Consider the following 57671-nt stretch of genomic DNA (forward strand, 5'->3'; position numbering starts at 1 on the left):
CCCCTACTGATTTGAGCGCTGAACAAATTCAGCAATTGGGTGATTTGATACATCATCACTTCCCATTGACACCTGACTGTGAAATTACCCTTGAGGGGCGAGTCAATCGATTTGATGAAGCAAAATTTGAATCCGCATTAGAAGGCGGCTTCAACCGTTTTTCTCTTGGTGTTCAAAGTTTTGATACCAAGGTGCGTCGGGCCGCAAAACGCCTAGACGATGGCGATGTGGTGATGGAGACCCTGCAGAAAATGGTGCGTTATAACGCAGCGCCCATTGTGATCGATTTACTTTACGGTTTGCCACATCAAACGTTAGAACTCTGGCAACGTGACTTGGCGTTTTATCTGGAGTCAGGCGTAGATGGTGTTGACCTATACCAATTGCTTGAGCTGCAAAACCTGCCGATGGCTCGCCTGATCGAACAAGGGAAACTTCCCAACCCAGCAGACACCGCCACCAAAGCTACCATGTTTGAAATGGGTGTGGCGTATATGGCTGAGCATCATCAAAGAAGGCTTAGCGTCAATCATTGGGCATCAGGGAATCGAGAGCGCAGCATCTACAATAGTTTGGCAAAAACCAATGCAGAGGTGCTGCCGATAGGGGCTGGTGCGGGAGGTCACTTTAATGGCATCAGCACGATGCAGTATCGAGATATGACGTCATATATTGAAGCGATTGACCAAACCCTCATTCCCGCTGCGATGGCGTTTCGTGCCGATCAAAATGCTGCGATTCATAATAACCTTAAGGCCGCTTTTGATCAGGGTGTTTTGCTCAAACACCATTTCGGTGAATGGTTTGATGCGTTGATGCCACTTTTCAAAGCTTGGCAAACGCGTGGTTTAGTCAACATTACCCCACAAGCCGTTGAACTCACACTCGCTGGCCAGTTTTGGGCTGTCAATCTCGCCAGTAACGCTATCAAAGTTATTCAAAGTCAAGCGACAGCAGTGGCTGATGTCGCTTAAGTAAACACGAAGTCATTGGAGAAAACATGTACACCACTTGTTCTGAAACAGAAGTAAAACACAAAGTGAATGAAGCCCTTGCCAAGGATACCGCAACACCTGTTTCAGAGATGTCACACCAACTGGGACTATCTGAAGGCGCGATTACTTTTGCCCTGCCTGATGAGATGGTCACTCGCGTATCTGGAGAACATGCGCAAACCATTTTGGAGCAGTTACCAGAATGGGGCAACGTAACCACGATTGTTCACTCGTTTGGTTCCATCTTTGAAAGCAAAGCCCGCTTTCCAAAAGGCAAATTAGCTCATGGTTATTACAACTTGATGGGGAAGGAAGGTGAGCTCCATGGTCACCTTCGCTTAGATTTAGTTCAACATATTGCCTTTGTCAGCAAACCGTTTCGCGGCATGGAAAGTCATTACATTGGCTTTTTCAATGGTGAAGGTGATTGTGTCTTTAAGGTGTATGTAGGACGAGACAAAAAGCGTCAACTACTCGCGGAACAAGTGGAGGCATTTACGCAGATGAAAACGGAGTTTGCCGCATGAAGGATCAAAGTCAGCCAACAAAAGTACAACAAGAGCCACTAGCAGAGCGTGAAGAAATCCGCCGTGAGCGCCTACAAAACCGTTTAGAACCTGAGATCCAAGCGTTTCGTGATTCCAGACAAACATTGCAACTGGCGACAATCAGTGCGGACGGTACGCCTAATGCAACTTATGCGCCTTTCGCTTTTGATAGCCAAGCCTATTACATCCTAGTGAGTGATCTTGCTGCACATGGCAAAAATCTTAAAACCAACCGCAATGTTTCCATTTTGATGATTGAAGATGAAAGTGAATGCAAGCAAGTCTATGCTCGCAAGCGCTTAACGTTTGATACGCATGCGGAATTAGTAAACAAAGAGGAACACGCGTGGTCTCGTGGCGTGGCTTCATTAAAAGCACGCTTTGGAGACATTGTTGACAACCTGAGCCAGCTTGGTGATTTCAATTTGTATCGGTTGGTTCCTGAATCCGGACGTTACGTGAAAGGGTTTGGGCAGGCGTTTGAAGTTTCTGGGAATGATTTGCTTGATTTTGTCCATCTGACAGAAGGGCATGTAAAAGCAGAGAAAGCACGTTTGAAGCAATAACTACACGAAGAACTAAGTTCACTCAAACATCAATCATTATAGCCGAGTGTAACTTACCTTATTGAAATGGATACATTCATGATTAAGCAAACACAATTAGCTCTGGTTGTTGGTGCTGTGCTCGCCGCTCCTGCCATTGCTGAAGAAGTCTACTCGTTTGATGAAGTTGTCGTTTCCGCAACGCGCATTGAACAAGATAAGGAAGATATCTCTTCTTCTGTTGCGGTTGTCGATCGCAAGCAGTTGGATGAAACCATGACTTCAACGCTAAAAGACACATTGAAATACACGCCGGGCGTTGATGCACAAGGTGGTGGGCGCTTTGGCGTCTCTGGTTTTAATATCCGTGGTATGGAAGACAGTCGGGTTAAAGTTATGGTGGATGGGGTGCAACAACCTGTGCCTTATAACCCAGGCGCAAGCCAGCAACGCAAATTCCCTAACACGATTGAAACCGATACTTTGGTCGCAGTGGAAGTGAATAAGGGGCCATCGTCCAGTCTGTATGGTTCTGATGCATTGGGTGGCGTTGTGTTGTTCCGTACCAAGAATCCGGATGATGTTTTGGTAACAGAAGGAGACGAACATCGCTTTGGCATCAAAACCAGTTATGCATCAGTCAATAACGAGTTTAAGAATACGCTAACTTGGGCGATGCGTCAGGGCGATTGGGAAACCATTGCCATGCTCACGTATGCTGATGGTAATGAGTATCAGACTCATGGTGATGGGGCGAATATTCTGGGGCCGGATCGCGGCGCAGCGGATCCTGCGGATTCAACGCTATACAATGGGCTGATAAAAGCTTTCTATCAAGCCAACGAAGCCCACCGACTTGGTTTAACATTTGAATATTACGATTACCAGTATGATTCGTTCTTAGCCTCCGAAGAAGGCTATGAGATCATGCCGACGTTTGTTTATTCCGACTCGTCGGTAAAAGATAACAATACCAGAATGCGTATGGGCTTCGAACACGAATGGACCATGAATACAGTGGTTGCTGATGAGTTGCTGTGGAAACTCAGTTATCAGCAGACCGAAAGCCATTCAGACAATTACGACACAACCAATTTTGCTGGTAGGCCTCCGATGATGCCTGCGTATAACGATCGTCGTCGTAATCGCCAACGTATTTCCAGTGATGACTCGATTCAGTTTGATGCTCAGTTTAATAAAATCGCTGCGGCGGATACGTATTATCATCAGATCACATATGGTGCCAGCTATCTTGAAAACAAATTCTCTTTAAAGAATACCGACTACTTTATTGCAAGTGGTCAAGCTGGGGTTCCTGATGGTCAGGTGAAACCGGGCAGTACCGGGTTGCCGAATGCGGATGTGCGCCAGTGGGGGATCTTTGTACAAGATCAACTCTTCCTACTTGATGAAACATTAGTCCTGTCTGCTGGTTTGCGATATGACGCTTTTAAAACGTCTCCTGAAACCTCGGATGGTTATGATATCGATCATCAAGGAAACAAGAATGATGCGTTGACTGGTCGTCTTGGCATGGTTTATCACGTTGCAGATCTATTCAGCCCATATGCACAAATCAGCCAAGGTTTTAAAGCGCCAACGGTGTACGACTTGTACTACCACTACAGTGAAGGTGCCATTTTTGAAGGTAATCCGGATCTTGAAGCGGAAGAAAGCTTGTCTTATGAGCTCGGTTTCCGGGGTGAAAACCAACGCCTGCAGTATGAAGTGAGTGCGTTTTATAACGACTATAAGAACTTCATCACCAGTGACAAGATAGGTGAAGAAGCAGACAAAGACGTCATCACGATGGAAAACCTTGATGAAGCCGAAATTTATGGGGCAGAGTTTGCAACAACAGTATTAGGGCCCCAAGGTATCTATAGTCGTTTAAGTCTTGCTTATGCCAAAGGCAAAGATAAAAAAACGGGTCACCAATTAGACTCGGTAGCGCCGTTCACCGCTAATATAGGCATTGGCTACACGGCTAACAGTGAAAAGTATGGTGCATTATTGAACTACAAGTGGGTAGCGAAGAAAGACGAATGGCAAGATGAAGACAATATTGACGCGCCTTCGTATAACATCGTCGATCTGACCGCTTACTATCGTCCAATGCAGGATATGACGCTGCGTGCGGGGCTATTCAACGTCTTCGATGAAAAGTACTGGTTGTACAAAGATCTGAAAGGTGAAGACGAAGGGCTGGATGATTTCGATACCCAAGCCGGCCGTAACTGGGGGATCAGCATGGAATACAACTTCTAACCTGTTTTCGCCGGAGTAATTTTAAGGGCACAAGATGTGCCCTTTTTTAATTATCCGCACCAGAAAAATACCAACTAGACTATAAAAGTGAACGCTCAAAGAGGTGGGAGGGCATAGTATGGAAATTCAACCGCATACGATTCCGGAACTGTTTAGCCAACTTGGACTGGGCAGCAGTGACGATGAAATTCGAGATTTCGTTGAACACCACAATGGTTTAGTGGTTGGCACGGCGCTGCATGAAGCGTTTTTCTGGAGTGCATCGCAAGCGGCATTTTTAAAAGAAGCAATTGAAGATGATGCCGATTGGGCAGAAGTTGTCGATCAACTTGATGTCATGCTAAGGCACTGATTCAGTGCCTTAACTATCGTTTTTAAAGTCATTCTTATCGAGCTCGTAGCGTTGCATTTTGTCGTAGAGTGTTTTTCTCGCAAGCTGTAGTTTTTCCATCGTAGTTTTGATACTGCCACCAGTATCATTCAGCGCTTGTTCGATTAAGCTTCTTTCATACTCCGCAACTAACTCTGCTAATCCGCGCTGTACATCATCGGCATTACTTACGCCATCTTCTTGGATCAGCTTACCTAGTAATACAAATCGTTCGGCTGTGTTTCGCAGCTCTCTCACATTACCGGGCCATTCGTGCCTAAGAAGTTGTTGAAGGGCGCTTTCTGGTAAAGCGGGGGCGGTTTTACCGTAACGTGCGGCGGCGACTAAAAGGAAATGGTGAAATAGGGTTGCAATGTCTTCTTTTCGTGCCCTGAGCGGCGGTAGGTCAAGGGTGACGATATTTAGCCGGTAATACAGATCTTCTCTAAATGTTCCTTCAGCTGAAGCTTGTTTGAGATCGACTTTGGTTGCGGCGATCACTCGGATATCGATTGGAATCAGTTCATTTGAGCCAACACGTTCAATCACGCGCTCTTGCAGAACCCTAAGTAAGCGAATTTGAGCTTGAAGTGGCATGGATTCGATTTCATCCAGAAAAAGTGTGCCTCCATGAGCGTGCTCAAACTTACCCACCCGTTTTTTATCAGCGCCGGTAAATGCTCCTTTTTCGTGTCCAAATAACTCACTTTCAATCAGGTTTTCGGCAACGGCACCACAATTAATCGCGACAAAGTTTTTTTCTCGACGTTGACTTTGCTCGTGGATAGAACGTGCGAATAGCTCTTTACCTGTGCCCGTTTCACCAAACAGCAAAATATCTGCGTGGGTATCTGCAATATGGGCGACGGTTTCACGTAGATTTTGAATCGCAGGGGTATCACCAATGATTCTAGGGCCGAGTGTCTGGCTTGCTTTTAAATTACGTTTCAGTGCTTGGTTTTCTAAAGTCAGTTCACGCTTTTCTAGGGCACGATTGGTCGTGTCGATCAAGCGCTCAATGGCAAAGGGTTTTTCAATAAAGTCATACGCGCCACTGCGCAGCGCATTGACTGCCATGGAGATATCACCATGACCTGTGATCAAAATAACCGGAACTTCACCGTCTTGATGCAAAATTGAAGAGAGTAGGTTTTCACCAGAAATACCGGGTAAACAAATATCGCTGATGACTACCTTGGGCATGCCATGTTGTTTGATTGCCAATAATGCTTGTTCAGCATCCGCAAAAAAACAGGCATTAATCTCTTCTAATTCGAAACTTTGTGCGATTGCTGTGCGGATATCGCTTTCATCATCAATAAAAAAAACGTCGTACATCATGCGTCCTTTCTTGGCAGTGTTAAGGTAAATCGAGCACCACCCATTGGGTTGTGACTCACACTTAAATCGCCGTTCATGGCTTGTAAAATTTGTTGTGAGATCGAGAGGCCTAAACCAAGTCCATTCTTCTTGGTGGTATAGAAAGGTTCAAACAATCTTTCTATTTTCTCTTTGGCAATCCCGGGGCCATTATCATCAATATGGATCAAAACAAGGGATGCTTCGACATCACAACTCACAATAACAACACGTTCAATTTGTTCAGCCACGGCTTGCAACGCATTGTTAACAAGGTTAATGACCACTTGCTCTAACTGAATTGGGTTAACCTCTACTTGAATATCATGAGGGTATGGGGCGAGTGTAAATTGCACGCGGCTGGATTTGATTTGTGGTGCAAGCAACTCTTCTGCTGATCTTAACACCGTCCCAATCGTAACCAGATGACGTTCTCTGGACTCAGATTTACGTGCGAATGATTTTAATTGATCGCTGATTTTGGCCATTCTGTCGGTTAGCTTAGAAATCCGTTCGAGGTTTTCATCAACACGGTCAAACTTGTCATGGTTAAGAAAGCGACGACCATTATCCGCAAAGCTACGAATGGCCGCGAGTGGGTTATTCAGCTCGTGACTGATGCTAGCGGACATTTGCCCAAGAATTGCCAGCTTGGCTGCTTGGATGAGTTCATCTTGGGTTTGTCGCAAAGCATGTTCGGTTTTAGTTCGTTCATGCACTTGCGCTTGTAACTCAGCGGTGCGTTCCATGACGAGAAACTCGAGCTTCTGCTTTGCTTCGGATTGCAATTGTTCAAACTGTCGTTGTTTGAGCTGTCGATGGTGTAGCAACAACATCACCAAGTAGCCAATGACAAACACCATGCTGAGTACCAAAGCAAAGCCAGCCGTTGCCCAAAACAAATGCATCTTGGGGGTGAGCACTCGGATATTAAGCTGCAAGGCGGGAAGTGGACGTGTCGAAATGATGAAATCTCCGTTTAACCAACCTTGGTAAGGGTTGATTAACTCAGTTACTGGTTTGGATAGATCACCAACAAGGCCAAGAGAGCGTATTGGTTTGTCGAGGTATTGTCGGCTGTTGAGAATGGTGTTTCGCTCGGCCTCATTTAATGTGGTTAAGCTTTTAAATAACCACTGATTGTTACTCGACATAAAAATTACATTCAGTGGGTCGGTTGCCACAAAGTAACTTTGCTTACTTTTCCAATTCTCTTCTATTGCGGAAAGATCCATTTTTATGACGATGACACCAATGATCTCCGCCGCGTAAATTACAGGGTAGGAGTAGTAATACCCACGTTGTCCCGATGTCGAGCCGAGCGCGTAGTATTGGCTTGCCTTGCCCGTGATAGCATTTGCAAAATAAGGACGCCAAGCAAAGTTTCGTGAAATGAAAGAGCGTGGCAGGTTCCAATTGCTTGTTGCAATGGTGGTGCCGATATTATTTAGCAAGTAGGTATCTGCGGCTTGTATGACATTGTTGACTTGCTGCAAATAGCGATTGGTGATCTCGATTTGTGCCGGGTTATTGGTATCCAGTAATGCTTGTACGAGCTCTTTATCTTTTGACAGTAACTGAGGAAGGTGGGCGTACTTATCGAGCTTGGCTGAAATATGGCTGGCAAAACGATCCAACTGCGCTTGATGTTCATCCAATAACGACTGATGCTGATAGCTCCAATAGAAGTGACAACCAAGCACCAAGAACAGGAGATACAGCGTCAGGAGATAAAAACGAGCCCGGCGAAATGTCACTATACTGGTCCTTCCGTTGTATCAAAACCTATCTTCATAGGGTAAGTTTTTTTGTTACAAAGGTGTTTAAAAAGATTACGAAATTGCGCGACAAAACAGGACTTAGATCTCTTTTTAGTTTTTAATTTAAAAAAAAGCCTAGTTTCTCTTGAAAAACAGATTAATGTCCCCATTTCTGTGAACATTGCCAGCTTAATTGCTCGTTTTAGTAGCAGTTAAGTGAGAATTTAGGAGTTTACGCACCCTATATCTTGGTTCGGCTCGACAGCTTAGAGCTTGGCCGTTAGAATGCTGCGTCTAAATTTTTATCCTGAGACTAATCGGAGATACCTTTGAACCCAATTAGGGTGAATAAAGATATCGCTAATTAGTACGATAGCTGAATCATCAACTATCGATTCTCTATTTATATAGGTGCTCTTGGAGTACGAATAAGGATGTGGTTACGCGAATTAAGCGTGACCCATATGCTCAGCTTCGCTGAGCCAGTTTTGAGGTTAAAGAACAATGCAAGTTACTGTTGAAACGCTAGAAGGCCTAGAGCGCCGTCTAAACATTACTGTTCCTGCTGCTAACATCGAAGATGCTGTAACAGCGGAACTACGCAACATCGCAAAAAACCGTCGTTTCGATGGTTTCCGTAAAGGTAAAGTGCCTCTAAAAATGGTTGCGAAGATGTACGGCAAAGCAGTACGTCAAGACGTTCTAGGTGAAGTAATGCAACGCCACTTCATCGAAGCGATCGTTAAAGAAAAAATCAACCCAGCTGGCGCACCTACATTTGCACCAGTAGAAAACAAAGAAGGTGAAGACCTTGTTTTCAACGCGACTTTTGAAGTTTACCCAGAAGTTGAGCTAAAAGGTCTTGAAACTATCGCAGTTGAAAAACCACTGACTGAAGTAAAAGATGCAGACGTAGAAGAGATGATCGAAACGCTACGTAAACAACAAGCATCTTGGGCTGAAGTTGAAGAAGCAGCAGAAGCTGGTAAGCGTGCAATTATCGACTTCGTTGGTTCTATCGACGGTGAAGAGTTTGAAGGCGGTAAAGCTGAGAACTTTCCTCTAGAGATGGGTGCTGGCCGCATGATCCCTGGTTTTGAAGACGGTATCGCAGGTAAGACTGCTGGTATGGAATTCGAAATCGACGTAACTTTCCCAGAAGATTACCACGCTGAAAACCTAAAAGGTAAAGCAGCTAAGTTTGCTATCAAAGTAAACAAAGTAGAAGCTCGCGAACTTCCAGAAATTAACGATGAGTTCGTTGCTAAGTTTGGTGTTGCAGAAGGCGGTGTTGACGCACTTAAAGCTGAAGTTCGTAAGAACATGGAACGCGAACTTAAGCAAGCTGTTAAAAACCGCATCAAAGAGCAAGCGATTGACGGTCTAGTTAAAGAAAACGACATCGATGTTCCTGCTGCACTTATCGATCAAGAAATCGGTACACTACGTCAGCAAGCAGCTCAACGTTTCGGCGGTAACCCAGAAGCAGCAGCTCAACTACCACGTGAACTGTTCGAAGAGCAAGCAAAACGCCGTGTAATGGTTGGTCTTCTACTAGGTGAAGTAATCAAGTCTGAAGAGCTAAAAGCTGATGAAGACAAAGTGAAAGCACTTATCGAAGAGATGGCAACTGCTTACGAAGATCCATCAGAAGTTGTTGCTTACTACGAGCAAAACGAACAGATGATGAACAACATGCGTAACGTTGCTCTAGAAGAGCAAGCTATCGACGCGATCATCGCTAAAGCACAGGTTACTGAAAAAGACGTTAGCTTCAACGAGCTAATGAACCAACCTGCTGCTCAATAAGCAATATCTTGCGTAGAAAAGTTGACTAACCGTTAACTATTCTGCTAACAATGGTCCGTATGATACACATCATCCGGGCCATTTATTTTAGGGATATAAGAATATGAGCTACCAAGAAAAAAATGCAATGTCGCCAATTTTAGACGCGCTAGTACCCATGGTGGTGGAACAAACTTCCCGTGGTGAACGTTCTTACGATATTTATTCTCGTTTGCTAAAAGAGCGTGTGATTTTCTTAACCGGTCAAGTAGAAGACCACATGGCAAACCTTGTCGTTGCTCAGCTGCTTTTCCTTGAGTCTGAAAATCCAGACAAAGACATCTTCCTATACATTAACTCGCCAGGTGGTAGCGTAACCGCAGGTATGTCTATCTACGACACAATGCAGTTTATCAAGCCAAATGTGAGCACAGTGTGTATGGGCCAAGCGTGTTCAATGGGCGCATTCCTATTAGCAGGTGGTGCACCAGGTAAACGTTATGTATTACCAAATTCACGTGTGATGATCCACCAACCTCTAGGTGGTTTCCAAGGTCAGGCATCTGATATTCAGATCCATGCGCAAGAAATTCTGACAATTAAACAGAAGCTGAATAAGTTGCTGGCTGAACACACGGGACAGCCTCTGGAAATCATTGAAAGAGATACTGATCGCGACAACTTTATGTCTGCCGATCAAGCAGTAGAATATGGTTTAGTGGACGCGGTTTTAACACATCGCGGTGAATGATCTGAGCCAAATTGTTTAGCGCAATTCGGTTTAAATTGATATACACTCAAATCATAGATAGTAAAGGCTAAGAGGTTAGCGAATGACTGATAAAAGCAAAGAGAGCGGTAGTAGTAAACTTCTTTACTGCTCTTTCTGCGGTAAAAGCCAGCACGAAGTTCGCAAGCTAATCGCCGGTCCTTCCGTATACATTTGTGATGAATGTGTCGACTTATGTAACGACATTATTCGCGAAGAAATCAAAGATGTTCTGCCGAAAAAACAATCTGAAGCGTTGCCAACGCCTAAAGAAATTCGTGAACATCTTGACGATTATGTGATTGGCCAAGATTACGCAAAGAAAGTGCTAGCGGTTGCCGTTTATAACCACTATAAGCGTTTACGAAATGGAGACACAACGAGTGAAGGGGTAGAGCTTGGTAAAAGTAATATCCTACTAATTGGTCCAACTGGTAGTGGTAAAACACTTCTGGCAGAGACCCTCGCTCGTTTCCTCGATGTACCATTCACAATGGCGGATGCTACCACACTAACCGAAGCCGGTTATGTGGGTGAAGATGTTGAAAACATCATTCAAAAGCTTCTGCAAAAATGTGACTACGACGTAGCGAAAGCTGAGCGCGGTATTGTGTACATCGATGAAATCGACAAGATTTCTCGTAAAGCAGAAAACCCATCTATCACTCGAGACGTGTCGGGTGAAGGTGTACAGCAAGCATTGTTGAAACTTATTGAAGGTACGGTTGCATCGGTTCCGCCACAAGGTGGTCGTAAGCATCCACAACAAGAATTCTTACAAGTCGATACTTCTAAGATCTTGTTCATTTGTGGTGGTGCATTTGCCGGTCTCGATAAAGTTATCGAGCAACGTGTTGCAACGGGTACTGGTATCGGTTTTGGTGCCGAGGTGCGCTCAAAAGATGAGTCAAAATCACTCAGCGATCTATTCCAGAAAGTGGAACCTGAAGACTTAGTGAAATACGGTTTGATTCCAGAGTTCATTGGTCGTCTTCCTGTGACTACCACTTTGACCGAACTGGATGAAGACGCATTGATTCAAATTCTTTGCGAACCAAAGAATGCACTGACCAAACAGTATGCGGCACTATTTGAATTAGAAGATGCTGAACTTGAGTTCCGTGAAGACGCTTTACGCGCTATTGCTAAAAAAGCAATGGAACGTAAGACAGGAGCTCGTGGCCTTCGTTCAATTCTTGAAGGTGTGTTGCTTGAAACTATGTATGAGCTGCCATCAACCACCGATGTAAGTAAGGTGGTTATTGATGAATCAGTGATCAATGGTGAATCGGAACCATTGCTGATTTACAGCAATACAGACAACCAAGCCGCAGGCGCTGAATCTTAATTTCACATCAAATTGTAAAGGAGGTATCAAATACCTCCTTTTTTTTATTCTTCCATTGAATCCAACTAATTAGCCCCCATATACTGCTCATAAGACTAAGCGGAAGAGAGAATAATATGAACTTGGAACGTTCCGAACGTATCGAGATCCCTGTACTACCTCTAAGAGATGTAGTCGTTTACCCGCACATGGTAATTCCTTTGTTTGTTGGCCGAGAAAAATCCATTGCTTGCCTTGAAGCTGCGATGGATAACAACAAACAAGTACTGCTTGTGGCACAAAAGCAAGCGGATACCGATGAGCCATCAAAAGACGATCTATTCGAAGTTGGTACCATAGCGACGATACTACAGTTGTTAAAGTTACCTGATGGTACCGTAAAGGTGTTGGTAGAAGGTCAACAACGAGCAAAGATTCATCAATTTATCGACAACGACTTTTTTGTCGCTGACGCTGAGTACTTAGTGACATCTGAACTTGATGAACGTGAGCAAGAAGTGATTGTTCGCAGTGCCATCAACCAGTTTGAAGGTTTCATTAAGCTTAATAAGAAGATCCCACCAGAAGTACTGACCTCACTAAACGGTATTGATGAAGCAGCCCGCTTAGCAGATACCATCGCTGCTCACATGCCGCTTAAACTGGCGGACAAGCAGAAAGTTTTGCAACTACTTGATGTGACAGAGCGTCTTGAATTTCTGATGGGGCAAATGGAGTCAGAAATCGATCTGCTTCAAGTCGAAAAACGCATTCGTGGTCGCGTGAAAAAGCAGATGGAAAAATCTCAGCGCGAATACTACCTGAATGAGCAGATGAAGGCGATTCAGAAAGAACTGGGTGAAAGCGAAGACGGTGTAGATGAGTTCGAAGTTCTGAAACAAAAGATCGAAGATTCAAAAATGCCACAAGAAGCACGTGAGAAGACTGAACAAGAGCTACAAAAGCTTAAAATGATGTCTCCGATGTCTGCTGAAGCTACCGTAGTTCGTGGCTACATCGACTGGATGGTTGGAGTTCCTTGGAATAAGCGTTCTAAGGTTAAGAAGAATCTCGCCAAAGCCGAAGAAATCTTAAATGAAGACCATTATGGTCTTGAGCGTGTGAAAGAGCGAATTCTTGAGTATCTTGCAGTTCAAAACCGTATTAACAAACTTAAAGGACCGATTTTATGTTTGGTCGGTCCTCCAGGTGTCGGTAAAACTTCTTTAGGACGCTCCATCGCTGCGGCTACAGGTCGTAAATATACGCGTATGGCATTGGGCGGCGTACGTGATGAGGCTGAAATTCGAGGCCACCGTCGTACTTATATTGGTTCTATGCCGGGTAAGTTGATCCAGAAGATGTCGAAAGTTGGTGTGAAAAATCCACTGTTCCTTTTAGATGAAATCGACAAGATGTCTTCAGATATGCGTGGCGATCCATCTTCAGCTCTGCTTGAAGTTCTGGATCCGGAACAAAACAATGCGTTTAACGATCACTATTTAGAAGTTGATTATGACCTATCTGATGTGATGTTCGTGGCAACGTCGAACTCGATGGACATTCCTGGGCCGCTACTAGACCGTATGGAAGTGATTCGTCTATCTGGCTACACAGAAGACGAGAAACTGAACATCGCGAAGCGTCACCTTGTTGAGAAGCAAGTGAAACGTAATGGTTTGAAGCCAAACGAAATCACGATCGAAGACTCAGCCATTATCGGCATTATTCGTTACTACACGCGTGAAGCGGGTGTGCGTAGTCTAGAGCGTGAAATTTCTAAGATCTGCCGTAAAGCTGTGAAGAATATCTTGCTGGATACGAGCCTGAAATCCGTCACAGTAACGATGGATAACCTTAAAGAATATCTAGGCGTTCAACGTCATGATTTCGGGAAAGCGGACGACAGCAACCGTATCGGTCAAGTAACAGGTTTAGCTTGGACGCAAGTTGGCGGTGACCTTCTAACGATCGAAACGGAAGCGATGCCGGGTAAAGGCAAGCTGACACAAACTGGTTCTCTTGGCGATGTCATGAAAGAGTCTATCCAAGCGGCAATGACGGTAGTACGTTCACGTGCAGAGAAACTTGGTATCAACTCAGACTTTTATGAAAAACGTGATATCCACGTACATGTACCAGAAGGTGCAACACCGAAAGATGGTCCAAGTGCCGGTATTGCAATGTGTACTGCGCTAGTTTCTAGCTTAACGGGTAACCCAGTAAAAGCGGAAGTGGGCATGACAGGTGAAATCACTCTACGTGGTGAAGTTCTACCTATCGGTGGTCTGAAAGAGAAGCTCTTAGCAGCACATCGCGGCGGCATAAAAACGGTTCTCATTCCAAAGGACAATGAACGTGATCTGGAAGACATTCCGGACAATGTTATTGCTGACTTAAAGGTAATTCCAGTTCAATGGATCGATGAGGTATTGAAGGTTGCACTCGAAAAAGAGCCTTCAGGCGTTGAATTTACTAGTGCAAAATAGTGATGTGTAGCAAAAATAAGTAAAAGATTACGCTGATAAGTCGAAAAAGTCTTGTCAGCTTTTTTTTGTAGAGCTAACGTTACCAACTATAGCTTGAAGCCTTGCTGGACTTGGCTTCAAGCTAGATACAAAACCGAAATGGAACAAAAGCTATCTTTAAAAAATAATAATAGGTAGCGTAAAGGGGAATCACAGTGAATAAAACACAATTAGTAGAAAAAATTGCAGAGAATGCAGATCTTTCTAAAGCATCAGCAGGTCGTGCTTTAGACGCAGTAATTGAAGCCGTAAGCGATACGCTTAAGTCTGGTGATCAAGTTGCTCTTGTTGGCTTTGGTACTTTCAGTGTACGTACACGTGCTGCACGTACTGGTCGTAATCCAAAAACAGGTGAAGAAATTCAGATCGCTGAAGCTAAAGTACCATCTTTCAAAGCTGGTAAAGCACTAAAAGACGCTTGTAACTAATTTATCGCTTCTTTTTTCGAGTATTTTCGAACCTTTTTAAAATATGCGCATCATACTGATGCGCATTTCTTTTTCTGGTATTATCGCGCTATTAATTTTTTATTTTTAACGTATGTCGTGTTAGCAGCGGTTAATACGAGTTTTATGCGGAGAGTGGCTTAAGTATGATGGAGCGATTACGCGAAGGCGTTAACAGCATCGCCGTTAAAATTATTCTGGGACTTATCATCCTATCGTTTGTATTTGCTGGTGTAGGTAGTTACCTCGTTTCTGGAGGTAATAACGCAGCTGCAAAAGTTGGTAACACAGAGATTGCTCGAGGTGAGTTTGAACAAGCTTATCAAAATGAGCGCAATCGTATGCAAAGCCAGTTAGGGGATTACTTTTCAAACTTGCTTGGGGACCCAAGCTATGTGGAGTCTTTCCGTCGTTCTGTGCTTGATCGCATGGTAAATGATGTGTTGCTTGAACAGCATGCAGAATCACTGGGACTACGTGTAAGCGATGCTCAAGTACGCCAGATGATTTTGGATATGCCACAATTTCAAGTAGAAGGTAAGTTTGACCAAGAAATTTATCAATCTGCTCTTCGTCGTGCAGGATTCTCTGCAGAAAGTTTTGCTGAATATCTGCGTGGTGATTTGGTTCGCAACCAGCTGCTAACAGCAATTCAGGGTAGTGATTTCTCACTGCCAGGTGAAGTCAATGCACAAAGTAAATTGCTAACACAAACTCGTGATGTTCGAACTGTCAAATTATCGCTAGCTGATTTTGCGAGCAAAGTTGAGTTATCAGAAGATGAGATTCAGCAATATTACGAGCAAAACCCTGAACGTTACACTCGTCCTGAACAGGCTAAAATTGCATATGTTGAGCTTTCGGCTGAGCAGTTGAAATCAGCTATTTCTGTTTCTGATGAAGAAGCAAAGAAATACTATGACGAGCACCTTGATAAATATTCATCAGAAGAGCAACGTAAAGTTAGTCACATTCTAATTGAAGGGGACGATGAAACTAAGGCTCAAGCGATTCTAGATGAATTGAATGCTGGTGCTGATTTTGCGAAATTGGCTGAAGAAAAATCGAACGACTTTGGTAGTGCAGAAGAAGGTGGTTCACTAGGTTGGATCGAACGTGACGTGATGGATCCCGCGTTTGAAAAAGCGGCTTTTGCTCTAGAGAATGTTGGTGATGTTTCTAGCTTAGTTAAATCAGATTTTGGTTACCACATTATTAAGCTTGACGAGCTCAAAGATTCAGTTGCTAAACCTTTTGATGAAGTTGCATCTGACATCAAACAAGAGTTGAAAGATCAGCAAGCTGTTGATCAATTCTATGAGCTGCAGAGTGAATTAGAGAAAATTGCGTTTGAGTACCCAGATTCGCTAGATGATGCAGCTAAAGCAGTAAGCCAACCGATTCATACAACTGACTTTATTTCTCAAGCAGACGCACCTGAGCTGTTAAAAACTCCAGCTGTAATGCAAGCTATTCTGAGTCCTGAAGTTAAAGAAGACGGTCTAAACTCAGAAGTCATCGAAGTTGCGCCTGAACACATTATTGTTGTTCGCGTGGAAGACGTTCGTGATGAAATGGTATTGCCTTTAAATGATGTGCGTGAGCAAGTTGTTGCCCAACTATCTAAAGTAAAAGGTGAACAACAAGCGCTTGAACTGGCTACAGGGTTAGTGGCTGAGCTTAAAGAAGGCAAGCAAACACTTCTTAATGAAAAAGGCCTTGAGTTCGGTGATGTAGAGAAGTTAGATCGTAGCTCTCCTTTGGCTGACGTTGTATTCGCAATGAGCAAGCCAGAAGAGGGTAAGGTTGAGTTTGCTCAAGCCAAAGACTTCAATGGTGATATCGTCGTTATAGAATTAGCTAAAGTAGAGGCCTCTGCTGATGCGCAATATAATGACCAAATTGGCACGCAATTGACTCAGATGAACGCACAGCAAGATCTAGCTGGTTTATTGAGCATCCTACGCCACACTATTGATATCGAATACTACATCGTGAACCAATAACGATTTCAATGTAATTGATAAGTAAATTAAAACGGGCTGCATTTGCAGCCCGTTTTGTTTTTATTTTGTGTTGATACTTCCAAATGCAAGACATGGTTATGTTGGCACTACCTCTGTGTCATGAAAAAGGAAGCAATATGAAAATCAAAAACTATTTGGTTGGTCTGGTGATCGTTTTGGGGCTGCTTAGTGGGATGGCTTATGCGACAGATAAAGCAACCGATAAATATGAAGGTATAGAGCTGACGGTTAACGTTAATTCTGCTTCAGCTGAGGAAATCGCTGCATTATTGAAAGGTATTGGTTTGAAAAAAGCTCAGCGAATTGTCGAATATCGAGAACTGAACGGTCATTTTTCGAAAGTTGAAGACTTGGCAAATGTAAAAGGTATCGGCAGTGGTACGCTCGAAAAAAATAAAGAGCGTATCAAGTTGTAAAACACTATAGGGCGGGGGAATCATTGAGTTCCTCCGCTTATAAGTAAATTCTTTATATTCCTCGCTAGCACCATTCTCCCAATGCCTTTATACTTTCCCGCTTGAAAAGTCTGGCCTCCAACGAGGTAGATCATCAATTAAATTGGAGTAAAACATGTCTTCTCACACACCGGTAGTCACTGTGGATGGCCCAAGTGGTGCAGGCAAAGGCACACTTTGTATGCTATTGGCTAAAAAGCTAGGATTTCAATTGCTCGATTCAGGCGCTATTTATCGAGTGCTTGCACTTGCTGCAATCCATCATGGTGTCGATATCAACTCAGAAGATGCGTTAGTACCTCTAGCTACTCACCTAGATGTTCAGTTTATCGCAGAAGGTGATTTGGTTAAGGTTATTCTCGAAGGTGAGGATGTGTCCGGTGAGCTTCGTAAAGAAGAAACGGGGATGGCTGCATCAAAAGTAGCTGCTTTCCCAAGGGTACGAGAAGCTCTACTACGAAGACAAAGAGCATTTGCCGAGGGCGTTGGTCTTGTTGCCGATGGCCGTGATATGGGGACGGTTGTTTTCCCTCAAGCCGAAGTGAAAATTTTCCTTGATGCAAGCGCTGAAGAGCGAGCGAATCGTCGCCTTAAACAGTTGCAAGGCAAAGGGTTAGATGTTAAATTTGACGACCTTTTGAGCGAGATCCAAGAGCGAGATCACAGAGATCGTAATCGCTCGGTCGCGCCATTGCGTCCCGCTGAGGATGCACTTTTGTTGGATTCTACTACGATGAGTATCGACGAAGTAGTAGAAAAAGCACTACAATATATCGAATCTAAGCTAGTAGCTTAAGGGCTGCTAGGTCAGAGCGTTGGCCGCAAGGATGATGGCTGGCGAAGTTAATAACCCCATGTGGTAGGAAACCCGTGGACGTTTAATTTATTGAAGATTAAATAAATGACTGAATCTTTTGCTCAACTCTTTGAAGAGTTTCTAAACGAGACTGAATTCCAACAAGGTACTATCGTTAAAGGTACTGTAGTAGCTATCGAGAACGGTTTCGTTCTTGTTGACGCTGGTCTTAAGTCTGAGTCTGCAATCCCTGCTGAACAATTCAAGAACGCTGCTGGCGAACTTGAAGTTGAAGTTGGTTCTGAAGTAGACGTAGCTCTAGACGCTGTTGAAGACGGTTTCGGTGAAACTCAGCTTTCTCGTGAGAAAGCGAAGCGTCACGAAGCTTGGATCGTTCTTGAGAAAGCTTACGAAGAAGCTGAAACTGTTGTTGGTATCATCAACGGTAAAGTTAAAGGCGGTTTCACTGTTGAACTAAACGGTATCCGTGCTTTCCTTCCTGGTTCTCTAGTAGACGTACGTCCTATCCGTGACACTGCTCACCTAGAAAACAAAGAGCTAGAGTTCAAAGTTATCAAACTTGACCAGAAGCGCAACAACGTAGTTGTTTCTCGTCGCGCAGTTATCGAATCTGAAAACAGCGTTGAACGTGATGAACTTCTAGAAACTCTACAAGAAGGTTCTGAAGTTAAAGGTATCGTTAAGAACCTTACTGACTACGGTGCGTTCGTAGATCTAGGCGGTGTTGACGGCCTTCTACACATCACAGATATGGCTTGGAAGCGTGTTAAACACCCATCTGAGATCGTAAACGTTGGTGATGAAATCCTAGTTAAAGTTCTTAAGTTCGATCGTGAGCGCACTCGTGTATCACTAGGTCTTAAGCAGCTAGGTGAAGATCCATGGGTAGCAATCGCTAAGCGTTACCCAGAAGGTCACAAACTATCTGGTCGCGTTACTAACCTAACTGACTACGGCTGTTTCGTTGAAATCGAAGAAGGCGTTGAAGGTCTAGTACACGTTTCAGAAATGGATTGGACTAACAAGAACATCCACCCATCTAAAGTTGTCAATGTTGGCGACGAAGTTGAGGTTATGGTTCTTGAGATCGACGAAGAACGTCGTCGTATTTCTCTAGGTCTGAAACAGTGTAAAGCTAACCCATGGCAGTCATTCGCTGAAGCGCAAGCTAAAGGCGACAAAGTAACTGGTAAGATCAAGTCTATCACTGACTTCGGTATCTTCATCGGTCTAGAAGGCGGCATCGACGGTCTAGTTCACCTATCTGACATCTCTTGGAACGTTCCAGGTGAAGAAGCTGTACGTGAGTACAAGAAAGGTGACGAGATCTCTGCAGTTGTTCTAGCAGTAGACGCAGAGCGTGAGCGTATCTCTCTAGGCGTTAAGCAAATGGAAAATGACCCATTCAATGCTTACGTATCTGAGAAGAAGAAAGGTGCTCTAGTTAACGGTACTGTTACTTCTGTTGACGCTAAAGGCGCGACAATCGAACTAGAAGAAGGCGTTGAAGGTTACATCCGTGCGTCTGAAGTAGCTCGTGACCGCGTTGAAGATGCTTCTCTAATCCTAAGTGTTGGTGACAGCGTTGAAGCGAAGTTCACAGGTGTTGACCGTAAGAACCGCGTAATCAACCTATCTATCAAAGCTAAAGACGAAGCTGAAGAGCAAGAAGCAATGGCTTCACTGAACAAGCAAGATGATGCTTCATTCGGTAACGCTATGGCTGACGCTTTCAAAGCAGCTAAAGGCGAGTAATTTACTCTGCTAAAGCCAGAAAAAAGGAGCCGAAAGGCTCCTTTTTTATCGAATGACGTAGAACAATACTAATTCCAATAACGTTAGAGTTGTGAGAACAGTCACTTCGCACAAACCACATTTTGATTAAATTTTGACTAGAATTTAAAGCAAGTGTTTGTTGGAATTGGTATTACTTACTATAATAAGTGATAAATTACTCTATGAGGGAAACTATGACTAAGTCTGAATTAATAGAAAGACTCTGTGCTGAACAAACTCACCTTTCAGCGAAAGAGATCGAAGACGCAGTGAAAGATATCCTAGAACATATGGCGACGACTCTAGAGCGTGGTGACAGAATCGAAATCCGAGGTTTTGGTAGTTTCTCTCTGCATTATCGTGAGCCACGTGTTGGGCGCAATCCAAAAACTGGTGATAAAGTGGAGCTTGAAGGAAAATTTGTTCCTCACTTTAAGCCAGGAAAAGAGCTGAGAGAGCGCGTTAATCTAGGCTAATCTTATTTAAGAGACATGTGAAGCGGCATACTTTTGGTATGCCGCTTTTTTATCATGGAGAAAGCGCTGAAATCATGGTTTGTTTCAAGCTTTTACTGCATAATCGTAGCGGCAATTACTGGAAAGGTGATGGACTATGAAAATTATAAAAATTGTTATCGCGCTTGCGCTATTTCTTATTGCTTTAGCATTAGGCTCTCAAAATCAAGCGGTGGTAACGTTTAACTATCTTATTGCACAAGGCGATTTCCACTTATCTACATTACTTGGCGGAGTATTCGTGGTAGGATTTGCACTGGCTTGGGCGATTTTTGGTAGCTTACATCTAAAATCTCGACTGCAAATTCGTAAGCTGAATAAGCAACTAAATAAGCTATCCGCCTCACAGCCTATTGAAGAAAATAAAGCGTAATCAAAGTTATAGGTAGGCTTTTCACTCAATGCTGGAAATACTCTTCTTGTTGTTGCCGATTGCTGCAGCTTATGGCTGGTATATGGGTAATCGCAGTGCTCAGCAAGACAAGCAGAAGCAATCCCATCAAATATCCCGTCAGTATGTGACGGGATTAAACTTGCTGCTTTCTGATCAATCCGATAAAGCTGTTGACCACTTTATTGAATTGTTGCAAGTTGACAACGACACGATTGATACTCACTTGGCTCTAGGCAACCTATTCCGCTCCCGGGGAGAGGTTGACCGCGCGATCCGTATTCACCAAAATCTAATCTCTCGTTCTGGTCTGACTATTGACCAAAAAAACATCGCGCTCCAACAACTTGCCAAAGATTACATGGCGTCAGGGTTTCTCGACCGAGCAGAACGTATTTTCGAACAGTTGGTCGATGAACCCGATCACAAAGAAGCGGCTCTGCAACAGTTAGTGGCGATTTATCAACAGACAAGAGAATGGAATAAAGCCATTCATTACGCGTCACTGCTTGTTAAATTAGGCAGAAAGCGAATGAAAACATCAATTGCCCATTTCTGCTGTGAACTAGCAATGCAAGAAAAAGCTGATGGGAATGATGCGAAAGCCATTCAATACTTCAAACGTGCGTTAGATGAAGATGCAAAATGTGCTCGTGCTAGCATCGCTTTGGGTAAGCTATACCTAGAGAACGAAGATTACACCAACACCATTAAGTATATGGAGATGGTGCTGGAGCAAGATACCGACTTTATTAGTGAAGTTTTACCAACTTTAGCGGATTGCTATCACCATTTAGGCCGCGAAGATGAACTATTAGATTTTCTGCGCCAGTGTATTGCAAACAAAGCAGGTGTGTCTGCCGAGCTAATGTTGGCTCAACTGGTTGCTCAACATGAAGGTGTTGGTGCAGCTCAAGAACTTCTTACACGTCAGCTAGTGAAAAACCCAACCATGAAGGGCTTTTATCGTTTGATGGACTACCATCTGGCTGATGCAGAAGAAGGACGTGCTAAAGCGAGCTTAGGCACTTTACAGAAGCTCGTTGGAGAACAATTAAAAGTTAAGCCTCATTACCGATGCCGGAAGTGTGGTTTCTCAACTCATTCAATGTATTGGCATTGCCCTTCCTGTAAAGGGTGGGGGACGATTAAGCCAATCCGTGGATTGGATGGTGAATAGTTTTTAATGCAGTTGACAGTTTCTGTCAGCTGCATTTTTTTATGTATAGATAACCTGTTAGGAGATGAAATGATCGACCAAAAAGTCATTGTTGCGCTGGATTATGATAACCAAGCTGATGCATTAGCCTTTGTAGATAGAATTGATCCATCATCATGTCGCCTTAAAGTGGGCAAAGAGATGTTTACGCTATTTGGTCCTAGTTTCGTTAAAGAGCTACATAAGCGTGGTTTTTCGGTGTTCCTTGACCTCAAATTCCATGATATTCCTAACACATGTTCTAAAGCGGTTCGTGCTGCAGCTGAAATGGGAGTATGGATGGTAAACGTTCATGCTGGAGGTGGTGAGCGGATGATGACGGCCTCACGTGAAATCCTTGAACCTTATGGAAAAGACCGTCCACTACTTATTGGTGTTACGGTTCTTACCAGTATGGAACAGAGTGACTTGGCCGGAATTGGACTTGATATTGCTCCACAAGAGCAAGTCATTCGTTTAGCGAAACTCACAAAGGCTTCGGGATTGGATGGGGTAGTTTGCTCAGCTCAAGAAGCTTCAATGTTAAAGAGTGAGTTAGGTAAAGAGTTCAAACTTATCACGCCGGGAATTCGTCCAGCAGGTGCTGCTGTTGGTGACCAAAAGCGTATTATGACTCCTGTGGATGCAGTTCAGGCAGGATCGGACTATTTGGTTATTGGCCGACCTATTACACAAGCTGTCGATCCTGCAGCTGTTTTAGCCGAGATTAACGCAACACTGGTTTAATGCAGTTCACGTCATATAGATGATGAAGTAAAAAAGGATGCCTTTGATAAGCATCCTTTTTTATTTAGGCAGGTACGCCACTATGAAACTTAAAGTCATTATCTGGAGAGGAGATTAAATCAGCTTCAAGTTTCCCAAAATAATCCACGCGTTCACTGATATCTCTGCCAGCAATCTCTTCTGCTAATGTTAAGTAATCTTGATAATGCCTTGCTTCAGAACGCAGTAGAGAGACGTAGAATTTGGCAATATCTTCGTCCATATGAGGCGCAAGTTTGGCAAAACGCTCACATGAGCGAGCTTCAATGTAGGCACCAATAATTAATTTATCTATTAATGTTTGCGGTTCATGAGTGGCCATATTACTGATAAGACCTTTTGCGTAACGGCTTGCCTGTACTGGTTCATAAGCAATGCTGCGGTTTTCCATAATTTCTAACACTTGATAGAAGTGGTGTAACTCTTCTTTGATCAGTAATACCATTTTATCAATCAAGTCTTGGCTGTATGAAGAGTTTGACTTTGCCATAATTGCTTTCGAGATATTGCTTTTTCCTTTGAGAGTTTCAAGGCTTCCTGTTTTACGGTAAGCAAAGTCTTCGTAGGGTTTAAACCAATCAAGTAAATTATGAGCGCTTGATTGATCAACTGCGTATTTACGGATCAGGTACATTGCAGATTGCCCTGCTTTTAATTCGCACAATAAATGGTCTATTAAGACAACTTTTAAGTTTTCAGGTTTACGAGCTTCTTCTACCCATGCATCGGGCGTTGAGCATTGTAGGAAGCCGTTAATTGGCTCTAGGAGTGACTGGTATTGTTTTAGTTCGATCATTGGGCGGTCACTTTGCAAAAATAAATAGAAAAAAGGTCGCATCTGCGACCTTTTTGAAAACATGAAGTGGGATTATATTACCACTTTTTCTTTTCACCAAAGAGAACGTCCATATCGTCTTTACGTTCTTTCTGCTCGATCTGTTCAAGCTCTTCAGCACTTTTATTTTGGCGCTTCTGTTCGAGCTCGTCATACATGCCTTGCAGTTTTTCTCTGGCTTGGTTTGAGTAGCTGTCGTTTTTAGAGGCAAGCGCGTCTAAGCCTTTTCGCAGTAACTGAACAGCCGTTCCTGGCTGACCCCTTACAATTGAGTCGTTAGCCCGCTTAATTACGTTTTCAATATTAATACGAATTTGGATTGTTTCTAATCGAGCATTTTCGGCTACATAGGACTGAGTATCAAAGCGACCTTTGTTGTGTTCGCTTCGGATTGTATCACGAAGACGTTTTACCAGTTTCAGCATCACAATAGCTTGCTTGTCGCTGCTAGGAACTTTAAATGCGGTACTTTCGCCACCTTGATAGGTTTCATCCAGTTGCTTAATTTGTTGCTTTACGTGATCTACACGGTGGGCTAACTGCTTATTTTTGGGATCAAGCTGATGCATACTTTCTACGGCATCCAAGATTCGGTTATTCAGGCAGAGCAACAATTCCTTACTGTAAGGAAGGTGGTGTGCATGCCCAATAAGCTCTTCTGTCGCATCGATGATCGTTAAGTAACGTGCACCTTCTTGTTTCTTAGCTGTCTCGACCTTAACTTTGTATTGAAGCATGATGTTGTAGCCAAGGACCAACACTAATAAGATTGCGACTAACGCAATAATTAAACCAATATTCATAAATTCCGTATCTTATGTCTTTAATGGCTAGCAGATAAGGATACACGAATCTTAACTAACACTGCATCCATATTTCGCTCTTTTGTATTATGACTGTTTGCTTCTTGATAATTAAAGAAAATTACCTGACCATCATTCCATAATGAGTCATTGCTTGCAAAATACTTTGTTCTTCGCTCAATTCCTCTCCGAGCTTCTACAAAACAACAAATCCACTATCAATTTTATTCAAGAGGCGTTATAACTAAACATTATAAACTATGTTTGCTCGATATGGGGCGTCGAAAGGGATTACGAGGTCAAGAATGAAGTTACAACAACTGAAGTATATTGTTGAAGTAGTGAACCACAATCTGAATGTGTCTGCGACAGCTGAGAGTCTATATACTTCTCAGCCGGGTATCAGTAAACAAGTCAGGTTATTAGAAGATGAACTCGGTATCCAAATCTTTGAGCGTAGTGGTAAGCATTTAACTCAAGTGACCTCTGCGGGTGAAGATATTATTCGTATTTCTCAGGAAATCTTATCGCGAGTGGAGAGCATTAAAGCGGTCGCTGGCGAACACACGCACCCAGAAATGGGAACGTTGAATATATCAACTACTCACACTCAAGCACGTTATGCTCTTCCAGAGGTGATCAAAGGCTTCACCGCTCGCTACCCTAAAGTGTCTCTACATATGCATCAAGGCACGCCGACGCAAATGTCTGAAGCGATAGCAAAAGGGACTGCAAACTTTGCTATCGCTACTGAGGCTTTGCACTTGTATCAAGATGCAATCATGCTTCCTTGCTACCATTGGAATCGTTCGATTGTGGTTCCGAAGGATCATGCACTGGCGCAAAAAGAGCATATAACCATTCAAGATCTGGCTTCTTATCCACTCGTTACTTATGTGTTCGGTTTTACGGGGCGATCTGAGTTAGATACAGCATTTAATAAAGTCGGGCTTACGCCACGCGTGGTATTTACAGCAACAGATGCGGATGTGATAAAAACCTATGTACGAATGGGTATTGGGGTGGGTGTCATCGCAAGTATGGCAATCGATCAAGACAAGGATACGGATTTAGTCGCAATTGATGCAAGCCATATCTTTGGGGCAAGTACGACAAGCATTGGCTTCCGTCGAGGCACTTTTTTGCGCTCTTACATGTATGATTTCATGGAGCGTTTTGCTCCTCATTTAACTCGACCTGTTGTTGAGCAAGCCATTTCACTCAAGTCAAATGTTGAAATAGAGGAAATGTTTAAAGACATCGATCTCCCTGTTCGATAGCACTTTTCTTTTCATACCGGTTCCCTCAAAATACACGCCAACTTTTGGGGGAGCCATGAAGTCTGTTTTTATCTCGTTAGATTCACTATTATCACGCTATCAATCGTTGTGGCGTGCTGACCCTTTTTATTCTGCTTGCTCGGGTAAACCTGCTTGGGCTGAGCATTACCCTGAACTCTATCAAGCTTTGTTTAGTTTATCTGACGAAGAAGTAGAACGACTTAAGCATGATGCCTCGGCACTTAATCTATGGTTAACCCAATTTATTCCTGATTTAGCACAACTTGATCAATTGTCTTCTTTACCTTGTCGAGAAGAACATTTGCTTGATTTTTCTTCACGTCGTTATGCAGGTATCCCCGGACGAAAACTAGAGCAAATTGCTTCATTAAGCTATCACGTGATACAGCATCACAAAGGCTCTGAATGGTTGGAGTGGTGCTCAGGGAAGGGGTATTTGGGGCGTTTACTAGCATCTGAAAGTTCAGAACTGGTGACGAGTTTAGAGTACCAAGATGACCTTTGTCAGTCTGGTCAAGCAGAAGCTGACAAACAAAAACTTCCGATGACATTTGTTCAGGGGGATGCGTTAAGCCAACAGGTTGAATCAGTGTTTAACGTCAATCAACATGCTGTAGCACTTCATGCTTGTGGTGATCTACATGTTTCCCTACTTAAGATTGGTACAAAGCTCAGGCTTCCTGCAATATCGATATCACCCTGTTGTTATCACTTGATACAGAATGACGACTATCAGCCTCTGTCGGCTGAAGGGCGCGAGGCTTGTTTGCAACTCAAGCGGCAAGATTTGCGTATACCCTTGCAAGAAACGGTAACGGGAGGCGAACGAGTTAAACGTCACCGCTTTCTTGAAATGAGTTATCGACTGGGATTCGATTTGTTACTTCGCGAACAGTTGGGTATAACACAATACATTCCTATTCCGAGCATAAAAAAGTCTTCTTTAAATGAAGGGTTTGAAGTTTTTTGTTACTGGGCAAGTGAGAAAAAGAAAATAAGATTACCTGATGTGAATTTCTCGCTATATCAGGAAGCGGGAGAGCTACGCTATTGGCAGATGGAGAAATTGAGCCTAATTCAACAGGCTTTTCGTCGTCCATTGGAAATGTGGTTGGTGTACGATCGCGCTCTATATCTACAATCATGTGGTTATCAGGTTGAGTTATCGACCTTTTGTCCAAAGAAAATCACGCCTAGAAACATTCTCTTGCACGCGGAAAGAAAATAACGACTGACGATCAATCTTTGTTGCCTTATTGTTAAATCTTACTTCCAATTCCGTATCGTTACTGGTAATAATGTTGTTATCTGCACACTTAGTGTACAGGTAAATATAACAATACAATGAAACACAACATCCACACCACAGTGCTGAATTCAAGGAGTTGAGATGAAAGCAGGTAAAGCTATTGTAACCGCCGTTCTTGCAAGCGCGGCGGTATTATCATCGGCAAGCATTATGGCCAAAACCGCAAGAGTAGCAGTATCGCAAATTGTCGAGCATCCCGCTTTAGATGCGACTAGACAAGGCTTAGTCGAAGGTTTGAAAGCAAAGGGTTATGAGCAAGGAAAGAATCTAGAATTTGATTATAAAACTGCACAAGGAAACCCTGCTATTGCGGTTCAAATCGCAAGACAATACGTTGGAGAAAAGCCAGATGTATTGGTTGGCATTGCTACACCAACAGCGCAAGCACTAGTGTCTGCAACCAGAACAATTCCAGTTGTCTTTACGGCAGTCACTGACCCAGTTGGTGCTAAGTTAGTCAAAACAATGAAGGAACCAGGAAAAAATGTGACGGGCCTTTCTGATCTCTCACCTGTTAAGCAGCATGTTGAATTGATTAAAGAAATCTTCCCTAACGTTAAATCTATAGGGGTTGTTTTTAACCCAGGGGAAGCAAATGCGGTTACTTTGGTCGAACTACTGAAAACCAGTGCAAAAGAGCAGGGTATCAAAGTGGTGGAAGCGACTGCATTGAAAAGTGCGGATGTCCAGTCTGCAACACAGGCGATTGCAGCTAAATCTGACGTCATCTATGCGCCGACAGACAATACAGTTGCCAGTGCTATCGAAGGGATGATTGTTGCGGCAAACCAAGCCAAGACACCGGTTCTTGGTGGCGCAACTTCTTATGTAGAAAAAGGAGCAATAGCCAGTTTAGGTTTTGATTACTATCAAGTTGGTGTTCAAACTGCGGATTATGTTGCGGCGATCCTTGAAGGAGCGGAGCCAGGAACTTTGGATGTAAAAGTTGCTCAAGGCTCTGATTTGGTCGTTAACAAAAAAGCGGCTGAGAAATTGGGTATTGCATTGCCAGAGTCCGTCCTAGCTCGCGCAACCAGCGTGAAATAAAGCGATAATACGTATGCGGATAACAAGAGGTTGTCCGCAATTAGCAGAAAAGGGAGTTTGTATGTCTGCTTTTGCTTTTTTTGGTGCGTTGGAAATCGGTCTGCTATACGGTTTGGTCGCACTCGGCGTCTATTTAACATTTCGTGTTCTCGATTTTCCCGATTTAAGTGTTGATGGTAGTTTCCCAATGGGGGCTGCGGTTGCCGCGACGGCTATTGTTGCAGGTATTAATCCATGGATTGCAACTCTTATGGCGATAATGGCTGGTGCGGCGACAGGGTGGGTCACGGCATTTCTAGCTGTACGTTGTGGAATATTGCATTTATTGGCTTCTATCCTCACGATGATTGCAGCATTTTCAATTAATATTCGAATTATGGGTAAGCCCAATATGGCTTTGCTTGGTGAGGAAACCATTCTTACACCGTTTGAAGCCATTGGAGACCCTGTTCTAATCCGTCCTCTCATCGTTGGCTTATTAGTGTTAGTTTCTGCATGGCTCGTTGTTCGCTTGCTTAATAGCGATTTTGGGTTGGCGTTGCGAGCGACAGGGGTGAATGCGCGAATGGTTTCAGCTCAAGGAGCTAGCACATCATTTTATACTTATTTTGGTTTGGCTTTATCTAATGGCTTTGTTGGATTTGCCGGTGCTTTATTTGCCCAAACTAATAGCTTTGCTGATGTAACATCTGGTGTTGGTACCATTGTTGTCGGGCTCGCTGCTGTTATTTTAGGGCAGACGCTGATTCCCGGCCGTAAGATATGGGTTGCTGTTGTCGCCGTTATCGTTGGCTCGGTGCTTTATCGCTTGGTAGTTGCTTTTGCTTTAAGTACGGGTATGTTTGGCCTTCAAGCCTCAGATTTAAACCTAGTTACGGCCGTATTAGTCGCAATCGCATTGATCGCGCCGAAAATAAAAGGGAACTTAACGCCAAAAAAGATTAATGATCCTGCTCAGAAGCATGTTGAGCAGGAGAAAGAATCAGGAGATGTTGCATGATTCGATTGGAAGATATTAGGGTCACATTTAATCCTGGGACCATACTCGAGAATCAAGCTTTGAGAGGAGTCACTCTTGAGGTGCCTGAACATCAGTTTTTGACTGTGATTGGTTCTAATGGGGCTGGAAAATCGACGCTGCTTGGTGCGGTGACAGGCGAAACACCAATGATTGGTGGGAAAGTCATCATTGATGAAATGGACGTGACTCGACAAACCGTGGATCAGCGAGCAAGTCAATGTGCTCGAGTGTTTCAGGACCCACTAGCCGGAACTTGTGGTGACCTCACCATTGAAGAAAATATGGCGTTAGCGTATATGCGGGGGAAAAAGCGAGGTTGGAGTTTGTCGTTGTCTTCTCAGCGACGAAAGCTATTTCAAGAGCGAATCAGTATCTTAGGTCTTGGTTTAGAAGATCGGTTGGGAGATAACATTGGTCTGCTTTCCGGTGGGCAACGTCAAGCCGTGAGCTTAGTTATGGCTACGTTGTCAGAGAGTAAGTTGCTATTGCTAGATGAGCATACTGCAGCACTCGATCCAAGGATGGCGGCATTTATTATTGACTTAACGAAGAGGATCGTAAAAGAGTTCGACCTTACTGTAATGATGGTGACACATTCAATGAAAGATGCATTGGCATGTGGAGATAGAACCGTCATGTTACACCAAGGGGAAATTGTCCTTGATGTGAAAGGGGAGCAACGTAGCAATATGAAGGTTCCTGATCTATTAGAAATGTTCTCGAAAGTTCGAGGAGAAGAGTTAGCAGATGATAGTCTGTTATTAAATTAAAAAAGGAGGCTTGACGCCTCCTTTTTTTATTCTTACTGAACACCAATAGTGGTTACTAATAAGTGTGACTCACCTGGCTGAAGGGTTTTCCCCTCCTCAATAGTGGGGGCATGTAAAGTTGATTCAACGCACAGCATGGTTTCATAACCATTGTCGGCCATATCACTCATACCTTGTGCGCCTTCTGCCCATGGGTTCCACAATACCGCGGAATTGTGACCTTGGTTTTCTACATTCAGCGTGCGGTTTAATACCGGATCCTCCACTAGTATTTGTGCTTCTGGTTGTGTGTAAACTCGGTCAATCGTGTCAGTTAATTGCAGAACATCGCCGCCTTGGCAAACTTCACCTGCTTTTAAACCATCAATATATTCTGCACCCATGCCCATGGTTTGAACTTGTTTGATGTCGCCTACGTTTAGGTAAGTGTGTAATGCACCAGAGAAGACCCAAGCTTCATCGTCGATGTTCATCACTTTCAGCGTTACTTTTAGCTCTTCAGCTACTTCAACGACCAGACGAGCATCAAACATATGAGGCCAGATGTCGTGAATTTCTTCTGTTGGGAACAATGCGAGTTCAACGATTACGCCATTATCATTTTCGCGGTGTTCAACCAGTTCCCATTCTGCGGTACGTGCAAAGCCATGTGCAGGTGCTGCAATACGGCCAAACCACGGCCAACAAACTGGAATACCACCACGAAGTGCGGCTTTTCCATCAAAGATTGCTTTCTCGCTCATCCAAATCAGATCTTCTTGACCTGCTGGTGTAAACGAGACTACGTGGCCGCCGTGTAAAGCGATACCAGCCGTTGCTTTCTCATGAATAACGCGTACGACTTTAACTTGGTCAATTTCTACGATAGTGATGTTATCGGACAAGACAGTTAGGGCTGGGAGAGTTTTTAAATCCATCGTCTGTTTTCCTATGGTAGGGAGAGAAGAACCTCGACGTAGTATTCACAGTTATTGGTATATTGTCGAAGACTATGCTCAAATTTCAGATACAAAAAAGGCGACTCGTGAGCCGCCTTTTCTTTAACGAAGATCTTCGCTAAACGCTATTTCTAATTACTTAGAGATGTGAGCGATTAGGTCTAGAACTTTGTTTGAGTAACCGATTTCGTTGTCGTACCAAGATACAACTTTAACGAAGTTATCAGTTAGTGCGATACCAGCTTTAGCATCGAATACTGAAGTTTGAACTTCACCGATGAAGTCTTGAGAAACAACTTGATCTTCAGTGTAACCTAGAACACCTTTTAGAGCGCCTTCAGATGCTGCTTTCATAGCTGCACAGATAGCTTCGTAAGATGCACCGTTCTTAAGGTTAACAGTTAGGTCAACTACAGAAACGTTAGCAGTTGGTACGCGGAAAGCCATACCAGTTAGTTTGCCGTTTAGTTCTGGAAGAACAACGCCTACAGCTTTAGCAGCACCAGTTGAAGATGGGATGATGTTCTGAGAAGCACCACGACCACCGCGCCAGTCTTTAGCAGAAGGACCGTCTACAGTTTTTTGAGTAGCTGTAGTTGCGTGAACTGTAGTCATAAGACCAGATTCGATACCGAACTCGTCGTTAAGAACTTTAGCGATAGGCGCTAGACAGTTAGTAGTACAAGAAGCGTTAGAAACGATGTCTTGACCAGCGTAAGTGTCTTGGTTAACACCCATTACGAACATTGGAGTTGCGTCTTTTGAAGGACCAGTTAGAACAACTTTCTTCGCGCCAGCTTCGATGTGCTTACGTGCAGTCTCGTCAGTTAGGAAAAGACCAGTAGCTTCAGCTACAACGTCAACACCGATTGCATCCCATTTAAGGTCAGCTGGGTTACGCTCAGCAGTAACACGTACAGTCTTACCGTTAACGATTAGGTTACCGCCTTCAACTTCAACAGTACCGTTGAAACGGCCGTGAGTTGAGTCGTACTTAAGCATGTATGCCATGTATTCTACGTCGATTAGGTCGTTAATACCTACAACTTCGATGTCTGCACGCTCTTGCGCTGCACGGAATACGAAACGACCGATACGGCCAAAACCGTTAATACCTACTTTGATAGTCATTATAGTTGCTCCACAACTTAATTTCTGATTAAAGATAACTGGTAGTAAAATTACAAAATCCAGCCAAAATCTGCAACAGATAATCGGACTTAACTTGTTTAAAGTCAAAAAAAAGCGTCGCTTTTTTTCACAATTCGTCGCAATCGGTTAATTTTTAACCCTAATGTTGACTTTTGTTTTCACCAGTTGGCGTAAGATAACTTAGAGGTTTAAAAAAAGCTCAAAATTCAGTCATACTTTTACGGTGAGAAAGTATGTGCTACAAAGGGTGGCGTTAGCAAGTTTTTCGCGAAAAAAGTCAATATAAAAACTGAGAAAAGGAAGAAAAAAATTGAATAAATCAGGAGTGGGAAAAATGATTAAGTCAGATGAACAATGGCGTGAGCAGTTGACGGACGAAGAATTTAGAGTCTGTCGTGAACAAGGTACTGAAGCACCATTTAGTGGTAAATTACTCCACAATAAAGAGACGGGAATTTATACGTGTACTTGTTGCTCAGCGCCACTTTTTCAGTCTGACAATAAGTATGATTCAGGCTGCGGTTGGCCAAGTTTTGATGCGCCAGTTAATGAGACTTGTATCAAATATCTAGATGATTTGAGCCACGGAATGAAGCGTGTCGAGATACGTTGTGCGGCATGTGATAGTCATTTGGGGCATGTGTTTCCTGATGGGCCCAAAACTACGGGAGAGCGATTTTGTGTCAACTCTGTGTCGTTAATTTTCAACAAATCTAGTAAAAGCGGTGAATAGATCACCGCTCGTTGTTCTATCCTTTCATAATTTTCTAATCGATTTTAGATGTCATTGAAGTGCGATATTTTCCTGATTTTATCGCACTCTCTAAGTCGTCTGCGAGTTCCTGTAGTTGTCGGTACTTAGCATCGCTGAATCCATAGAGAAGTTGCAGCTCTTTGTCTGACGCAATGGGGACATCAAAGTTGCTGGCAACGATCGCCCATACGTAGGCTCGTTCCTTATTGTTTAAGCGATAATTAATACTGGCAAGAGACTTAAATATTTCAGGGTTAACATCATTCCCTTTGGACAGTTCAAGTGCGTGATTGAGTAATTTGATGGTTTTTTCTAGATCTCGGCTCGTGTAAAAGGTCGCTAGAGCATATTGCATTTCTGCGGTCTCAAGAGCGGGTGAGCCTTCCAACTGAAGAAAAGCTCGTTTAGCTTGGTCGTCTCCAATTTGGCTCCATAAAAAATAAAGTGCTTGAGGCGAGTTGGATTTTTTTAGCTCTTGGGCAATGCGCTCTTGCTCTTCACCTGAATGAATAAGTGCATTAAATCGGCGTTGTTTCAATTCGGTTTGATCGATTGGCTGTATTTGCGAAGCCAGTTCAAGGCATTTTTTGTATTCGCTAATCAATTGATATTCTTTGATCTGACGTGTGTCTGTCGGGTTTTTTAGCACTTCAAAACGGTGCCAAATTAAATCTGTTCGTGGAACCCGGCATTGCCCGTCATTGATATTGAGTTGTTCGCACCTCAACGCAGGATTGTCGTTGCACAATTGTTCGGTATTTTTTCTGCCTTCAAAGCATCCAGTGATACTTACGGCGACCATTGTTACTAACGTTAGTTTTATTGGTTTCATATTCGACTGCTTGTGATCAGTTACACTTATTCTTTTGCCTCACCTTGACTCAATTGCATTGCTGGTTATGGTTTATGGCAATCTCTATCATTAAGGATACATCATGGATGCACAACAGTTATTAAACGCTATTACACCGGAAGTATATGAGCGGCTGGTTTATGCTGTTGAAACAGGTAAGTGGCCTGAGGGTACACCACTTTCAAAAGAGCAGCGAGATTCTTGTATGCAAGCTGTGATGCTGTATCAATCTAAACATAATGATGATGCTCAGCATATGACGGTGGCGAAAGGTGGAGAGATCAATTTCAAATCCAAAGCTGAATTGAAAAAACAATTTTCGGCGAATGAGACCGATATTGTTAGGGTGAACATCAATCGCGATTAAGTGCGTTTGGAAATAAAAAAACCATTCAAGAGAATGGTTTTTTTATTATTTAAGTTAGGTGCTAGAGGCTCATTTCACCACGTAACACCTTTTGCATTTGAGTTTTGACTTCTTCATAAGACAAGCCCTGACTCAATAAGTAATGCAGTTTCGCTAATGCTGCTTCTGGAGTCATATCATAACCGCTGATCACGCCAGACTCAGCCAAAGCACAACCTGTGGCATAGCCCCCCATATTTACCTTGCCTGCCAGACATTGGGTCAGATTTACAACAATGACGCCACGTTCAGATGCTTCTTTAAGATGACCAAGTAACTCTGGGTTTTGCGGAGCATTGCCCACACCAAACGTCAATAAGATCATCGCATTAACGGGCTGCAGCAACGTATTTCGGATAACTTCGTGTGAAATGCCTGGATACATGGTGATCACGCCAATCGGTTGTGGTGTGATCGTATGCACCTTAAATTTACCTTGTGGTTTTTCATCAACTTTTACGTTGTTACTAACTTGAATATTGATGCCCGCCTCCAGCAATGGAGGTAAGTTGGGTGAGGTAAATGCATTAAAACCGTCTGCATGAGACTTAGTGCTGCGATTGCCACGCATTAACTGATTATTGAAGAACAGGGTCACTTCATTAATAGGGTAGTTGGCTGCGATATGTAAGGCATTCAGTAAATTTGCTTGACCATCCGAGCGCAATTCTGCAAGAGGAATTTGCGAGCCTGTAACAATGACAGGTTTCCCCAAGTTTTCCAGCATAAAAGACAGTGCAGAAGCGGTATATGCCATTGTGTCGGTGCCATGGAGAATCACGAACCCATCGTATTTATCATAGTTGTCACGAATGTCATCAGCGATTTGCTGCCAATCTGCAGGTGTCATATCAGATGAATCGATTAGAGGATCATATTCGTGGATGGTAAATTCTGGCATTTCTGGTCGGTGGAATTCAGGCATGCTTGCTAGTTGTTTTTCCATAAATCCGGCGATAGGAACATAGCCGTGATCTGATTTCTGCATGCCGATGGTTCCGCCTGTGTAGGCGATATAGATATGTTTTCTAGCCATGGTTTGAGACAACCAATGTAAATTAGGGAACAGAGCGGCGATTATAGCGAAATGGCTCGCAATAAAAAGAGCCTTCAGTCACTACTTGATTAGAGTTCCAGCAACCACTGCGAAAGTTTGATTTTGTTATTTGTTAGTGGGATTAAAAAAGCTAGGCCATTTGGCCTAGCTTTATAGTTATTGAACTTCGCAGGTGAGACAGAAAGAGTATTGCCCCTTTGGATCGTTTAAGCTGTCTAGTAGTGAAGCATCTTGTGCAAGCTGATTTGCAACGGGTAATAGGCTTTGCGGTATCAGACTTTGGAGGTTAACTCCGAGTTTGACAGTAACTTGATTCATGAATTCTTGGATGAATTGTTCAGCGGGAGACAATGGCTCTTCTACCCAGAAAACATTGTAGTTTTCGATTTGTGCAAGTTCAGCCGCAAGATCAAGTGCGTCATCAAAGTCGCCCATTTTGTCCACCAAACCATGCTCTAATGCATCTTGGCCTGTCCAGACTCGTCCTTGAGCAATACCATCAACTTGATTAACCGGAATGTCACGGCTATTGCTCACCAAAGAAATGAAGCGTTGATAGCCATGTTCGATGCCCATTTGGAAAGCATCTGCAGCGCCTTGGCTTAACCCTGTTGTGATGCCTACACCAGAGAATGGTGAAGTGCCGACACCATCGGTGTATACCCCAAGTTTATTAAGGCCTTTTTCGAATGTGGTAATAACGCTAAATATACCGATAGAGCCAGTGAGCGTTGTTGGTTGCGCTACAATTTGATCGGCTCCCATGGAAATCCAATACCCACCTGAAGCTGCAAGGCTCGACATGGAAACTACTACTGGTTTACCTGCAGCTTTAATTGCTTCAACTTCATTGCGGATGACCTCTGAGGCGAATGCACTACCACCAGGACTGTTGACGCGTAAAACCACAGCTTTGACCTTGTCATCATTGCGAGCTTGGCGCAATAGAGCAGCGGTGCTGTCGCCACCTACACTTCCACGTGGTTGCGTACCATCCATGATAGTCCCGCTAGCGACGACAACAGCAATATCATCACTGGCGATATCAAAGGTTGGTTTCATTGTTGCGAGGTAATCGTAATAACCAATGGCGTTGTAACTGTCTTCACCATCGCTACCGAAGGTCTCAACCAGTTTTGAGCGAACTTCTTGTCTGGTTGCTAGTTCATCAACTAACCCGAGGTTTTTTGATAATACAGCCAGATCACCATTGACATCTTTGAGCTGATGTAAGAAGTCATCCATGCTTGGATTTAACGTCTCTGGTGTGATGTTGCGATTGGTGGACACATCATCAACATACGCCCCCCAAAGTTGCGTTAACCAACGTGAGGCTGATTCCTTGGCTGCATCAGACATATCATCACGGACGAAAGGTTCAATCGCAGACTTATACGTCCCTACACGGAATACATGTGTATTAATATCTAGCTTCTCGAGCAGCGTTTTATAATACATAGAGTAGGAACTGTAGCCTTTGATCATGACAGCGCCATCAGGTGCTAAGTAGATCTTATCTGCATAGCTGGCTAAGTAGTATTGGCTTTGATTGTAAAAGTCGCCAACCGCATAAACTGGCTTTCCAGAAGTTTTGAATTCATTGAGCGCTTTTGCAATGTAGCGAAGTTTGGTGAGATTGGTCTCAGGCATATCACGTAGCGCAAGCACTAGGCCAGTGACGTTATCATCACTTTTGGCATATCTGATCGCTTCAACGACATCGAACAAGACATTCTCATGAGGGATCTCTTGACCAAACACCGAGCCCGTTAACGAATCCATAGGGTTGACATAAGTCGCTTGCTCAACAATTGGGCCTGATAGATTCAGAACTAATGCTGATTTGGTCGGAACGGACGGTGCTGCTGTATCTCCACTGGTGTATACGAAATAGATCACAGCAATACTGGCAATAAAGAACAGATTCATTAATGCTAGGCGCATGAAGGTGATGAGTTTCCATATCCCCTTAAAAATAAGCCCAACAAATTTAAATATTTTTTTCATTCTCTCTCCGCTTTGGAATACGTCGATAATCTCTACTAAACGTTTTCCTTCGGTTTTTTAGACACTTAACCGTGTGTTGTTCAGAAACATGCCTGACAACCTAAGTAGCTACCATCCTACTTAAAGTAGTACATGTGAACAACCTCAAGATTGATCGGTGTTACATAAATGTAAACGCTTGTTTGATTTTTGTTGCTGTTGGTAATATTGTGGTCAGACCAGAAAGATAATAATGAGAAGTGAAGTCTGCTATGTATCCGAATTTACTTAAACCATTAGATCTTGGTTTTACCCAACTGCGTAACCGAGTTTTGATGGGGTCAATGCATACTGGTTTGGAAGAGGATAAGGAAGGCCTCGGTAAATTAGCAGCGTTCTACGAAGAACGTGTTAAAGGTGGCGTTGGACTGATTGTCACCGGTGGTTTCTCTCCAAATTTACGTGGGCGTTTACATCCTTTTAGTGCCGAATTCAGTAAACCTAAACATGCTCAAGCTCATAAAGTAGTGACCGAGGCTGTGCACAAGCACGGTGGCAAAATTGCTCTTCAACTGCTCCATGCTGGGCGATACGCAATGCATCCTTTTTCCCAAAGTGCTTCAGCGATTAAAGCTCCGATTGCTCGTTTTGCTCCGAGTGAAATGAGTGAACGCCAGATCAAAAATACGATCGCGGCTTTTGCAACTAGCGCTTCCTTGGCGAAGCAAGCTGGTTACGATGGTGTGGAAGTGATGGGCTCTGAAGGTTATCTCATCAACCAATTTATCTGTAAACGCACCAATATGCGTTACGACGATTGGGGTGGGAGTTATGAAAATCGCATTCGCTTTGCGCTTGAAACGGTCAAAGCCATCAGGAAGTCTGTCGGTAGAGAATTCATTATTATCTTTCGATTGTCGATGTTGGATTTGGTGGAAGAAGGCAGCACGTTTGAAGAAGTGATACAACTTGCCCAAGCGCTTGAGCAAGCTGGTGTGACCATCATTAACACTGGTATTGGGTGGCACGAAGCAAGAATACCCACCATAGCGACACAAGTGCCAAGAGGCGCATTTACGTGGGTGACCGAGAAAGTAAAGCCACACGTGAATGTACCAATTGTGACTTGCAACCGCATTAATACGCCAGATGAAGCGGAAAAGATTTTAGCAAGTGGTCAGGCTGATATGGTGTCCATGGCGCGCCCGTTTCTTGCAGACCCTTATTTCGTAGCAAAAGCAGAAAATAATCAATCTCGACTTATCAACACTTGCATTGGTTGTAATCAGGCATGTCTTGATAACGTATTTAAAGGCAAACGTGCCAGTTGCTTGGTGAACCCGCTCGCGTGCCGAGAAACGGAGTTAGTGGTTACTCCAACTTCATCACCAAAATCTATTGCAGTTGTTGGCGCAGGTCCTGCCGGGCTTGCTTGCGCAACCACATTGGCTCAGCGTGGTCATAAAGTTGACTTATTTGAGCGAAATGATCGGATTGGTGGTCAGTTTCGATTAGCAATGCAAATTCCAGGAAAAGAAGAGTTTAGAGAAACTATTCGTTATTTTGCTAACCGAATCGAACAGACTGGCGTGAATCTATTGCTCGAAACAGAAGCAAACATGGCGTTGCTGAGCGAATATGATGAAGTGGTGATGGCTTCTGGAGTTGAACCACGCAAGGTTGAGATTGAAGGTATTGATAACCCGGATAAAGTTGTTGATTACCAAACGCTCATTAAAGACAAAACCTATGTTGGTAACAATGTCGCCATTGTTGGCGCTGGTGGTATTGGTGTTGATATTGCCACCATGCTTACAGAACCCACGGAGCATAGCTTGGATGATTGGCTACACGAGTGGGGGATTGATAAGGAAATTGGTCACCCAGGGGGCTTATTCCCATACCCGGACTCGGAGACTGATAAACAAGTTTGGGTACTGCAGCGTCGAAATGGCCGAGTAGGGAAAGGTCCGGGAAAAACGACAGGTTGGATCCACAAACGTACGTTGGAAAAAAGGGGAGTGAACCTGTTTGGTGGTGTCAGCTATGACAAAATTGACCATCAAGGACTTCATATTCATCACAATGGCAAGGAAGAACTTCTGCCAGTGGATAAAGTGGTGATTTGTGCTGGTCAAGAATCAGTACGTCCATTTGAAGCACAATGGTCGAGCCTTGAAGAAAAACTGCATGTGATTGGTGGTGCTGACTATGCTGGTGAGCTTGATGCAGTGCGCGCGATTCGGCAAGGCGTTGAATTAGCGTTAAAGCTATAACATCAATCAAAAAGGCCTCATTGTAATGAGGCCTTTTTACTATTTAGAGGATAACAGTTTTGTTTCCATATACAAAAACGTGATCATTCAAAACTTTATTCAATGCCTTGCTAAGAACATTTTTTTCAACATCACGGCCTGCTTGAGCCATGTCTTGGGCACTAAAGTTATGATCGACAGGAATCACATCTTGTTTGATGATCGGGCCTTCATCGAGATCGTTAGTTACAAAGTGAGCCGTCGCACCGATGATTTTTACACCACGCTCATAGGCTTGTTGATACGGTTTTGCACCAATAAATGCCGGTAAAAAGCTGTGATGAATATTGATGATTTTGTGATGATATTTTTCAACAAAACCTGGTGTGAGCACGCGCATGTATTTAGCCAGAACAAGGTAATCTGCTTGATACTGATCGATGACTTCTAACATCTTTTGCTCATGTTCTTCGCGGTTTAAACCTTCATGAGATACGCAATGGTATGGGATGCCAAATTTTTCTGTTAGATCACGCAGTGTGTCATAGTTGCCAACGACAGCTGCGATATCGACATCCAAACTGCCATCGAAATTCTTCATGAGAATATCGCCAATACAGTGGGCTTCTTTGGTCACGAGAATGACGATACGTTTACGTGATGAATCGACCAATTTACGCTTCGCTTTTTCAGGTAGTGCTTGATCTAAGTCCGCAAGGAAAGTTTGATCATTGAAATAGCCTTCAAGCTCAGTGCGCATAAAGAAATGGCCGCTGGTGTTATCAACAAACTCATTGTTGTGAATGATGTTTAACTGATGTTTATAACAAATATTGGTTATTTTTGAGATAAGACCCGGTGCGTCTGTACAGTGGGTCAACAGTGTTTTCTTTTCCATTTAGTTCGTACTTCCGTGAATTATTTTTTTTGTATGGTGAATTTTTTTCGGGCTAGCGAACGGTGAACTAAGCCGCAATATCACAGCTACAATTAAACTAATATCAAGTTGGTTTCAACAAATAATCTGAGTTAACCGTTTGGTTGACCGCATTTGTTGAAGATTCTCTCCCTCATTTGAGTGTCTTAAGGTGGTATTTATGGATAGAGAACTACTCGCGCGCAAACTGTATTCAGAACGAGTAAGCGAATTAGTTGGGAATCATGAAATTGATGATGCTTTACTCATGGAACTATGGGAAAGTAAAGCCTCACCCAGTGAAGCAGCAAAAATAATCACAGACAATCAGAACGAATTCTTTGGGCCTTCTTGGCTTGCACGCTACTTAAATCGCCGTTAATTTTCTGCCACTGAGCGCGGAGTCAAAATCGGATTCGCGCTCCATTCCAAAAACTGCCATAATCCTCTCTATTCTCAAAATACTGTACCGATATACATGATCTCGAAAACCTTTTCTGCTGATGGGGCGCTAGGCAAAGCTATCCCCGGTTTTCAACCACGACAAGCTCAGCTCGATATGGCGGAGGCAGTTTTAAAAACCATCCAGCAACAGGTGCAATTGGTGGTTGAAGCAGGAACAGGTACCGGGAAAACGTTCGCTTATTTAGTCCCAGCTTTATTGAGTGGAAAGAAAACGATCATCAGTACAGGGTCGAAAAACCTTCAAGAACAACTCTTTCACCGTGATCTGCCTTTAATGACCAATGCATTGGGTTTCTATGGGCAAGTCGCTTTATTAAAAGGCCGAGCCAACTACCTGTGTTTAGATCGACTAAGTCGTCAAATGGTGGAAAGCCATTCTCACCAAGCTGACCCGGCTTTATTGAGTCAGTTAGTTAAAGTGCGTAGTTGGGCTTCTGAAACAAAGACTGGGGATTTGGGTGATTGTGATGCCATCGCTGAAGATAGTTTAGTGATTCCCACGATTACCTCAACGAACGACAATTGTTTAGGGAAGGAATGCCCAAGCTATCAAGAGTGCTTTGTTTTAAAGGCACGTAAGAAAGCGTTGGATGCAGATGTCGTCGTGGTCAACCACCATTTATTTCTTGCCGATCTTGCAATCAAAGAGACTGGCTTTGGTGAGCTTATCCCCGAAGCGGATGTCTTTATTTTTGATGAAGCACATCAACTTCCTGACATTGCTAGCCAATACTTTGGCCAATCAGTCTCTAGTCGCCAAATCCAAGAGTTAGCGAAAGACATTGAAATTGGTTATCGGACAGAAGCGAAAGACATGCGTCAATTGCAAAAGGTCGGTGAGAAATTGGTTCAAAGTGCCATGGACTTGCGAATCACGCTAGGAGAACCGGGGTTTCGTGGCAATTGGCGTGAGGCGATACAATCGCCATCGATTGCTCGAGAACTGGAGCGAGTGAGAGAAGCGCTAGATTTTGCTGTTGATGTATTAAAACTAGCGCTGGGTCGGAGCCAATTATTAGACACTGCATTTGAAAGAGCCAATACCATTAAGGGTCGCATTGACCGAGTTTGCGATGTCTCCATTACTGGGTATTCGTATTGGTATGATACTACGCCACGCCATTTCAGCTTGCATATCACACCGCTCTCTGTGGCTGATAAGTTTCATGAACAAATTGAGATGAAGCAAGGGGCATGGATTTTTACGTCGGCGACGCTGGCAGTAAATGGCGATTTTGGCCACTTTACGTCAAGATTAGGGCTGAAGCCTCAGTCTCAGTTTTCCTTACCAAGTCCTTTTGATTATCAACAACAAGCAAGGCTATGTGTGCCTCGTTATTTACCTGAGCCGAATAGTCCGGGATTGGCGCAAAAGCTGGTGGATATGCTTGCACCAGTGATTGAACAAAACCAAGGGCGCTGCTTTTTTCTCTGTACATCACATAGCATGATGCGTGAACTTGGTAAACTGTTTCGAGAGGTGCTGGATTTCCCAGTTCTATTACAAGGTGAGACCAGTAAGCAGAAAACGCTGGCTGAGTTTATGGAGCTAGGTAATGCGCTGTTAGTTGCCACGGGAGCATTTTGGGAAGGGATAGATGTTAGAGGTGATGCACTCAGCTGTGTTATTATCGATAAATTGCCTTTTACAGCGCCAGATGACCCATTGCTTAAAGCGCGAATTGAAGATTGTCGCCTAAAAGGCGGAGACCCATTCGCACAGGTACAGTTACCAGATGCTGTAATTACGCTAAAGCAAGGGGTTGGACGATTGATCCGAGATAAGAAAGATCGAGGGGCATTGATCATCTGCGATAACCGATTAGTTACTCGAGATTATGGTGGTGTGTTCTTATCCAGTTTACCACCCATCCCAAGAACGCGGGATTTGGATAGGGTTAAAGCGTTCCTACAACAGATTTCAGAAACAACAAACGAATAGTTAGAGATGTCGATGAGTGTAAAAATTCTTGCTCTAGATACTGCAACAGAAAACTGCTCTGTTGCACTCATGGTCGGAGACCAAATATACGTCCGCAGTGAAGTTGCACCGCGTGATCACACAAAAAAAGTATTGCCAATGGTGGATGAGGTATTAAAAGAAGCCGGAATCACACTGAGTGAATTAGATGCGTTAGCCTACGGTCGTGGGCCTGGTAGCTTCACGGGAGTCCGCATTGGCATTGGAATTGCACAAGGTTTAGCATTTGGCGCAGATCTGCCGATGATCGGTGTATCAACACTTCAAGCCATGGCACAAGGCTGTTACCGAAAGCATCAAGCTACCCGTGTTGCTTGTGCGATTGATGCTCGTATGAGTGAAGTGTATTGGGGACGCTTTGGCCGTCAAGAAGATGGCAGTTGGGATGCGATAGATCAAGAATGTGTTGTTCCACCTACTGAAGTCGCTGAGCAAACGGTTCTCGATGAGCAGGTTTGGTATACAGCGGGCACTGGTTGGGAAGCGTACAGCGAAGAATTTTCAGCGTTGCAACTGAAGCGTCAAGCCAGTGATGTTTTCTTTCCCGACGCGGAAGACATTGTCTATTTGGCAAAGTTAGAGCTGGAGAAAGGCAACACGGTGGCTGTGGAAGATTCTAGCCCCGTTTACTTACGCGATAAGGTTGCTTGGAAAAAGTTACCGGGACGTGAGTAAATACGGAAAGGGCTGGTAAAACAGCCTTTTTTATTAAAGGAACGATATGGTATCGATTAATGGTTTACCTCCTTCTCAGGTCCCTGGTTCTAACCGAACGAATAAGACCAACAAAAAGAACGAAGTAAAGAAATCTCAAGCTCAGTCTCAAGTTGGCCAACCTACTAAGGTTGCCAACGCGGTTGCTCATAGCATTCGTCAAGTGAAAGAGTCTGATATACATCGGGCTCAAATCCAATATGATCTCCCTGAAGGGCAAGGTCGTAAAGCAATGGAAGAGTATATGAATGTGATGAACCAAGCCAAGCGAGAGGAACTTAGCCAGCTTTTAGGCGTCGATATTTACATCTAGCTTTATCAACAATGGAAAATATCATGCCTCGTTTAGCCTGCCGTTTCATCATCTCAATGGCTGCACTCATTTTATTGTCAGCCTGCAGCACATTGCCAGAAAACCTCAAAACCGATTCTATGCCGGTGACAACCGATTACCAAGCGTGGAACTCTGGCTCTATCAAGTCGGACAGCATGATACGCCTTGGTGGAATGATTGCCGATGTAAGAAACTTAGCGGATAAAACGCGAGTTGAAGTTGTTAACATACCGATCGATAAAACAGGCCGACCAAACATAGATACAGAACCAAGTGGACGTTTTGTTGCTTACATCGACGGTTTTGTTGATCCGGTCACCTTTGCAAAAGGGCGATTGGTGACGGTATTGGGCGCCGCGAGTGGCACTGAAAAAGGTAAAGTCGGGCAGTATGACTATATCTTTCCAGTCATGAAAGGAGTGGGTTACCACTTATGGCGTGTTGAAGAGCGGGTGATTGTAAATGACTTCAACAGCCACTATTACCCTTGTCGTGGCATCTTCTGTCGTGACCCTTTTCCAAGGGTATCTCAAGGGCAAGTGATTCAGGTCGTAAAATAATGCTCAAATCTTGTCATTATTCAATTCATGGCGGTGAGATCGCCGCTTTGGAAGTAGGGAATATGGAAACGGCCGAAACATCGGTCGTTTTTCTTCATGGCTGGTTAGATAATGCGGCTAGCTTTATAACGACGATAGAAGCACTTCATCGCCACAACCCATCACTGCATCTTTGCGCAATCGATTTACCTGGACATGGTCTCTCAACCCATAAATCTGGCAGTAACTTTTATCCATTTCATGACTATATCGACGACGTTTATCAAGTTTTGTCTAATTTTTCAGCAAACAAACGGGTGTTGGTAGGACATTCTCTTGGTGCTTTGATTGCGAGTTGTTATAGTGCCGCCTTTCCTGAGCAGATCTCGGGGTTAGTTCAGATAGAAGGCTTTGGTCCATTAGCTGAGCCTGCGTCAAATGTAGTCGCTCGCCTGCGGGATGGTGTGCTGAGTCGTCAACGCATTCGGCGAAAACCACAGAGAAGTCCTGCTAGTATCGAAGAGGCTGTTGCTCGCAGAGCGAAAGTAAACCAGTTAGAAGCAATGCAGATAGAGCCAATTGTGCGTCGAGGTTTGATACAAGAAGACTCAACGTGGCGTTGGCGACATGATCAAAAGTTACAAAGTGATTCCTTATACCGTATGCACTTTGAACATGCAGCAGGCATACTTCAAGCAGTCCAATGCCCACAGTACATTATTCTAGGAGAAGACGGCTTCTCATACTTGAATACTCAGATAGAAAAATGGCCTAACTTTGATGTTCATGTCATCAAAGGAGGACATCACTGCCATTTACAGTATCCATCTAGAGTATCTGATCTAATTTTTGGCTTAGTTAACAAAATTTAAACAAGTGTTTGAGTCTTTCGTGCTCAAGCCCCTAGGCTGTGCTGTAATAATGCCCGTGGAATGACACGATATTGTGTCAATAGTGGTGCCATTTTAGCAGGCCAATTACGAGGAGTAGTATCGTGGATAAACCTTGGTTGTCTCGTTATCCAAGTGACGTACCAGAACAGATCAATCCAGATCAGTATCCATCTCTTGTTGAGATGTTTGAACAATCAGTACAGAAATACGCTGATCAGCCCGCATTTATGAATATGGGCTCGGTCATGACGTTTCGTAAGCTGGAAGAGCGTAGCCGCGCATTTGCTGCGTATTTGCAAAATGAGTTGAAGTTGCAAAAAGGTGATCGTGTTGCGCTGATGATGCCGAATTTATTGCAATACCCAGTTGCGCTGTTTGGTGTTCTTCGCGCAGGTTTAATCGCTGTTAACGTTAACCCACTTTATACGCCTCGTGAACTTGAGCATCAACTTAATGACTCTGGCGCTAAAGCGATTGTGATTGTTTCAAACTTTGCTAATACGCTTGAACAAGTTGTTGAAAATACACCAGTAAAACACGTTGTTTTAACTAGTTTAGGGCAAATGCTACCAAGGGCAAAAGGAACGTTGGTTGATTTTGTCGTCAAGTACGTCAAGGGGATGGTCCCGAAATATAACCTGCCCGGTGCAATCTCCATGCGTAAAGCACTGCATAAAGGTCGTCGTCTTCAGTACGTCAAACCATTTATGTCGGGTGATGATATTGCATTTTTGCAATACACGGGTGGTACGACTGGGGTCGCTAAAGGCGCCATTTTGACGCATCGTAATATGATCGCAAACGTCATGCAGGCAAAAGGTGCTTATGGCCCAGTACTTACGGAAGGACGAGAGTTAGTCGTCACAGCGCTTCCTCTTTATCACGTATTTGCATTGACCGTTAACTGTTTGCTGTTTGTGGAAATTGGTGGACGCAACCTACTTATTACCAACCCGCGTGATATTCCGGGTTTTGTAAAAGAGCTGCAAAAGCACCCATTTACTGCAATTACTGGGGTAAATACGCTGTTTAATGCTTTGGTCAACAATGAAGACTTCCATGAATTGGACTTTAGCAATTTAAGGTTGGCTGTTGGTGGTGGTATGGCCGTTCAAAGAGCGGTTGCAGAACAGTGGAAGAAGACGACAGGTTGTTATTTGCTGGAAGGCTACGGTTTGACTGAGTGTTCTCCTTTAGTGGCCGCTTATCCGCACGACTTAACCGAGTACAATGGTTCCATTGGCTTGCCAGTTCCTTCAACAGAAGTACGTATTGTTGATGAAGATGGGAATCCGTTAGCCAATGATGGCGTGGGTGAACTTCAAGTTCGTGGTCCTCAAGTGATGCAAGGTTATTGGCAACGCTCAGAGGCAACGAAAGAGGTGATCAACCAAGATGGATGGCTATCAACGGGCGATATTGTTAAGTTTGATGAGGAAGGCTTCCTGCACATTGTTGATCGCAAGAAAGATATGATTTTGGTTTCTGGCTTTAACGTTTACCCAAATGAGATCGAAGATGTTGTTGCTCTTCATGGCAAAGTACTTGAAGTTGCAGCCATTGGTCAGCCGCATGATGTCTCCGGTGAAGTGGTGAAAATATACGTCGTTAAGCGTGACCCTAGCTTGACGAAAGATGAAGTGATCACACACTGTCGCCAGCATTTAACTGGCTATAAAGTGCCTAAATTGGTCGAGTTTAAAGAAGACTTACCAAAGACCAATGTGGGTAAGATCTTACGCCGTGTTCTGCGCGAAGAAAATGATGCTAAGCTTGCTAAAGCTGAGTAAAATTACTTTAACGCTTTGATTAGTGATAAAATGCCGACTTAATTGTCGGCATTTTTGTATGGCAGAAACTTCAACACAGCGAGAATTTAGTGAACTATCAAATCATTACGCAAGTGACACAGCTAGAGAAAGTTTGTACCGCCGCCCGAGAGGTTGAGGTCGTTATGTTAGATACCGAGTTTGTTAGGACTCGGACTTTTTACCCTCAATTAGGGCTGATTCAGCTATTCGATGGCAAACAGTTATCTTTGATAGATCCAATCGAGCTAGAAGACATGACACCGTTTGTGCAGTTACTGCAAGATACATCGGTACTGAAAGTACTGCATGCCTGTGGTGAAGACTTAGAGGTGTTCCAAAATGCATTTGGATGTCTTCCTTATCCAATGGTAGACACACAAATAATGGCGGCGTTTCTTGGAAATGGATTGTCGACGGGTTTTGCATCGTTGGTTGATAGTTTCCTTGGTGTTGAACTGGATAAAAGCGAATCAAGAACAAACTGGCTTGCTCGTCCACTAAGCAATCGCCAACTTGAATACGCTGCTGCTGATGTGTATTACTTGCTACCATTGTACGAAAAACTGCATGCTGAAATTGTAGAAGCGGGTTGGTGGGAGGCTGCACAGCAAGAAAGCGATCTTATTGCTACAAAACGTATAAAAGAAGTGGATCCAGACAAAGCCTATTTGGATATTAAAGGGGCTTGGCAGTTAAAACCTCGAGAACTAGCCATACTCAAACCCCTAGCAACATGGCGATATAAAGAAGCCATTCGCCGAGATTTAGCCTTAAACTTTGTTTTTAAAGAAACGGATTTACTGACCGTTGCTCGTTTAGGCATCCAAAATCGCAACCAAATGGAGCAAGAGGGGATGGACCTTCGCTCAGTACAGCGTCATAGCGCGAGAATCATATCTTTGGTTAAGAGTGCAAAAGGCACTTCACCAGAGGACTTTCCTGAGAAGATTGTGCGTATGATGGATAAACCGGGATATAAGCAACTCTTTAAAAAGCTAAAAGATGAAGTTAAACATGTTTCTCAATCGAGCGGTTTAAGTACCGAATTTTTGGCTTCTAAGAAGCAACTCAATCAGCTATTAAGCTGGGTATGGAACAAGGATCGAGACCCGGCTAATTTGCCTGATCTTATGCAAGGTTGGCGTTTGGAACTGCTTGGTGAAAAACTAAATAAATTGATTTAAAAAAGGCTCCCAACCGGGAGCCTTTTTTATAGTGTTTTTATTATGCCAATATATCTGTAGCCACTTTGTAGCTTGGATCTTCTTTTACGTTGATCTCAACCAAGCTTCCTGCTTTCTGTAATAAAGCGCGGCAATCTGGGCTCAAGTGACGAAGATGAAGGGTTTTACCGACCGCCGAGTAGCGCTCTGCAAGAGTTTCAATCGCTTCAATCGCAGAATGATCAGTGACACGTGAGTTAGCAAAATCAACGATAACGTCTTGTGGGTCATTTGGAGCGTCAAACAGTTCTAAAAAGTTTGCAGCACTGCCAAAGAAGATAGGACCATTGATTTGGTATTCTTTTGAGCCTTCATCATTAATTCTGCTGGATGCGTAGATGTGTTTCGCATGCTCCCAAGCAAACATAAGTGCAGAAGCTACGACACCAACAGCAACCGCGACTGCTAAGTCAGTAAGCACGGTTACAACCGTAACTAGGACGATAACAAAGAAATCTTGTTTTGGTACACGGCGCGCAAGCTTGAATGTCGCCCATTCGAATGTACCGATCACAACCATGAACATAACGCCAACAAGTGCGGCAAGTGGGATCATTTCGATTAAAGATGAGGCAAACAAAATGAACATAAGCAGCATTACCGCTGCAACGATACCTGATAGTCTACCGCGACCACCTGAGTTTACGTTGATCATGGATTGACCAATCATCGCACAGCCACCCATTGCACCAAACATAGAACAGGTGACGTTAGCCATACCTTGGCCGATACATTCACGATTTGATTGACCACGTGTATTGGTCATTTCATCCAGTACCGTTAGCGTAAGCAGTGATTCGATCAACCCGATAGCAGCAAGAATAATTGCGTATGGCAGGATAATTTGGAGAGTTTCCAATGTCAGTGGTACGGTTGGAATTGAGAAGGTTGGTAAAGAACCTGCTAGTGTCGCAGCTTCGTTACCTGACATAGTACGAAGGAAATCAACAACAGTACGTGTTTCTAGATCAAGCCCTACAACGAGTGCTGTAACCGTCACGATGGCAACCAGAGAAGAAGGCACTGCTGTGGTTAGCTTTGGCAAAAAGTGAATGATGGCCATTGTTAAGGCCACAAGACCCAGCATCAACATCATCTGGTCGGATGGAAGCCACGTCAGCGCACCACTTAAATCCGGAGCTTTGAACTGCCCTAATTGTGCCAGGAAGATAACAATGGCTAAACCATTTACAAAGCCAATCATTACAGGGTGAGGAACCATACGAATGAATTTGCCTAGTTTAAACAAACCAGCGGTAATCTGGAAAAGGCCGGCTAGTAATATAGCGGCAAACAGGTATTGGACGCCATGAGTTGCAACTAGGCTTACCATGACCACTGCCATTGCGCCTGTAGCACCCGAAATCATACCTGGGCGACCACCAAATATAGAGGTAACAAGTCCTACAATAAATGCAGCGTACAAACCAACCATTGGGTCAACACCCGCAACAAAAGCGAAAGCAACAGCTTCAGGGACAAGTGCAAGCGCAACAGTTAAACCTGATAGCACATCATTTTTTACGGAGTGTTTAGAAAATTGTGGGAATTCAAACATGTTTGCTCAGTGTTGACTAAGTAAATGAGTGTATTCTAACTATGACTTATATATCAGCTGAGCAGAATGCAAAGTAAAAAGAGCCGTGATACAAAAGTTCTAGAGTTAGACCGAATCGGCGCATGCTACCGAAAAGTGTGATTAAGTTCAATAATGAACCACCATTGACCAATAAATATGCCAATGAGTTCGTCTGCATGACATAAAAAAGCAGCTCCAAATAGGAGCTGCTTATTCAGGCTTTTGCTAATTAAAAGCTGTTAGGTTTTGCCATTGCAGAACCAGCTTGGTTCGTTGCAACTTGACTACCTGCACCGCGAATTTGATAGCGTTCAGCACGGAAAGGTGCTGCAATAACTTCAATTTCTTTAAGTGCTGTAGTACCAGGAGCTTTCGCCATTGGAGCTGAAGCATGACCTTTCACTTCAAGTGGCACTTTGATATCAGATTGAGGTGCAACAACGTTAGCAACCACTTCTGGAGTTTCTGCTTTTGTCGCGACTTCAACCTTCTGCTCACTTTCAGCATTTGGCTGAGCTTGCTTAACGGGTTTAGCTATTGATTCAATGACAGGAACGATTGTTTCTGCTGTCGTGCTCTGCGCTTCTTGCTCTTCAACTTTCTGAGCAACGGTTTCATGTCTGATAATAACCTTACCCATGGCCATTTCTGGGCATGCAAATCCGCCAAGTACAGTTACTGTTGTAGTGTCTACAACATTTTCTTTTTCAGCCTGTTTCTTCACTGGCTTAGTCGGTAAGTCGTAACGAGGCATAACCTTACCCATAGCCATCTCTGGAGATGCTACACCACCTTTGCGAAGGCGGAATGGGTTTGGACGGCGATCGCGACCACGACGACGGCGTTGGCCACTTGCTCGTAGGTGACGTGGGGAACGGCGATTGCGTCGCTGCTTAGGTTGTTGCTCAGTATCTTCTGCTTGCGTTGTAATGGTTTCTTTTTCCACTGTTTCAGCAATAGCTTGAGCTTGTTCAACTTTAGCAGACTGCTCTTGTTCAGCTTGAGCGGCTTGGTTTTTAACACGTACCTGCTTGTTCAGTTTGCGACGTTGGCGACGTTCTTTCACCTTCGCAGCTTTCTCTTCTGGACGAGCTTCCGGTGCTTTGCTTTGAGCATCAGCTGCTAGCTTTAGACCTTCTTCTGCAACTTTACTTGCCTTCACATCGTCACGATCGCGTTTATTGCGGCGTTCTTGTTTAGGCTTGCGATTTTGTTGCTTGCGCTCTTGAGTTTGAGCTTGCTCGTCTTTCGCTGGTTTGCGTTTATCACGATTGTTATCACGATCTCGGTTATTGTCACGATTATTGCGACGACGTTGATCATTACGGTTACGGCGGTTGTTATTGCGATTGCCGCGATTATTCTGCTCTTTTTGGCCACGCTCTTCCTTCTTCTCTTCAGTTTCGGTAGAGCCAAATAGGAAGCCACTTAGAGCCTTGAACAGACGAGAGATAATACCTGGTTGCTCCTCAGCTTGCGCTTTTGTCGCAACAGGTTTGGCCTTGCTAGGTTTTGGTGTCGGTGCCGATTGTGATGGCGCGGCAAACCCTTTAAGTGCAGGCTCTTCGATTTTCTTCGGTTTACTTTCAACGTCTGGAGACTCTTTACCTTCCGCTTCTTTCAACGCTTCAAGTTTTTTCGGCAGTAGGTAAGAAAGTAGGTCGAACTCTTCGCCTTCACGTACACGAATTACATCGAAATGCGGTGTTTCCATCTCTGAATTTGGCACAACAGTGATTTTCACTTCTTGTGTACGTTCAATATGGTTAACCGAGCGACGTTTTTCGTTGAGTAGGTAGGAAGCAATTGGGACAGGAACAACAGCGAGTACTTGAGCTGTATTGTCTTTAAGTGCTTCTTCTTCGATTAAACGAAGAACAGAGAGAGCAAGCGATTCGTTATCACGAACAACACCAGTACCAGTACAGCGAGGGCAGATATGGTGGCTGGCTTCAGCAAGAGAAGGGCTCAGGCGCTGGCGTGACATTTCTAGCAAACCAAAGCGAGAAATACGCCCAATTTGAACACGAGCACGGTCCATACGAACCGCATCTCTTAGACGGTTTTCCACTTCACGCTGGTGACGAACAGGGGTCATATCGATAAAGTCGATCACGACGAGACCACCAAGATCACGAAGACGTAATTGACGTGCAATTTCGTCAGCGGCTTCAAGGTTTGTGTTCAGTGCTGTTTCTTCGATATCACCGCCTTTTGTCGCGCGGGCAGAGTTGATATCAATAGATGTGAGAGCTTCTGTTGGGTCAATAACGATAGAACCGCCAGAAGGGAGACGAACTTCACGTTGGAAGGCAGACTCGATTTGGCTTTCAATCTGGTAGTGACTAAATAGTGGCACTTCACCATCGTACTTTTTCACACGATTGACAAAGTCTGGGCGCACTAGGCGAATATGGTCGAGAGCACGTTCATAAATCGTATTACTGTCGATCAGTATTTCGCCAATATCACGACGCAAATAATCGCGAATAGCACGCACAATGACGTTACTTTCTTGGTGAATAAGGAAAGGTGCTGGGTTAGCATCAGAAGCTTGTTTGATCGCTCCCCAGTGATTTAATAGAACGTTTAAGTCCCATTCCAACTCTTCAGCACTTTTGCCTACACCCGCAGTACGTACAATGAGGCCCATACCTTGAGGAAGCTCAAGTGTGCTCAATGCCGCTTTTAGTTGAGTGCGTTCATCACCTTCAATACGACGAGAAATTCCGCCAGCACGAGGGTTATTTGGCATTAATACTAGGTAACTACCCGCTAGAGAAATAAACGTAGTTAAGGCTGCACCTTTACTACCTCGTTCTTCTTTCTCTACTTGTACAATAACTTCCTGACCTTCAGTTAACACTTCTTTGATGCTTGGACGGCCTTGGTAGGTGTAACCTTCGGGGAAGTATTCGCGAGCAATTTCTTTTAGAGGGAGGAAACCGTGTCTTTCTGCGCCGTAGTCTACGAAAGCTGCTTCAAGACTAGGTTCGATGCGAGTGATACGTCCTTTGTAGATATTTGCTTTTTTTGATTCGTGACCAGGACTTTCGATATCCAAATCGTAAAGTCTTTGGCCATCAACCAAAGCAACACGCAACTCTTCTTTTTGAGTTGCGTTAATTAACATTCTTTTCATTTACAAATCTCGTTGTCTTTTTTTGTAATCGTTTTCTCGTTGCTTGAGAGCGCCTTCATGGTGCCTGATCCCGTGGCTATATCGGTGCAGCCTCCCGGCTGGAGGGATGCTCTGGGGCACTTCAGTTCTCACAAACGCTTTCGTTTATGAGCCGCATTGGGGCGGATTTACTCAACATGAAGTGGCGGCGAGTAGGGCAACGAGAGTGTTAATTTCGAAAATGTCTTACGCCGTATGCAGCATTTTAGTAAATTAACCTTCTACTCAAGTTTTGCTCAAAAATGACCAGCTTTGTTTAAATAGCAAACAAATCATTTATTGCAGGTGTGAACTATAGCAGTACCCAGTAAACTCAGCAATCAGCTTTATAATAATTCGATAAAAAAATCTAATTTCACTTTTGATAACTCTATGTTTTTAAGTGACTATTTGTATTTAAGGATTCAATTGTTCAAGCTTGACTGTTATTTAAACGGACATGATTTGAAACCGACACATACTTAATCAATTTACCAGTAAGTTGCGAAGAAAGTGTGAATTGACGCAATTTTCAGTGATAGAATGCCTTCATGAACGAGATAAGAACAAAAGTCCAGTTCGTCGATATTGATGACGACATGGCAGGTCAGCGTATTGATAACTTCTTGCGCAACCAATTGAAAAGTATTCCTAAAAGCATGGTTTATCGAATCTTGCGCAAGGGAGAAGTACGCGTAAATAAAAAACGGGTGAAAGCTGAATATAAGCTGCAAGCAGGAGACTTAGTCCGTATTCCTCCAGTAACGATAGAAGAAAAACCGAACGAGGTTGCACCTAGTACGAAGTTAAATAAGGTGGCAGAGTTGGAAAACATGATCATTTTCGAAGATGATCATATGCTGATTTTGAACAAACCTTCAGGTACGGCGGTGCATGGTGGTAGTGGATTAAAATTTGGTGCAATCGAAGCATTAAGGGCATTGCGCCCACAAGCTCGTTTCCTTGAGCTAGTACACCGAATTGATCGTGATACATCGGGTATTTTATTAGTTGCTAAAAAACGCTCTGCATTACGTCATTTACAAGCTCAGTTTCGTGAGAAAACGGTGAAGAAGTTTTATTTTGCGTTGGTGATGGGGCAGTGGAAGAACAGCTGTAAAGTGGTGAACGCTCCTTTACTTAAAAATGAAGTAAATAGCATTGTTCGCGTTAACCCAAATGGAAAACCTTCGGAAACACGTTTCAAAATCTTAGAAAAGTTTTCTGATGCAACGTTAGTACAAGCAAGTCCCATTACAGGACGTACTCACCAAATTCGGGTACATACTCAATACGCTGGGCATCCAATTGCTTGGGATGATCGCTATGGTGATCGAAGATTTGATGCATACACGAAACAATTTGGTTTGGACCGTTTATTCCTTCATGCGGCAAACATTAAGTTTATTCATCCAGCAACGGAACAATGGATGGAAATTAATGCGCCAATGGAACGAAAACTGGAAAAAGTATTGGCTGGATTGCGTAAAAAAGATTGAACATCTAACAAATAAGGGAGCGGAAAGCTCCCTTATTTTATAAGGCTACTTGGTGCTCAAAGGTTAACGGGCACTTTGTGAGTTAGAAAATATCAACACCTTGATTTTTTAACATATCGATAAGATCGATAAGTGGGAGCCCAACCAATGTATTGGGATCTTTCCCCTCAAGCTTCTCAAATAATGCAATACCCAACCCTTCGCTCTTGAAACTTCCTGCACAATACAGAGGCTGCTCTTTTTGAATGTATTGACGAATATCCTCCTCACTTAGCTGTCGAAAATGCACATGAAATGTATCGACTTTGACTTGTGTTTCGAGTGTGGAAGTATTGTGAAGTGCTAAACCTGTGAAAAAAGTAATGCATCGTCCACTTTGAGCTAATAATTGAGCGACTGCATTTTCCTCTGTCAGTGGCTTACCAACAATTTTCCCATCAATAACACAAATTTGATCGCTGCCGATGACCAAACAGTCTTTCTCCAACTGGCATGAGGTTGCTTTGTTCATAGCAAGCCGTGTCACGAGTTCTTCTGGGGACTCTTGTTCAAACGGTGTTTCATCACATTCAGGTTTTGCCGTTACGAAAGGTAGATTCAGCTTAGCCAATAATGCCTGTCTATAAGGGGAGGTTGAAGCTAAAACTAGTTGGTAATTTTTCATTTTGATTTACAATCTGCTCGCGTGTTTTCAGAAGGATATACGATCTTTTTGAGCAAGCCATAGCACTCTCACCTGAAAGGAAAAAAAGTAGACTTTTTTGCCCTTTTTCTTTGACTCTAAACAAATTGAAAGATAGAATTCGCGCCCTATGCAAAAGGTAAAAATACCGCGAACGGTTGATCCGGCACGCGCTGCTCAAAAGCGACTTGATTATGATGGTATCATTCAGGTCAGTCTTTTTAAGCGCTTAGAGGAATCGGTCGAAGGCGTTAAACGCGACGCTCAAGTGTCATTGTCATTTGAGTTAGATGAACAGCGACTTGTTGTTATCTCTGGTAAAGCTAACATAGAAGTCGATTTAGAGTGTCAACGCTGTAACGAGGTTTTCGCACATGAGTGCGAAGTCGAATTCACTTACACACCGTATTACAGTGAAAAAAGTGAAGAAGATGCACCGGAAGAGTACGATTTGGTAGATCTTAACGAGTACGGTGAAGTTGACCTAATACAGTTAGTTGAAGACGAGTTCATTCTAAACTTACCTCAAGTTGCAATGCATGATGAGGCGGACTGTAGCGTTAATTCAGATAGCATGGTGTTTGGTGAACTTCCAGAAGAAGTAGTGGAAGAGAAACCGAATCCATTCGATGTTTTAAAAAGCTTAAAGAAGTAATTCTATAAGCCATTAACACAGGAGTAGGGTCCATGGCCGTACAACAAAACCGTAAGACACGTTCTAAGCGTGGTATGCGTCGTTCACACGATGCCCTAACTACAGCAGCACTTTCTGTTGACGCAACTTCAGGTGAAACTCACCTACGTCACAACATCACTGCTGAAGGTTACTACCGCGGCAAGAAGGTTATCAACAAGTAAGGTTGACCCTTTGCAAAATATAACCGTTGCACTTGATGCAATGGGCGGGGATTTCGGTCCTCGCGTCACAGTGCCTGCCGCCGTGCAGGCACTGTCGCATTTCCCAGAGCTAAAAGTGACCCTAATTGGTGATCGGGACGCGATCACAACTCAACTTTCTTTGCTTGGCTATCAGCCAGATTCACGCCTGCGTATTGAACACTGTGACCGAGTGATTTCTAATTCAGAAAAACCATCGTTTGCTTTAAGAAATAGTGCCGGAAGCTCCATGGCTCTGGCGATCGATCATGTTTCCAATGGGCAAGCAGGAGCTTGTGTAAGTGGTGGAAATACAGGCGCCTTAATGGCACTCTCTCGCTTTAAGCTCAAATTATTGCCTGGGATCGAACGGCCAGCATTAGTTTCCGCGTTACCTACCCTGAAAGGTGGGAAAACTTGGATGCTGGATCTCGGTGCGAATGTTTCCAGTGATGCGGATTCTTTATTTCAATTTGCGGTTATGGGAAGCGCATTGGCTGAGCAATATCTTCAACGTCCTCCTCGAATTGCAATATTAAACATTGGCGCTGAAGAAATTAAAGGCAATGACTTGGTTAAGCGATGCGCTGAAATGTTATCACAAACTCAGTCTGTGAACTATGTTGGCTACATTGAAGGTAATCAGCTACTACAAGATGTTGCAGATGTGGTTGTTTGTGATGGATTTGTAGGTAATGTTTGCCTTAAAGCTTGTGAGGGCACAGCCCAGCTTTTTATTGATAAGCTAAAAGCGTATATGATGGCTTCCTCAATAAAGGGTTGGATTGCAAGAAAATTATTTTCTGGCTTATTTAATGAACTAAAAACATTGAACCCCGACCAGTATAACGGCGCAAGTTTGCTAGGATTGCGCGGCATTGTCATAAAAAGCCATGGAAGTGCTGATGTAGCGGCTGTTGTCAACGCAATTGGCGAAGCGCTACACGAGGTCAAACGACAAGTACCAGGCCGTATTAGCGATCGTTTGGAAGCGGTTTTACTCGAGAGGCATTATTAGTCTTCATGTATAGCAAAATTTTAGGTACTGGCAGCTACCTGCCATCTCAGGTGCGTACAAACGCAGATCTCGAGAAAATGGTAGATACAAGCGATGAGTGGATCGTAACCCGAACAGGTATCAGAGAACGTCGTATTTCTGCTGAAAACGAATCTGTTGCAGATATGGGCTATTACGCTGCTAAGAATGCTATCGAAATGGCTGGCATTGACAAAAATGATATTGATTTGATCATTGTAGCGACAACGAGTGGTAGCCACACGTTTCCATCTTCAGCATGTCAGGTTCAAGATAAGCTAGGCATCAAAGGTTGTCCTGCATTTGATTTGGCAGCTGCGTGTTCTGGCTTTATTTACGCTCTATCGGTAGCAGACCAACACATTAAATCAGGTATGTGTAAAAACGTACTGGTGATTGGTGCTGACGCATTATCAAAAACGTGTGATCCTACCGATCGTTCTACTATCATTTTGTTCGGTGATGCTGCGGGGGCAGTGGTTGTTGGTCAAAGTGAAGAGCCGGGCATCTTATCAACACACATCTATGCTGATGGTCAATTTGGCGAATTACTGAGTCTTCCTGTACCAGAGCGTGGTAAAGATGCTGACAAATGGCTGCACATGGCGGGTAACGAAGTATTCAAAGTGGCAGTAACTCAGTTATCTAAGCTAGTGAAAGATACACTTGCTGCAAACGATATGCACAAGTCTGAGCTAGATTGGTTAGTGCCGCACCAAGCGAACTACCGCATTATTTCGGCGACAGCGAAGAAACTTTCGATGTCACTAGACCAAGTCGTGATTACTCTTGATAAACACGGCAACAC

52 protein-coding genes (2 of these 52 running past the window's edge) are annotated in these 57671 nt (G+C 43.7%); 39 read left to right on the forward strand and 13 right to left on the reverse strand.

What is annotated here, in order from left to right:
• From hutW to ACQEXS_RS00500, 5 genes are all read left to right on the forward strand, one after another.
• On the forward strand, positions 1–974 hold the 3' portion of the coding sequence (gene hutW, locus ACQEXS_RS00480; RefSeq protein ID WP_427012811.1) for a heme anaerobic degradation radical SAM methyltransferase ChuW/HutW. The gene continues 364 nt to the left of window position 1, outside the view; 974 of the gene's 1338 nt are visible here — the last part of the coding sequence; its start codon lies off the left edge, out of view; its stop codon occupies positions 972–974.
• A gap of 26 nt (positions 975–1000) precedes the next feature.
• Positions 1001–1522, forward strand: coding sequence for a heme utilization cystosolic carrier protein HutX (gene hutX / locus ACQEXS_RS00485; protein ID WP_427010963.1), 522 nt, complete (start codon positions 1001–1003; stop codon positions 1520–1522).
• Positions 1519–2109: a heme utilization protein HutZ gene (gene hutZ, locus ACQEXS_RS00490; protein WP_427012467.1), complete on the forward strand. Its 591-nt coding sequence runs from the start codon at positions 1519–1521 to the stop codon at positions 2107–2109. Before hutX ends, hutZ begins: the two co-directional genes overlap by 4 nt.
• Before the next feature lie 78 nt (positions 2110–2187).
• Positions 2188–4356, forward strand: a complete 2169-nt coding sequence (locus tag ACQEXS_RS00495) for a TonB-dependent hemoglobin/transferrin/lactoferrin family receptor (RefSeq protein ID WP_427012468.1) — start codon at positions 2188–2190, stop codon at positions 4354–4356.
• 118 nt (positions 4357–4474) lie between these two features.
• Entirely contained in the window at positions 4475–4708 is a 234-nt protein-coding gene (locus tag ACQEXS_RS00500; protein ID WP_367988542.1) for a DUF2789 domain-containing protein, read from the forward strand.
• A gap of 9 nt (positions 4709–4717) precedes the next feature.
• Here the strand turns inward: ACQEXS_RS00500 and ACQEXS_RS00505 are convergent, their stop codons facing one another.
• Together ACQEXS_RS00505 and ACQEXS_RS00510 are read right to left on the reverse strand one after the other, a co-directional pair.
• Positions 4718–6064: a sigma-54-dependent transcriptional regulator gene (locus ACQEXS_RS00505; protein WP_427012812.1), complete on the reverse strand. Its 1347-nt coding sequence runs from the start codon at positions 6062–6064 to the stop codon at positions 4718–4720.
• Positions 6064–7845 carry a sensor histidine kinase gene (locus tag ACQEXS_RS00510; protein ID WP_427012813.1) on the reverse strand — a complete coding sequence of 594 codons (1782 nt, stop codon included), beginning with the start codon at positions 7843–7845 and terminating at the stop codon, positions 6064–6066. Before ACQEXS_RS00510 ends, ACQEXS_RS00505 begins: the two co-directional genes overlap by 1 nt.
• A gap of 504 nt (positions 7846–8349) precedes the next feature.
• Here ACQEXS_RS00510 and tig point away from each other — a divergent pair.
• The 13 genes from tig to pyrF all read left to right on the forward strand — a co-directional run bounded on the left by tig (position 8350) and on the right by pyrF (position 22629).
• A complete protein-coding gene (gene tig / locus ACQEXS_RS00515) occupies positions 8350–9654 on the forward strand; it encodes a trigger factor (RefSeq protein WP_427012469.1) in 1305 nt (434 codons plus the stop codon).
• Between the two features lie 103 nt (positions 9655–9757).
• On the forward strand, positions 9758–10384 hold the full coding sequence (clpP, locus tag ACQEXS_RS00520; RefSeq protein WP_367988544.1) for an ATP-dependent Clp endopeptidase proteolytic subunit ClpP: 627 nt from the start codon (positions 9758–9760) through the stop codon (positions 10382–10384).
• A gap of 82 nt (positions 10385–10466) precedes the next feature.
• Positions 10467–11750, forward strand: coding sequence for an ATP-dependent protease ATP-binding subunit ClpX (clpX, locus tag ACQEXS_RS00525; protein WP_367988545.1), 1284 nt, complete (start codon positions 10467–10469; stop codon positions 11748–11750).
• 116 nt (positions 11751–11866) lie between these two features.
• Positions 11867–14218: an endopeptidase La gene (lon, locus tag ACQEXS_RS00530; RefSeq protein WP_427010960.1), complete on the forward strand. Its 2352-nt coding sequence runs from the start codon at positions 11867–11869 to the stop codon at positions 14216–14218.
• Between the two features lie 194 nt (positions 14219–14412).
• Positions 14413–14685: an HU family DNA-binding protein gene (locus ACQEXS_RS00535; protein ID WP_367988547.1), complete on the forward strand. Its 273-nt coding sequence runs from the start codon at positions 14413–14415 to the stop codon at positions 14683–14685.
• A gap of 164 nt (positions 14686–14849) precedes the next feature.
• Positions 14850–16709: a peptidylprolyl isomerase gene (gene ppiD / locus ACQEXS_RS00540; protein ID WP_427012470.1), complete on the forward strand. Its 1860-nt coding sequence runs from the start codon at positions 14850–14852 to the stop codon at positions 16707–16709.
• Between the two features lie 137 nt (positions 16710–16846).
• Positions 16847–17146 carry a ComEA family DNA-binding protein gene (locus tag ACQEXS_RS00545; protein ID WP_367988549.1) on the forward strand — a complete coding sequence of 100 codons (300 nt, stop codon included), beginning with the start codon at positions 16847–16849 and terminating at the stop codon, positions 17144–17146.
• Positions 17147–17300: 154 nt separating this feature from the next.
• Positions 17301–17981, forward strand: a complete 681-nt coding sequence (gene cmk, locus ACQEXS_RS00550; protein ID WP_367988550.1) for a (d)CMP kinase — start codon at positions 17301–17303, stop codon at positions 17979–17981.
• Between the two features lie 105 nt (positions 17982–18086).
• Positions 18087–19757, forward strand: a complete 1671-nt coding sequence (rpsA, locus tag ACQEXS_RS00555) for a 30S ribosomal protein S1 (protein WP_367988551.1) — start codon at positions 18087–18089, stop codon at positions 19755–19757.
• A 215-nt stretch (positions 19758–19972) separates the two neighbouring features.
• On the forward strand, positions 19973–20254 hold the full coding sequence (ihfB, locus tag ACQEXS_RS00560) for an integration host factor subunit beta (RefSeq protein ID WP_367988552.1): 282 nt from the start codon (positions 19973–19975) through the stop codon (positions 20252–20254).
• Between the two features lie 136 nt (positions 20255–20390).
• Positions 20391–20666, forward strand: a complete 276-nt coding sequence (locus ACQEXS_RS00565; protein WP_367988553.1) for a LapA family protein — start codon at positions 20391–20393, stop codon at positions 20664–20666.
• A 28-nt stretch (positions 20667–20694) separates the two neighbouring features.
• Positions 20695–21864, forward strand: coding sequence for a lipopolysaccharide assembly protein LapB (gene lapB, locus ACQEXS_RS00570; RefSeq protein ID WP_427010958.1), 1170 nt, complete (start codon positions 20695–20697; stop codon positions 21862–21864).
• A gap of 69 nt (positions 21865–21933) precedes the next feature.
• A complete protein-coding gene (gene pyrF, locus ACQEXS_RS00575) occupies positions 21934–22629 on the forward strand; it encodes an orotidine-5'-phosphate decarboxylase (RefSeq protein WP_427012471.1) in 696 nt (231 codons plus the stop codon).
• 64 nt (positions 22630–22693) lie between these two features.
• Here the strand turns inward: pyrF and miaE are convergent, their stop codons facing one another.
• Positions 22694–23464: a tRNA isopentenyl-2-thiomethyl-A-37 hydroxylase MiaE gene (miaE, locus tag ACQEXS_RS00580; protein WP_427010957.1), complete on the reverse strand. Its 771-nt coding sequence runs from the start codon at positions 23462–23464 to the stop codon at positions 22694–22696.
• A 77-nt stretch (positions 23465–23541) separates the two neighbouring features.
• Positions 23542–24306 (reverse strand): DNA repair protein, encoded by a 765-nt coding sequence (locus ACQEXS_RS00585; protein ID WP_367988557.1) that lies wholly within the window; start codon positions 24304–24306, stop codon positions 23542–23544.
• Between the two features lie 305 nt (positions 24307–24611).
• Between ACQEXS_RS00585 and cysB the strand changes: the two genes are divergently transcribed.
• The 5 genes from cysB (at position 24612) to ACQEXS_RS00610 (ending at position 29754) form a co-directional block, all read left to right on the forward strand.
• Entirely contained in the window at positions 24612–25586 is a 975-nt protein-coding gene (gene cysB, locus ACQEXS_RS00590) for an HTH-type transcriptional regulator CysB (protein WP_367988558.1), read from the forward strand.
• Between the two features lie 55 nt (positions 25587–25641).
• Complete coding sequence (locus ACQEXS_RS00595; RefSeq protein ID WP_367988559.1) at positions 25642–26835, forward strand: methyltransferase; 1194 nt, start codon at positions 25642–25644, stop codon at positions 26833–26835.
• Positions 26836–26997: 162 nt separating this feature from the next.
• A complete protein-coding gene (locus tag ACQEXS_RS00600; protein ID WP_427012472.1) occupies positions 26998–27963 on the forward strand; it encodes an ABC transporter substrate-binding protein in 966 nt (321 codons plus the stop codon).
• Positions 27964–28024: 61 nt separating this feature from the next.
• On the forward strand, positions 28025–28963 hold the full coding sequence (locus ACQEXS_RS00605) for an ABC transporter permease (protein ID WP_427012473.1): 939 nt from the start codon (positions 28025–28027) through the stop codon (positions 28961–28963).
• Complete coding sequence (locus ACQEXS_RS00610) at positions 28960–29754, forward strand: ABC transporter ATP-binding protein (protein ID WP_367988562.1); 795 nt, start codon at positions 28960–28962, stop codon at positions 29752–29754. Before ACQEXS_RS00605 ends, ACQEXS_RS00610 begins: the two co-directional genes overlap by 4 nt.
• A gap of 32 nt (positions 29755–29786) precedes the next feature.
• On the opposite strand, the gene ACQEXS_RS00615 is transcribed toward ACQEXS_RS00610, so the two are convergent.
• Both ACQEXS_RS00615 and gap read right to left on the reverse strand, forming a co-directional pair.
• Positions 29787–30671 (reverse strand): D-hexose-6-phosphate mutarotase, encoded by an 885-nt coding sequence (locus ACQEXS_RS00615; RefSeq protein ID WP_427012474.1) that lies wholly within the window; start codon positions 30669–30671, stop codon positions 29787–29789.
• Positions 30672–30827: 156 nt separating this feature from the next.
• Complete coding sequence (gap, locus tag ACQEXS_RS00620; RefSeq protein WP_367988564.1) at positions 30828–31823, reverse strand: type I glyceraldehyde-3-phosphate dehydrogenase; 996 nt, start codon at positions 31821–31823, stop codon at positions 30828–30830.
• 355 nt (positions 31824–32178) lie between these two features.
• On the opposite strand from gap, the gene msrB reads away from it, so the two are divergent.
• The gene (gene msrB, locus ACQEXS_RS00625) at positions 32179–32577 is read left to right on the forward strand and encodes a peptide-methionine (R)-S-oxide reductase MsrB (protein ID WP_427012475.1); all 399 of its coding nucleotides are present in this window, start codon (positions 32179–32181) and stop codon (positions 32575–32577) included.
• A 34-nt stretch (positions 32578–32611) separates the two neighbouring features.
• Here the strand turns inward: msrB and ACQEXS_RS00630 are convergent, their stop codons facing one another.
• Positions 32612–33430 (reverse strand): DUF2989 domain-containing protein, encoded by an 819-nt coding sequence (locus ACQEXS_RS00630; protein WP_427012476.1) that lies wholly within the window; start codon positions 33428–33430, stop codon positions 32612–32614.
• Between the two features lie 103 nt (positions 33431–33533).
• On the opposite strand from ACQEXS_RS00630, the gene ACQEXS_RS00635 reads away from it, so the two are divergent.
• The gene (locus tag ACQEXS_RS00635) at positions 33534–33818 is read left to right on the forward strand and encodes a YeaC family protein (protein WP_367988567.1); all 285 of its coding nucleotides are present in this window, start codon (positions 33534–33536) and stop codon (positions 33816–33818) included.
• A gap of 61 nt (positions 33819–33879) precedes the next feature.
• On the opposite strand, the gene ansA is transcribed toward ACQEXS_RS00635, so the two are convergent.
• Together ansA and sppA are read right to left on the reverse strand one after the other, a co-directional pair.
• Positions 33880–34893, reverse strand: coding sequence for an asparaginase (gene ansA / locus ACQEXS_RS00640; protein WP_427012477.1), 1014 nt, complete (start codon positions 34891–34893; stop codon positions 33880–33882).
• A 177-nt stretch (positions 34894–35070) separates the two neighbouring features.
• Positions 35071–36921: a signal peptide peptidase SppA gene (gene sppA, locus ACQEXS_RS00645; protein ID WP_427012478.1), complete on the reverse strand. Its 1851-nt coding sequence runs from the start codon at positions 36919–36921 to the stop codon at positions 35071–35073.
• A 251-nt stretch (positions 36922–37172) separates the two neighbouring features.
• On the opposite strand from sppA, the gene ACQEXS_RS00650 reads away from it, so the two are divergent.
• Positions 37173–39176, forward strand: a complete 2004-nt coding sequence (locus ACQEXS_RS00650) for an FAD-dependent oxidoreductase (RefSeq protein ID WP_427012479.1) — start codon at positions 37173–37175, stop codon at positions 39174–39176.
• Positions 39177–39219: 43 nt separating this feature from the next.
• Here the strand turns inward: ACQEXS_RS00650 and purU are convergent, their stop codons facing one another.
• Entirely contained in the window at positions 39220–40053 is an 834-nt protein-coding gene (gene purU, locus ACQEXS_RS00655) for a formyltetrahydrofolate deformylase (RefSeq protein WP_367988571.1), read from the reverse strand.
• A gap of 199 nt (positions 40054–40252) precedes the next feature.
• Between purU and ACQEXS_RS00660 the strand changes: the two genes are divergently transcribed.
• The 8 genes from ACQEXS_RS00660 to rnd all read left to right on the forward strand — a co-directional run bounded on the left by ACQEXS_RS00660 (position 40253) and on the right by rnd (position 47992).
• Complete coding sequence (locus ACQEXS_RS00660; protein WP_367988572.1) at positions 40253–40453, forward strand: hypothetical protein; 201 nt, start codon at positions 40253–40255, stop codon at positions 40451–40453.
• A gap of 96 nt (positions 40454–40549) precedes the next feature.
• Complete coding sequence (locus ACQEXS_RS00665; protein ID WP_427012480.1) at positions 40550–42478, forward strand: ATP-dependent DNA helicase; 1929 nt, start codon at positions 40550–40552, stop codon at positions 42476–42478.
• A 12-nt stretch (positions 42479–42490) separates the two neighbouring features.
• On the forward strand, positions 42491–43192 hold the full coding sequence (gene tsaB / locus ACQEXS_RS00670; RefSeq protein WP_427010945.1) for a tRNA (adenosine(37)-N6)-threonylcarbamoyltransferase complex dimerization subunit type 1 TsaB: 702 nt from the start codon (positions 42491–42493) through the stop codon (positions 43190–43192).
• Between the two features lie 46 nt (positions 43193–43238).
• Entirely contained in the window at positions 43239–43544 is a 306-nt protein-coding gene (locus ACQEXS_RS00675; protein WP_427010944.1) for a chromosome partitioning protein ParA, read from the forward strand.
• A 23-nt stretch (positions 43545–43567) separates the two neighbouring features.
• On the forward strand, positions 43568–44125 hold the full coding sequence (locus ACQEXS_RS00680) for a Slp family lipoprotein (RefSeq protein ID WP_427010943.1): 558 nt from the start codon (positions 43568–43570) through the stop codon (positions 44123–44125).
• Positions 44125–44976: an alpha/beta fold hydrolase gene (locus ACQEXS_RS00685; protein WP_427012481.1), complete on the forward strand. Its 852-nt coding sequence runs from the start codon at positions 44125–44127 to the stop codon at positions 44974–44976. Before ACQEXS_RS00680 ends, ACQEXS_RS00685 begins: the two co-directional genes overlap by 1 nt.
• Before the next feature lie 122 nt (positions 44977–45098).
• Positions 45099–46787: a long-chain-fatty-acid--CoA ligase FadD gene (fadD, locus tag ACQEXS_RS00690; RefSeq protein WP_367988578.1), complete on the forward strand. Its 1689-nt coding sequence runs from the start codon at positions 45099–45101 to the stop codon at positions 46785–46787.
• Positions 46788–46876: 89 nt separating this feature from the next.
• Positions 46877–47992, forward strand: a complete 1116-nt coding sequence (rnd, locus tag ACQEXS_RS00695; protein WP_427012482.1) for a ribonuclease D — start codon at positions 46877–46879, stop codon at positions 47990–47992.
• Between the two features lie 40 nt (positions 47993–48032).
• Here rnd and ACQEXS_RS00700 read toward each other — a convergent pair whose 3' ends face one another.
• On the reverse strand, positions 48033–49589 hold the full coding sequence (locus ACQEXS_RS00700; protein ID WP_427010939.1) for a SulP family inorganic anion transporter: 1557 nt from the start codon (positions 49587–49589) through the stop codon (positions 48033–48035).
• A gap of 250 nt (positions 49590–49839) precedes the next feature.
• Positions 49840–52752, reverse strand: a complete 2913-nt coding sequence (rne, locus tag ACQEXS_RS00705; protein ID WP_427012483.1) for a ribonuclease E — start codon at positions 52750–52752, stop codon at positions 49840–49842.
• A 569-nt stretch (positions 52753–53321) separates the two neighbouring features.
• Between rne and rluC the strand changes: the two genes are divergently transcribed.
• A complete protein-coding gene (rluC, locus tag ACQEXS_RS00710) occupies positions 53322–54269 on the forward strand; it encodes a 23S rRNA pseudouridine(955/2504/2580) synthase RluC (RefSeq protein WP_427012484.1) in 948 nt (315 codons plus the stop codon).
• A gap of 82 nt (positions 54270–54351) precedes the next feature.
• On the opposite strand, the gene ACQEXS_RS00715 is transcribed toward rluC, so the two are convergent.
• Positions 54352–54933: a Maf family protein gene (locus ACQEXS_RS00715; RefSeq protein WP_427012485.1), complete on the reverse strand. Its 582-nt coding sequence runs from the start codon at positions 54931–54933 to the stop codon at positions 54352–54354.
• Positions 54934–55081: 148 nt separating this feature from the next.
• Here ACQEXS_RS00715 and yceD point away from each other — a divergent pair, with 148 nt between their 5' ends.
• The 4 genes in view from yceD to ACQEXS_RS00735 are tightly spaced (at most 32 nt apart) and all read left to right on the forward strand, a layout consistent with a single transcriptional unit that may run on beyond the window.
• The gene (gene yceD / locus ACQEXS_RS00720; protein WP_427010935.1) at positions 55082–55606 is read left to right on the forward strand and encodes a 23S rRNA accumulation protein YceD; all 525 of its coding nucleotides are present in this window, start codon (positions 55082–55084) and stop codon (positions 55604–55606) included.
• 32 nt (positions 55607–55638) lie between these two features.
• Positions 55639–55809: a 50S ribosomal protein L32 gene (rpmF, locus tag ACQEXS_RS00725; protein WP_427010934.1), complete on the forward strand. Its 171-nt coding sequence runs from the start codon at positions 55639–55641 to the stop codon at positions 55807–55809.
• 10 nt (positions 55810–55819) lie between these two features.
• Entirely contained in the window at positions 55820–56845 is a 1026-nt protein-coding gene (plsX, locus tag ACQEXS_RS00730; RefSeq protein ID WP_427012486.1) for a phosphate acyltransferase PlsX, read from the forward strand.
• Between the two features lie 5 nt (positions 56846–56850).
• On the forward strand, positions 56851–57671 hold the 5' portion of the coding sequence (locus ACQEXS_RS00735; protein WP_427010932.1) for a beta-ketoacyl-ACP synthase III. The gene runs 130 nt beyond the window's last position; 821 of the gene's 951 nt are visible here — the first part of the coding sequence; it begins with the start codon at positions 56851–56853; its stop codon lies beyond the right edge, outside the window.

The organism is Vibrio sp. TRT 17S01 (assembly GCF_050113695.1).
Taxonomy (GTDB): domain Bacteria; phylum Pseudomonadota; class Gammaproteobacteria; order Enterobacterales; family Vibrionaceae; genus Vibrio.

Coding starts and splice junctions, on each gene's coding strand:
- hutX (WP_427010963.1), top strand. CDS start 1,001: ATGTACACCACTTGTTCTGAAACAGAAGTAAAACACAAAGTGAATGAA.
- hutZ (WP_427012467.1), top strand. CDS start 1,519: ATGAAGGATCAAAGTCAGCCAACAAAAGTACAACAAGAGCCACTAGCA.
- ACQEXS_RS00495 (WP_427012468.1), top strand. CDS start 2,188: ATGATTAAGCAAACACAATTAGCTCTGGTTGTTGGTGCTGTGCTCGCC.
- ACQEXS_RS00500 (WP_367988542.1), top strand. CDS start 4,475: ATGGAAATTCAACCGCATACGATTCCGGAACTGTTTAGCCAACTTGGA.
- ACQEXS_RS00505 (WP_427012812.1), bottom strand. CDS start 6,064: ATGTACGACGTTTTTTTTATTGATGATGAAAGCGATATCCGCACAGCA.
- tig (WP_427012469.1), top strand. CDS start 8,350: ATGCAAGTTACTGTTGAAACGCTAGAAGGCCTAGAGCGCCGTCTAAAC.
- clpP (WP_367988544.1), top strand. CDS start 9,758: ATGAGCTACCAAGAAAAAAATGCAATGTCGCCAATTTTAGACGCGCTA.
- clpX (WP_367988545.1), top strand. CDS start 10,467: ATGACTGATAAAAGCAAAGAGAGCGGTAGTAGTAAACTTCTTTACTGC.
- lon (WP_427010960.1), top strand. CDS start 11,867: ATGAACTTGGAACGTTCCGAACGTATCGAGATCCCTGTACTACCTCTA.
- ppiD (WP_427012470.1), top strand. CDS start 14,850: ATGATGGAGCGATTACGCGAAGGCGTTAACAGCATCGCCGTTAAAATT.
- ACQEXS_RS00545 (WP_367988549.1), top strand. CDS start 16,847: ATGAAAATCAAAAACTATTTGGTTGGTCTGGTGATCGTTTTGGGGCTG.
- cmk (WP_367988550.1), top strand. CDS start 17,301: ATGTCTTCTCACACACCGGTAGTCACTGTGGATGGCCCAAGTGGTGCA.
- rpsA (WP_367988551.1), top strand. CDS start 18,087: ATGACTGAATCTTTTGCTCAACTCTTTGAAGAGTTTCTAAACGAGACT.
- ihfB (WP_367988552.1), top strand. CDS start 19,973: ATGACTAAGTCTGAATTAATAGAAAGACTCTGTGCTGAACAAACTCAC.
- ACQEXS_RS00565 (WP_367988553.1), top strand. CDS start 20,391: ATGAAAATTATAAAAATTGTTATCGCGCTTGCGCTATTTCTTATTGCT.
- lapB (WP_427010958.1), top strand. CDS start 20,695: ATGCTGGAAATACTCTTCTTGTTGTTGCCGATTGCTGCAGCTTATGGC.
- pyrF (WP_427012471.1), top strand. CDS start 21,934: ATGATCGACCAAAAAGTCATTGTTGCGCTGGATTATGATAACCAAGCT.
- miaE (WP_427010957.1), bottom strand. CDS start 23,464: ATGATCGAACTAAAACAATACCAGTCACTCCTAGAGCCAATTAACGGC.
- ACQEXS_RS00585 (WP_367988557.1), bottom strand. CDS start 24,306: ATGAATATTGGTTTAATTATTGCGTTAGTCGCAATCTTATTAGTGTTG.
- cysB (WP_367988558.1), top strand. CDS start 24,612: ATGAAGTTACAACAACTGAAGTATATTGTTGAAGTAGTGAACCACAAT.
- ACQEXS_RS00595 (WP_367988559.1), top strand. CDS start 25,642: ATGAAGTCTGTTTTTATCTCGTTAGATTCACTATTATCACGCTATCAA.
- ACQEXS_RS00600 (WP_427012472.1), top strand. CDS start 26,998: ATGAAAGCAGGTAAAGCTATTGTAACCGCCGTTCTTGCAAGCGCGGCG.
- ACQEXS_RS00605 (WP_427012473.1), top strand. CDS start 28,025: ATGTCTGCTTTTGCTTTTTTTGGTGCGTTGGAAATCGGTCTGCTATAC.
- ACQEXS_RS00610 (WP_367988562.1), top strand. CDS start 28,960: ATGATTCGATTGGAAGATATTAGGGTCACATTTAATCCTGGGACCATA.
- ACQEXS_RS00615 (WP_427012474.1), bottom strand. CDS start 30,671: ATGGATTTAAAAACTCTCCCAGCCCTAACTGTCTTGTCCGATAACATC.
- gap (WP_367988564.1), bottom strand. CDS start 31,823: ATGACTATCAAAGTAGGTATTAACGGTTTTGGCCGTATCGGTCGTTTC.
- msrB (WP_427012475.1), top strand. CDS start 32,179: ATGATTAAGTCAGATGAACAATGGCGTGAGCAGTTGACGGACGAAGAA.
- ACQEXS_RS00630 (WP_427012476.1), bottom strand. CDS start 33,430: ATGAAACCAATAAAACTAACGTTAGTAACAATGGTCGCCGTAAGTATC.
- ACQEXS_RS00635 (WP_367988567.1), top strand. CDS start 33,534: ATGGATGCACAACAGTTATTAAACGCTATTACACCGGAAGTATATGAG.
- ansA (WP_427012477.1), bottom strand. CDS start 34,893: ATGGCTAGAAAACATATCTATATCGCCTACACAGGCGGAACCATCGGC.
- sppA (WP_427012478.1), bottom strand. CDS start 36,921: ATGAAAAAAATATTTAAATTTGTTGGGCTTATTTTTAAGGGGATATGG.
- ACQEXS_RS00650 (WP_427012479.1), top strand. CDS start 37,173: ATGTATCCGAATTTACTTAAACCATTAGATCTTGGTTTTACCCAACTG.
- purU (WP_367988571.1), bottom strand. CDS start 40,053: ATGGAAAAGAAAACACTGTTGACCCACTGTACAGACGCACCGGGTCTT.
- ACQEXS_RS00660 (WP_367988572.1), top strand. CDS start 40,253: ATGGATAGAGAACTACTCGCGCGCAAACTGTATTCAGAACGAGTAAGC.
- ACQEXS_RS00665 (WP_427012480.1), top strand. CDS start 40,550: ATGATCTCGAAAACCTTTTCTGCTGATGGGGCGCTAGGCAAAGCTATC.
- tsaB (WP_427010945.1), top strand. CDS start 42,491: ATGAGTGTAAAAATTCTTGCTCTAGATACTGCAACAGAAAACTGCTCT.
- ACQEXS_RS00675 (WP_427010944.1), top strand. CDS start 43,239: ATGGTATCGATTAATGGTTTACCTCCTTCTCAGGTCCCTGGTTCTAAC.
- ACQEXS_RS00680 (WP_427010943.1), top strand. CDS start 43,568: ATGCCTCGTTTAGCCTGCCGTTTCATCATCTCAATGGCTGCACTCATT.
- ACQEXS_RS00685 (WP_427012481.1), top strand. CDS start 44,125: ATGCTCAAATCTTGTCATTATTCAATTCATGGCGGTGAGATCGCCGCT.
- ACQEXS_RS00700 (WP_427010939.1), bottom strand. CDS start 49,589: ATGTTTGAATTCCCACAATTTTCTAAACACTCCGTAAAAAATGATGTG.
- rne (WP_427012483.1), bottom strand. CDS start 52,752: ATGAAAAGAATGTTAATTAACGCAACTCAAAAAGAAGAGTTGCGTGTT.
- rluC (WP_427012484.1), top strand. CDS start 53,322: ATGAACGAGATAAGAACAAAAGTCCAGTTCGTCGATATTGATGACGAC.
- ACQEXS_RS00715 (WP_427012485.1), bottom strand. CDS start 54,933: ATGAAAAATTACCAACTAGTTTTAGCTTCAACCTCCCCTTATAGACAG.
- yceD (WP_427010935.1), top strand. CDS start 55,082: ATGCAAAAGGTAAAAATACCGCGAACGGTTGATCCGGCACGCGCTGCT.
- rpmF (WP_427010934.1), top strand. CDS start 55,639: ATGGCCGTACAACAAAACCGTAAGACACGTTCTAAGCGTGGTATGCGT.